This window comes from Candidatus Poriferisodalis sp., from assembly GCF_965208485.1.
Classification (GTDB): domain Bacteria; phylum Actinomycetota; class Acidimicrobiia; order Acidimicrobiales; family Poriferisodalaceae; genus Poriferisodalis.
The window spans coordinates 1,153,432-1,211,102 of the sequence record NZ_OZ242344.1 but is presented as its reverse complement, the minus strand read 5'-3'; the positions used below and the strand labels follow the sequence as shown (position 1 = coordinate 1,211,102).

The 57,671-nt window shown below is 65.6% G+C and carries 45 protein-coding genes, 2 pseudogenes and 1 other annotated feature (1 of these 48 running past the window's edge); of the genes and pseudogenes, 21 read left to right on the top strand and 26 right to left on the bottom strand.

What is annotated here, in order from left to right; translation table 11 throughout:
- Window positions 1-53 precede the first annotated feature (53 nt).
- Window positions 54-1,157, bottom strand: a complete 1,104-nt coding sequence (locus ACOGXQ_RS05420) for an aminotransferase class IV (RefSeq protein ID WP_419946414.1) — start codon at window positions 1,155-1,157, stop codon at window positions 54-56.
- Between the two features lie 33 nt (window positions 1,158-1,190).
- On the bottom strand, window positions 1,191-3,587 hold the full coding sequence (locus ACOGXQ_RS05415) for a heavy metal translocating P-type ATPase (RefSeq protein WP_419946413.1): 2,397 nt from the start codon (window positions 3,585-3,587) through the stop codon (window positions 1,191-1,193).
- Window positions 3,588-3,779: 192 nt separating this feature from the next.
- Here ACOGXQ_RS05415 and pgsA point away from each other — a divergent pair, with 192 nt between their 5' ends.
- The 3 genes from pgsA (at window position 3,780) to ACOGXQ_RS05400 (ending at window position 6,976) form a co-directional block, all read left to right on the top strand.
- Complete coding sequence (gene pgsA, locus ACOGXQ_RS05410) at window positions 3,780-4,379, top strand: CDP-diacylglycerol--glycerol-3-phosphate 3-phosphatidyltransferase (RefSeq protein ID WP_419946412.1); 600 nt, start codon at window positions 3,780-3,782, stop codon at window positions 4,377-4,379.
- A gap of 144 nt (window positions 4,380-4,523) precedes the next feature.
- The gene (locus tag ACOGXQ_RS05405; RefSeq protein WP_419946411.1) at window positions 4,524-5,987 is read left to right on the top strand and encodes a molybdopterin-binding protein; all 1,464 of its coding nucleotides are present in this window, start codon (window positions 4,524-4,526) and stop codon (window positions 5,985-5,987) included.
- An 86-nt stretch (window positions 5,988-6,073) separates the two neighbouring features.
- Window positions 6,074-6,976: a TIGR03560 family F420-dependent LLM class oxidoreductase gene (locus tag ACOGXQ_RS05400; RefSeq protein WP_419946410.1), complete on the top strand. Its 903-nt coding sequence runs from the start codon at window positions 6,074-6,076 to the stop codon at window positions 6,974-6,976.
- Between the two features lie 441 nt (window positions 6,977-7,417).
- On the opposite strand, the gene ACOGXQ_RS05395 is transcribed toward ACOGXQ_RS05400, so the two are convergent.
- From ACOGXQ_RS05395 to ACOGXQ_RS05385, 3 genes are read right to left on the bottom strand one after another with little or no spacing between them, the layout of a single operon-like run.
- Window positions 7,418-7,828 carry a hypothetical protein gene (locus tag ACOGXQ_RS05395; RefSeq protein WP_419946409.1) on the bottom strand — a complete coding sequence of 137 codons (411 nt, stop codon included), beginning with the start codon at window positions 7,826-7,828 and terminating at the stop codon, window positions 7,418-7,420.
- On the bottom strand, window positions 7,825-8,925 hold the full coding sequence (locus ACOGXQ_RS05390) for a HigA family addiction module antitoxin (protein ID WP_419946408.1): 1,101 nt from the start codon (window positions 8,923-8,925) through the stop codon (window positions 7,825-7,827). The genes ACOGXQ_RS05395 and ACOGXQ_RS05390 overlap by 4 nt, the downstream gene beginning before the upstream one ends.
- Before the next feature lie 19 nt (window positions 8,926-8,944).
- A complete protein-coding gene (locus ACOGXQ_RS05385) occupies window positions 8,945-9,244 on the bottom strand; it encodes a type II toxin-antitoxin system RelE/ParE family toxin (RefSeq protein ID WP_419946407.1) in 300 nt (99 codons plus the stop codon).
- Between the two features lie 166 nt (window positions 9,245-9,410).
- Here ACOGXQ_RS05385 and ACOGXQ_RS05380 point away from each other — a divergent pair, with 166 nt between their 5' ends.
- Genes ACOGXQ_RS05380 through ACOGXQ_RS05370 form a run of 3 tightly spaced genes read left to right on the top strand, consistent with a single transcriptional unit; the run spans window position 9,411 to window position 15,318 of the window.
- A complete protein-coding gene (locus tag ACOGXQ_RS05380; RefSeq protein WP_419946406.1) occupies window positions 9,411-12,278 on the top strand; it encodes a DEAD/DEAH box helicase family protein in 2,868 nt (955 codons plus the stop codon).
- Window positions 12,275-13,546: a restriction endonuclease subunit S gene (locus ACOGXQ_RS05375; protein ID WP_419946405.1), complete on the top strand. Its 1,272-nt coding sequence runs from the start codon at window positions 12,275-12,277 to the stop codon at window positions 13,544-13,546. Before ACOGXQ_RS05380 ends, ACOGXQ_RS05375 begins: the two co-directional genes overlap by 4 nt.
- Window positions 13,546-15,318 carry an RNA-binding domain-containing protein gene (locus tag ACOGXQ_RS05370; protein ID WP_419946404.1) on the top strand — a complete coding sequence of 591 codons (1,773 nt, stop codon included), beginning with the start codon at window positions 13,546-13,548 and terminating at the stop codon, window positions 15,316-15,318. The genes ACOGXQ_RS05375 and ACOGXQ_RS05370 overlap by 1 nt, the downstream gene beginning before the upstream one ends.
- A gap of 321 nt (window positions 15,319-15,639) precedes the next feature.
- On the opposite strand, the gene ACOGXQ_RS05365 is transcribed toward ACOGXQ_RS05370, so the two are convergent.
- A complete protein-coding gene (locus tag ACOGXQ_RS05365; protein ID WP_419946403.1) occupies window positions 15,640-16,923 on the bottom strand; it encodes an IS1380 family transposase in 1,284 nt (427 codons plus the stop codon).
- A gap of 204 nt (window positions 16,924-17,127) precedes the next feature.
- On the opposite strand from ACOGXQ_RS05365, the gene ACOGXQ_RS05360 reads away from it, so the two are divergent.
- The 3 genes from ACOGXQ_RS05360 (at window position 17,128) to ACOGXQ_RS05350 (ending at window position 21,019) form a co-directional block, all read left to right on the top strand.
- Window positions 17,128-18,000 carry an IS5 family transposase gene (locus ACOGXQ_RS05360; protein WP_419947325.1) on the top strand — a complete coding sequence of 291 codons (873 nt, stop codon included), beginning with the start codon at window positions 17,128-17,130 and terminating at the stop codon, window positions 17,998-18,000.
- 127 nt (window positions 18,001-18,127) lie between these two features.
- Window positions 18,128-19,459 (top strand): IS1380 family transposase, encoded by a 1,332-nt coding sequence (locus tag ACOGXQ_RS05355; RefSeq protein WP_419944284.1) that lies wholly within the window; start codon window positions 18,128-18,130, stop codon window positions 19,457-19,459.
- Between the two features lie 222 nt (window positions 19,460-19,681).
- Window positions 19,682-21,019, top strand: a complete 1,338-nt coding sequence (locus ACOGXQ_RS05350) for a hypothetical protein (RefSeq protein ID WP_419946402.1) — start codon at window positions 19,682-19,684, stop codon at window positions 21,017-21,019.
- Between the two features lie 11 nt (window positions 21,020-21,030).
- Here the strand turns inward: ACOGXQ_RS05350 and ACOGXQ_RS05345 are convergent, their stop codons facing one another.
- The 5 genes from ACOGXQ_RS05345 to ACOGXQ_RS05325 all read right to left on the bottom strand — a co-directional run bounded on the left by ACOGXQ_RS05345 (window position 21,031) and on the right by ACOGXQ_RS05325 (window position 27,520).
- Window positions 21,031-22,392 (bottom strand): DNA cytosine methyltransferase, encoded by a 1,362-nt coding sequence (locus ACOGXQ_RS05345; protein WP_419946401.1) that lies wholly within the window; start codon window positions 22,390-22,392, stop codon window positions 21,031-21,033.
- A 1-nt stretch (window position 22,393) separates the two neighbouring features.
- Window positions 22,394-24,436, bottom strand: a complete 2,043-nt coding sequence (locus tag ACOGXQ_RS05340; protein ID WP_419946400.1) for an ATP-binding protein — start codon at window positions 24,434-24,436, stop codon at window positions 22,394-22,396.
- A gap of 160 nt (window positions 24,437-24,596) precedes the next feature.
- On the bottom strand, window positions 24,597-25,040 hold the full coding sequence (locus ACOGXQ_RS05335) for a hypothetical protein (protein ID WP_419946399.1): 444 nt from the start codon (window positions 25,038-25,040) through the stop codon (window positions 24,597-24,599).
- Complete coding sequence (locus ACOGXQ_RS05330; protein WP_419946398.1) at window positions 25,033-27,024, bottom strand: GNAT family N-acetyltransferase; 1,992 nt, start codon at window positions 27,022-27,024, stop codon at window positions 25,033-25,035. The genes ACOGXQ_RS05335 and ACOGXQ_RS05330 overlap by 8 nt, the downstream gene beginning before the upstream one ends.
- A gap of 286 nt (window positions 27,025-27,310) precedes the next feature.
- Window positions 27,311-27,520: an antitoxin HicB gene (locus ACOGXQ_RS05325; RefSeq protein WP_419946397.1), complete on the bottom strand. Its 210-nt coding sequence runs from the start codon at window positions 27,518-27,520 to the stop codon at window positions 27,311-27,313.
- A 96-nt stretch (window positions 27,521-27,616) separates the two neighbouring features.
- Here ACOGXQ_RS05325 and ACOGXQ_RS05320 point away from each other — a divergent pair, with 96 nt between their 5' ends.
- The 3 genes from ACOGXQ_RS05320 to tcmP all read left to right on the top strand — a co-directional run bounded on the left by ACOGXQ_RS05320 (window position 27,617) and on the right by tcmP (window position 31,082).
- Window positions 27,617-29,032 carry an N-6 DNA methylase gene (locus tag ACOGXQ_RS05320; protein ID WP_419947342.1) on the top strand — a complete coding sequence of 472 codons (1,416 nt, stop codon included), beginning with the start codon at window positions 27,617-27,619 and terminating at the stop codon, window positions 29,030-29,032.
- Window positions 29,033-29,236: 204 nt separating this feature from the next.
- A complete protein-coding gene (locus tag ACOGXQ_RS05315; protein WP_419946396.1) occupies window positions 29,237-30,052 on the top strand; it encodes a DUF5131 family protein in 816 nt (271 codons plus the stop codon).
- Window positions 30,045-31,082 carry a three-Cys-motif partner protein TcmP gene (gene tcmP / locus ACOGXQ_RS05310; RefSeq protein WP_419946395.1) on the top strand — a complete coding sequence of 346 codons (1,038 nt, stop codon included), beginning with the start codon at window positions 30,045-30,047 and terminating at the stop codon, window positions 31,080-31,082. The genes ACOGXQ_RS05315 and tcmP overlap by 8 nt, the downstream gene beginning before the upstream one ends.
- 73 nt (window positions 31,083-31,155) lie before the next feature.
- Here the strand turns inward: tcmP and ACOGXQ_RS05305 are convergent, their stop codons facing one another.
- The 3 genes from ACOGXQ_RS05305 to ACOGXQ_RS05295 all read right to left on the bottom strand — a co-directional run bounded on the left by ACOGXQ_RS05305 (window position 31,156) and on the right by ACOGXQ_RS05295 (window position 35,264).
- Window positions 31,156-32,049: a restriction endonuclease gene (locus ACOGXQ_RS05305; protein WP_419946394.1), complete on the bottom strand. Its 894-nt coding sequence runs from the start codon at window positions 32,047-32,049 to the stop codon at window positions 31,156-31,158.
- Window positions 32,050-32,211: 162 nt separating this feature from the next.
- Window positions 32,212-33,126, bottom strand: a complete 915-nt coding sequence (locus tag ACOGXQ_RS05300; RefSeq protein ID WP_419946393.1) for a DNA-processing protein DprA — start codon at window positions 33,124-33,126, stop codon at window positions 32,212-32,214.
- Between the two features lie 68 nt (window positions 33,127-33,194).
- Complete coding sequence (locus ACOGXQ_RS05295; RefSeq protein WP_419946392.1) at window positions 33,195-35,264, bottom strand: RecQ family ATP-dependent DNA helicase; 2,070 nt, start codon at window positions 35,262-35,264, stop codon at window positions 33,195-33,197.
- A 407-nt stretch (window positions 35,265-35,671) separates the two neighbouring features.
- Here ACOGXQ_RS05295 and ACOGXQ_RS05290 point away from each other — a divergent pair, with 407 nt between their 5' ends.
- Window positions 35,672-35,953: an integrase core domain-containing protein gene (locus ACOGXQ_RS05290; protein ID WP_419947341.1), complete on the top strand. Its 282-nt coding sequence runs from the start codon at window positions 35,672-35,674 to the stop codon at window positions 35,951-35,953.
- On the opposite strand, the gene ACOGXQ_RS05285 is transcribed toward ACOGXQ_RS05290, so the two are convergent.
- Together ACOGXQ_RS05285 and ACOGXQ_RS05280 are read right to left on the bottom strand one after the other, a co-directional pair.
- Window positions 35,950-36,252, bottom strand: coding sequence for a hypothetical protein (locus tag ACOGXQ_RS05285; protein WP_419946391.1), 303 nt, complete (start codon window positions 36,250-36,252; stop codon window positions 35,950-35,952). The two genes, ACOGXQ_RS05290 and ACOGXQ_RS05285, sit on opposite strands and share 4 nt — an antisense overlap.
- 8 nt (window positions 36,253-36,260) lie before the next feature.
- Window positions 36,261-36,947, bottom strand: a pseudogene (locus ACOGXQ_RS05280) (thiolase domain-containing protein); the annotation flags it as partial.
- A gap of 315 nt (window positions 36,948-37,262) precedes the next feature.
- Between ACOGXQ_RS05280 and ACOGXQ_RS05275 the strand changes: the two are divergent.
- Window positions 37,263-39,722: a CoA transferase gene (locus ACOGXQ_RS05275; RefSeq protein WP_419946390.1), complete on the top strand. Its 2,460-nt coding sequence runs from the start codon at window positions 37,263-37,265 to the stop codon at window positions 39,720-39,722.
- Between the two features lie 157 nt (window positions 39,723-39,879).
- Window positions 39,880-41,412 (top strand): ATP-binding protein, encoded by a 1,533-nt coding sequence (locus ACOGXQ_RS05270; protein ID WP_419946389.1) that lies wholly within the window; start codon window positions 39,880-39,882, stop codon window positions 41,410-41,412.
- 118 nt (window positions 41,413-41,530) lie between these two features.
- Here ACOGXQ_RS05270 and ACOGXQ_RS05265 read toward each other — a convergent pair whose 3' ends face one another.
- Entirely contained in the window at window positions 41,531-44,980 is a 3,450-nt protein-coding gene (locus tag ACOGXQ_RS05265) for a DUF499 domain-containing protein (protein ID WP_419946388.1), read from the bottom strand.
- A gap of 103 nt (window positions 44,981-45,083) precedes the next feature.
- Here ACOGXQ_RS05265 and ACOGXQ_RS05260 point away from each other — a divergent pair, with 103 nt between their 5' ends.
- A complete protein-coding gene (locus ACOGXQ_RS05260) occupies window positions 45,084-45,668 on the top strand; it encodes an NYN domain-containing protein (RefSeq protein ID WP_419946387.1) in 585 nt (194 codons plus the stop codon).
- 132 nt (window positions 45,669-45,800) lie between these two features.
- Here the strand turns inward: ACOGXQ_RS05260 and ACOGXQ_RS05255 are convergent, their stop codons facing one another.
- The 4 genes and pseudogenes from ACOGXQ_RS05255 to ACOGXQ_RS05240 form a co-directional block, all read right to left on the bottom strand.
- Complete coding sequence (locus ACOGXQ_RS05255; RefSeq protein WP_419946386.1) at window positions 45,801-46,712, bottom strand: hypothetical protein; 912 nt, start codon at window positions 46,710-46,712, stop codon at window positions 45,801-45,803.
- Window positions 46,709-48,031: pseudogene (locus ACOGXQ_RS05250) on the bottom strand (IS3 family transposase). The gene ACOGXQ_RS05255 and the pseudogene ACOGXQ_RS05250 overlap by 4 nt, the downstream one beginning before the upstream one ends.
- Window positions 47,582-47,710, bottom strand: a sequence feature (AL1L pseudoknot). (Overlaps the previous pseudogene by 129 nt.)
- Before the next feature lie 47 nt (window positions 48,032-48,078).
- Window positions 48,079-48,633 carry a DNA-processing protein DprA gene (locus ACOGXQ_RS05245; RefSeq protein WP_419946385.1) on the bottom strand — a complete coding sequence of 185 codons (555 nt, stop codon included), beginning with the start codon at window positions 48,631-48,633 and terminating at the stop codon, window positions 48,079-48,081.
- Between the two features lie 253 nt (window positions 48,634-48,886).
- Complete coding sequence (locus tag ACOGXQ_RS05240) at window positions 48,887-49,132, bottom strand: ribbon-helix-helix protein, CopG family (RefSeq protein WP_419946384.1); 246 nt, start codon at window positions 49,130-49,132, stop codon at window positions 48,887-48,889.
- 75 nt (window positions 49,133-49,207) lie between these two features.
- Between ACOGXQ_RS05240 and ACOGXQ_RS05235 the strand changes: the two genes are divergently transcribed.
- The 4 genes from ACOGXQ_RS05235 to ACOGXQ_RS05220 all read left to right on the top strand — a co-directional run bounded on the left by ACOGXQ_RS05235 (window position 49,208) and on the right by ACOGXQ_RS05220 (window position 52,519).
- Entirely contained in the window at window positions 49,208-49,444 is a 237-nt protein-coding gene (locus ACOGXQ_RS05235; protein WP_419946383.1) for a type II toxin-antitoxin system Phd/YefM family antitoxin, read from the top strand.
- Complete coding sequence (locus tag ACOGXQ_RS05230) at window positions 49,441-49,875, top strand: type II toxin-antitoxin system VapC family toxin (RefSeq protein WP_419946382.1); 435 nt, start codon at window positions 49,441-49,443, stop codon at window positions 49,873-49,875. The genes ACOGXQ_RS05235 and ACOGXQ_RS05230 overlap by 4 nt, the downstream gene beginning before the upstream one ends.
- Window positions 49,876-50,157: 282 nt before the next feature.
- Complete coding sequence (locus tag ACOGXQ_RS05225; RefSeq protein WP_419946381.1) at window positions 50,158-51,381, top strand: sulfotransferase family protein; 1,224 nt, start codon at window positions 50,158-50,160, stop codon at window positions 51,379-51,381.
- A 13-nt stretch (window positions 51,382-51,394) separates the two neighbouring features.
- Window positions 51,395-52,519, top strand: coding sequence for a DUF1214 domain-containing protein (locus ACOGXQ_RS05220; RefSeq protein WP_419946380.1), 1,125 nt, complete (start codon window positions 51,395-51,397; stop codon window positions 52,517-52,519).
- Window positions 52,520-52,540: 21 nt separating this feature from the next.
- On the opposite strand, the gene ACOGXQ_RS05215 is transcribed toward ACOGXQ_RS05220, so the two are convergent.
- Both ACOGXQ_RS05215 and ACOGXQ_RS05210 read right to left on the bottom strand, forming a co-directional pair.
- Window positions 52,541-53,392, bottom strand: a complete 852-nt coding sequence (locus ACOGXQ_RS05215; RefSeq protein WP_419946379.1) for an LLM class F420-dependent oxidoreductase — start codon at window positions 53,390-53,392, stop codon at window positions 52,541-52,543.
- Window positions 53,393-53,402: 10 nt separating this feature from the next.
- The gene (locus ACOGXQ_RS05210) at window positions 53,403-54,686 is read right to left on the bottom strand and encodes an acyl-CoA dehydrogenase family protein (protein ID WP_419946378.1); all 1,284 of its coding nucleotides are present in this window, start codon (window positions 54,684-54,686) and stop codon (window positions 53,403-53,405) included.
- An 87-nt stretch (window positions 54,687-54,773) separates the two neighbouring features.
- On the opposite strand from ACOGXQ_RS05210, the gene ACOGXQ_RS05205 reads away from it, so the two are divergent.
- Window positions 54,774-55,064, top strand: a complete 291-nt coding sequence (locus tag ACOGXQ_RS05205) for a hypothetical protein (protein ID WP_419946377.1) — start codon at window positions 54,774-54,776, stop codon at window positions 55,062-55,064.
- A gap of 163 nt (window positions 55,065-55,227) precedes the next feature.
- Here the strand turns inward: ACOGXQ_RS05205 and ACOGXQ_RS05200 are convergent, their stop codons facing one another.
- From ACOGXQ_RS05200 to ACOGXQ_RS05190, 3 genes are all read right to left on the bottom strand, one after another.
- Window positions 55,228-56,619, bottom strand: a complete 1,392-nt coding sequence (locus ACOGXQ_RS05200) for a M15 family metallopeptidase (RefSeq protein ID WP_419946376.1) — start codon at window positions 56,617-56,619, stop codon at window positions 55,228-55,230.
- A gap of 257 nt (window positions 56,620-56,876) precedes the next feature.
- A complete protein-coding gene (locus ACOGXQ_RS05195; RefSeq protein ID WP_419946375.1) occupies window positions 56,877-57,386 on the bottom strand; it encodes a hypothetical protein in 510 nt (169 codons plus the stop codon).
- Window positions 57,383-57,671 carry the final stretch of an amidase gene (locus ACOGXQ_RS05190; protein ID WP_419946374.1) on the bottom strand. It continues 1,112 nt past the right edge of the window, so 289 of the gene's 1,401 nt are visible here — the last part of the coding sequence; its start codon lies beyond the right edge, outside the window; its stop codon occupies window positions 57,383-57,385. The genes ACOGXQ_RS05195 and ACOGXQ_RS05190 overlap by 4 nt, the downstream gene beginning before the upstream one ends.

Sequence of the window (57,671 nt, the reverse complement as noted above, 5' to 3'; positions counted from 1 at the left end):
AGCGGCACGGCGACTCACGTTCGTACCGCAGCCAGTGAAGAGCGTGAGTTCGCTCAGTTGCGGTACTGGACTTCGATGAAGTCGTCGGGGGAGCCGTCCCCGGCTTCGGTCTCGGAGGTGATGAGTTCGTGCAGCCGCTTGGCGACGGGGCCTACCGTTCCGTCGCCGATCGGGACGCCGTCCCATTCCACCACGGGGAAGACGTGGGTGTCGCCGCCGGACATGATGAGCTCCGTGCCGACGCGGGCCTCGTCGGCCCGCAGCGGCCGCTGCTGCACCTCACGCAGCAGGCCCTCGTCACAGAGGGGACCGCGGGCCAGATCCAGCAGGCGACGCATGGTGGTGCCGTGCAGGATTCCCTCGAATGGGGGAGTGACGAAAACGCCGTCGGTGCTGATGCTGCATACGTTCAGCACGCAGGCCTCGGCGATGCAGCCGTCGTCGTTCACGATGATGCCGAAGGTGCCGCCGTCGTCGGTCGCCTCGAGGTGGGTCAGGACGTTCAGCAGGTAGTTGTTCGACTTGATCTGCGCTAGCAGCGGGGGCTTCATCGGCGTGTTGCGCACGGTGGACTCGCGGAAGCCGTCCACCATCGGGTCGAAACCGCCCGAGCCGAAGCTCATGGGGTCGAGCACGACGCAGTAGAAGCAGGACTCCTCGCACTCGGCGGGCATGAACGAGAACCCGCCCGGGCCGGCCGTGAGCCAGTACCGGACGATGCCGTCGCGGGCACCCGATGCGGCTGCCGTGTCGGCCACCATCTGAATGAGCTCGTCATGTGTCCACGGGACCGCCAGTCGGGCGCCTTCGGCGCTGGCGAGCAGGCGGTCGATGTGGATGCCGAGCCGGTAGAGGCGTCCGTTCACCAGCGAGCAGGTGTCGAAGACGCCGTGGCCCCGGTGCACCATGTGATCGTCGAGCGGCACCGTCATGACCGCCGGATCGGTGACGACACCGCCGAGGTACGAACTGAACATGGCGTAGCAGCCGCGCTTGCCATGGCGCCTCGCACTCATGCGCTCGACGGCTTCAGCGGCGCTCAGCACCCGCTGGGCAGGGCGCAGGCCTTCGGGGGGCTCGCCCGATGGGTCGGCACTGCCGTCCATGTTCTCGTATGAGATTGTCTCGTTGGAGACTGGGACCGTTCGCAGCGCCACGTCGTCGATGTTACGCGGGCTGCGGCGGCGGACTCAGGAATCGGGGGCTTGCCGGAAGCCGGTGTCGAAACGGCGCAAGCGCAACGAGTTGCCGACCACGAACAGCGACGAGGCTGCCATCGCCCCGGCCGCGACCAGCGGATCCAGCACTCCGAAGGCGGCCAGTGGGATCGCCGCCATGTTGTAGGCGAAGGCCCAGAAGAGATTGCCCCGGATGGTGCCCAGGACACGGCGAGAGAGCGCCAACGTGGCGGGAACCAGTCGCAGGTCACGGTTCAGCAGCGTGATGTCGGCAGCGGAACGGGCGATATCGGCGCCCGATGCCGCAGCGATGCCGATGTCAGCAGCGGCCAGCGCAGCGGCGTCGTTGATCCCGTCGCCCACCATGGCGACGCGGGCGCCGCCGGCTTGGAGGCGCTCGATCGCTGCCACCTTGTCCTGGGGCAGCACGCCGGCGGCGACCTCGGTGATGCCGACGCTGGAAGCGACCGCCCGGGCGGTGCGTTCGTTGTCGCCCGTCAGCAGGTGCGCGGCGACGCCGCCGTCCTGCAATGCCGCCACGGCGGCTCGGGCTGACGGCTCGATTTCGTCGGTCAGCACGATGACGCCCTCGGCGACCGGACCCCGGCCGGCCAGCACCGCTGTTGCACCGCTGGCCTCTGCCTTGGCGACGGCGTCGCTCACGGAGGCAGGAACCGTCTCGAACAGCGCATGCTTGCCGACCCGAACCTTGACGACGGGTCCCCGATCTCCGTTGCCGGCGTCGGGGTCACCACCCTTCGATGCGCCGGCTGGCAGACGGACCGAAGCGGTCAGCCCGACACCTGGCACTGCGTGTGCTTCCAGCAGTTCGGGTGTGCTCTCGGGCGCCTGCGGCAGCGCGGCGGCCGCGATGGCCCGCCCGATCGGGTGTTCCGATGCCGACTCCGCGCACGCGCCCAGCGTCAGGAGCTCGGTGGCGCCTGAGGCAGCGTCCCGGGGCCAAGCCGGGGCGACTACATCGGTGACCGACATAGCCCCGCGGGTCACCGTCCCGGTCTTGTCGAAGACGACGGCGTCGACGTGGCGGCTGTCCTCGAAGACCTGCGCGCCCCGAACCAGCACGCCGAGCTGCGCAGCGCGCCCGACGCCGACGGCGAGTGCCACCGGCGTCGCCAGGCCCAGCGCGCACGGGCACGAGATGACCAGCACCGCCACAGCGGCCGTGATCGCATCGCCGAACGCCGCCAGCGTCGCCCCGTCATCGCCCCACAAGCCGCCGATCACCAACCAGGCCACGAAGGTCACCAACCCAACGCTCACCGCCAGTGGGACGAAGACGGCGGACACCCTGTCCGCCAGCCGCCCGACATCGGCACGCGAGTCCTGGGCTCTGCGGGTCAGCTCGGTGATGCGCGTCAGAGCGGTATCGGCGCCGACGGCCGTCGCTCGCACCACCAACGCGCCGTTGCAGTTCAGCGTGCCGCCGGCAACCTCGTGGCCCGGTGCCACGTCGACGGGAACGGGTTCTCCGGTCATCATCGAGACGTCCACCGTCGAGTTGCCCTCGGTCACGACGCCGTCGGCCGCGAAGCGCTCGCCGGGCCGAACCGCGAACTGCATCCCGACATCGAGGTCCGCAGCGTCGATCTCGGTTCCGTCGGCGAGCCGGACAGTGGGAACAGCCAACTCGGCCAGCGCCTGTACGGCGTCGCCAGTGCGCGCCATCGCCCGGTCCTCTAGCCAGCGGCCCAGCGTCACGAACGCGACGATCACCGCTGCCGCGTCAAAGTACAGGTGAGCGCTGTTGCCTGACGCGAGTTGGGCCGCCGACCATGCCCATGCGGTGATCGCACCCAGCGAGATGAGTGTGTCCATGGTGGTGCTGCGGTGGCGGGCAGCACCCCAGGCGTTGGCCAGCACCCGGCGACCGCCCCAGCCCAGCGCCACGGTGGCGGCAGCGCCGATGGCGAGCCGCCAGCCCGCAAATTGCAGCGTGTCCACCATTGAGACCAGCCAGCAGCCTGCCGCGAGCACTGCAGTGAGCGGCCAGTCGTGCCACGCCGGCCCGAAGCCGCCGCCGGTGCTGGAACCGGCATCGGCCGGCGCCGGCCCCGCCTCATTCTTGCTCTGCACTGCGCCGGACGTCGCACCGGGCGCCGCTGGCGACAGGGCTTGCAGCGGCACCGAATATCCCAGCGAACTCACGACGGCGGCGGCTCGGCCTGCGAGTCCTCCCGGCACGTCCTCGTAGCCCACGACTCGCGCTCGGCGGGTCGCGAAGCTCACCGAAGCGTCGGTCACCTCTGTCTGGGAAGCCAGCTCTTGGGCGATGCGATGTGCGCAGTTCGTGCAGGTCATGCCCCCGATGGGCAGCTCCAGTTCGATGCGAGACGTTCCGCCGGTGCGCTCACCGGCTGCCGCCGCGCTGCTCCCGAAGGCGACGCGCATCGGTGAATCGTTCCGCTGTCGCACCTGTTGGTCTCCGCTCTTGTTCCCAATTCCGATTCAATACGGACTCGATTCAATACGGACTCTCGGGCCGCTCGGGCCGCGGCTTCGCCTGTCAGCTCAGCCTCTGTGGGCAGCGTAACGACCGGCTTCTGCTGTGTTTCGGCGCGGCTGGCGTAGCCTCGCGCGGCGATGGGGGGGGCGGACGAGCAGAACACGCCTCCGACGTTCGGGCCGACGGCGCTCGCCACGCCGGCGAATCTGCTGACGGTCGCCCGCATCGCTGCGTCTCCGGTGTTCATCGTGATGATTGCGGTGTGGGGACCCCGCTGGGTCACGTTCTGGACCGGGTTCGCCATCGCCATGACCGACTATTTCGACGGCTTGCTGGCCCGCCGGCACGGAGAGACACGGGCCGGCGCCTTCCTGGATCCGCTGGCGGACAAGGTGCTGGTGCTCGGCGGGTTCGCGGCATTGTCGTGGAACGGCCAATTCCACGTGGCGCCGATCGTCATCATCGCCGTGCGCGAGCTGCTGATCAGCGCATACCGCTCGCGTGCCGGCCGCCGGGGGATCTCGGTGCCTGCGACCACGCTGGCCAAGTGGAAGACCTTCACCCAGCTGTGGGCCATCGGGTTTGCGGTGATGCCGCCGCTGGCCACGCACGCGCACTGGATTGCCACGCTCACCCTGTGGCTCGCTGTTGCGCTCACGGTGTGGACCGGCTGGTCCTACCTGCGCTCGGCTCGCAGCGTCGCCGCGGAGCAGATCGGCGGTGATGGAACCGGCTGAGGCCGCCAGCCGCAGCGTGCGCCCTGCCTCCCGCCTAGTGGTGTGTCGCAGTTTTCTTCCGGGCATCATGCAGCTCGCTGACCTGCAAGAATGACTTGCTTCAGCCTCAGCCATCTCAACGACGAACCACTAGGGTCAACCGCTGTGAAGACCGAGATCGTCGCCGTGGGAACCGAGCTGCTGCTGGGCCAGATCGTCGACACCAACTCCTCGTGGATGGGCGAGCAACTCGCGCTGGCCGGCATCGACAGCCACTACCAGACGAAGGTGGGCGACAACCCCGATCGCATCGAGGACGCGTTCCGGCTGGCGCTCGACCGCAGCGACGCGGTGATCGTGTGCGGCGGGCTGGGGCCCACACAGGACGACATCACCCGCGAAGTGCTGGCGTCGGTGATGGAGGTCGATCTGGTGCTCGATGAGCGGATCGCCGAGCGGATCCGGTCGATGTTCGCCAACCGCCACCGTTCGATGCCCGAGAACAATCTGCGCCAGGCGATGGTGCCGGTCGGCGCGACGCCGATCCCGCAGCAGCCGGGCACCGCACCCGGTCTCGTGGCGCCGATTCGCTGGGTTCGGGGCGTCGGGGCCATCGGCGAGGGGGCGGCGGCCCCTGAGGGCGCCGAGGTGCTCGACCGGGTGGTGTACGTGGTGCCGGGCGTGCCCTATGAGATGCGGGAGATGCTCAACGGCACGGTGCTGGGCGATCTGCAGCGGCGTGCCGGGCTGACGGCCACGATCGAGAGCCGCGTGCTGCGCACCTGGGGACAGAGCGAATCGGGACTCGCCGAGATGCTGGCCGGACGCATTGAGGAGCTGGATGAGGTCGGCAACCCCACGCTGGCTTTTCTGGCGAGCGGCATCGAGGGCATCAAGGTGCGGATCACCGCGAAAGGCGCTGATTCGGCTGAAGCCTGGTCGCTCATCGACGCCGAGCAGGACAAGCTCGAAGCGCTGCTTGGCGACTTGGTGTTCGCTTACGACGACGACAACATGGAAACGGCGGTGCTGGCCGAACTGGGCCAGCTCGGCTTGACCTTGGGCGTCGCGGAGACCATCACCGGCGGCCGGATGGCCAATCGGCTGTCCTCCGCGGAGGCCGCGATGCGATCAGGCACTGCGCCAGGTGGGGCCAGGCTGGGCGATCCCGGGCTTGCGTCCGGTTCCGACGACACAGCGTCCGACGTCGGCGATCCTCGGACGTTCGCAGGTGGCATCGTGGCGCGGTCGGAACATCTGATTGACTACCTCCTGCGTGCCGGCTCATCGGAGGTGTCCCCGCTGGGCGACGATCTCGTTCCGCCGGTCGCGTCGGCCGCAGGTGCGGAAGCGCTGGCCCGTGCTGCCCGCTTGCGCACTGGCGCCAGCGTCGGCCTCGCGGTCACCGCAATCGAGGATCGCGCGGCGGCCACACCAGAGCATCCCTTCGGCACTGCGTTTCTGGCTGTGTCGATTTCGGCGCAGCCTGCCCGCGGCGATCTGGGGGCGGTCGCGCACCGGGATCAAGCCGACGAGATCCGCTTGCCCGGCGACCGCGAGCGCTTGGCCGACTACAGCGCGATCTCCGCGCTCAACCTGCTGCGCCTGATCCTCCAAGACCGCCGCTAGCCGCTTCGCAGCCTCAGATTCCGCCTCAGACACTGATCTGCCGACCAATCGTGCGCGGCCGCGCAGCCGGGTGGCAGGCTGTCTCGATGCGTTTCGGATTCTGGACGAAGAACGACCAAGAGATCTCAGCGATCATCGAGTGCTGCCAGCACGCTGAGTGGACCGGCTGGGACGGCCTGTGGTTCGCCGACCACTTCATGCCCAACGAGGAGAACGTGGACCAGCCCGTCCACGAGGCCTGGTCGGTCCTCGCAGCGTTGGCGGTGGCCGTGCCTCGAGTGCGCTTGGGTCCGCTCGTGGCGGGCAACACCTATCGCAACCCGGCACTGACGGCCAAGATCGCCACAACCATCGATCACATCTCCGGCGGACGGTTGGTGCTGGGCATCGGCGCCGGCTGGCAGGAGAACGAGCACGAGGCGTACGGATTCGATTTCGGCACGCTGCGCAGCCGCATGGACCGCTTCGACGAAGCCGTGGAGATCATCAGCTCGCTGCTGGGCAACCACCGCACCAACGTGGCCGGAGAGCACTACACCGTGGCCGAGGCACCGCTCGATCCCAAGCCGGTGCAATCGCCGGTGCCGCTGCTCATCGGCGGGGGCGGGCGGCGCCGCACGCTGCGCACGACCGCCCGCTGGGCGAGCGAGTGGAACTACTGGGGCACGCCTGACGACATCGCCGAGCTGTGCGGCGTGCTGGACGGTCACTGCGAGGCGATCGGTCGTGATCCCGCCGAGATCAGCCGCTCGGCGTGCGCGCTGCTGTTCATCAACGAGGACTCTGCCAAGCTGGATCGATTCCGCGAGATGGATCTCGGCCGCGCCACCATCGTCGGCACACCCGACGAGGTGAGCGAGGTCGTCGAGCAGTACCGCCAGGCCGGCGTGGATGAGCTGATCATCCCCGACTTCACGTTCGGCCCCATGGAGGCCAAGAAGCACTCCATGGATCTGTTCATCAACAACGTCGCGCCCAACTTCCGCTAGGAGACTGCTGATTTATTCGGATTCGGGCAAGTCTGCAACGCTCTGACCTGCGGCTTTGTGCCCATGAATCGGCGATTTCGGCAATTGCTCAGCAGCCTCCTAGTGCGATGTCCACAAACGTTCGCGCGCTTGCGAACCTAAGATTTGGAGCCTTCGCTCATTGCGAACACGGACCTGAGCTGCACTTCGTGATCTCCTTGTACGACTGGCCGGGACCGGGCTGTTCCGCGCAAGCTGGAGCGAGGACATTCTCGACGAGATGGTCGCATCCGTCCTCAAGCGTCGACCGGATCTGACGCCATCGCAGGCACACCCGCCAGCCGCGTCGACAACCTCTGTGGGCATTACATGCGTGTCAACTAGTGGTGCGTCGCAGTTTTCTTCCGGGCATCATGCAACTCGCTGACCTGTAAGAATGGGCTTGCTTCAGCCCCAGCCATTTCAGCGACGCACCACTAGGGCCAAGCTTACGCCGAGCTCATTGGCAATGCGAGTCTGCTCCCTGACAGTGTCCATCAGGAGTTCGTCGTTGCCTCCGTCCCACAGAATGAGCACTCCCGGCAGGAAGAGCTCTGCGGCGTCGGCCTCGCGCTGCGCCTCTACCCATTCCAATGGGTCAAGACGGTTCTTGCCGTTGTATCCGACACCGTCGAAGCGAACCGGAACGTCGAGACCCTCGGCACGTAGCTGACGGACGACTGTCGGACCGTCGGGACCCGACACGGTGAGCGAGCCGGCGAGGCGAGCTGCTCGGAGCGCGGTTGCTGGATGCCTCTTGCACTTGTGCGAGGTCAGGTAGAAGGAAAAGGTCGGTCGGGAATCCTCGATATCCCATTCGAAGAAGCCGGTCATGACAGCAGTCCTGCGTCTTGGAGAGGCGGCTTCGCCTTAGGGATGTGGCTTCGATGAAGGTGGTACTTCTTCGTTTCGAAGTGGATTCGACCGATGACGACGCTGGGATGGACCTCATAGCGCATCGCAGCTTCAGTGATCGACGGCACAGTCATCGATGAGCACTTGAAGCCATCGGGGAACAGCCAATCCGACACCTGCTGATTTGCTTCTCGCTCACGAGAGTCCTCGGAGTGCTCGAAGAGATCGTCGTCGTAGATCGCCGCGGGAGTGTCCGACCCCGGTCCGACGTGGCGGAGCGTCAAGTGCGCGCACTCGTGCAGCAACGTGTAGAGAACGGAGTCGAAGCGGTTGCCGCGGGTTGTGAGCCCAATGACTGGCCGCTCATCGCGCAGCACCGTTACAGCGCCGTCGAGCTTCCCACCGCGGAGTCCTTCAGCGAAGACGAGACACACGCCGCAATCCCCAAGAAGACCGGGCAGATCGGGCAACACATCTGGGCCATCCTGTGCGATGTGAGGTAGCTCGGCCGCCAGTGACTCCAAGGCACTGCGGCTGTACTCGCCAACGACTTGCCTCTGAGCCATCTGTCGAACATGTCCAAGCCACGCACTTTGCTTGTCGCTGACTGGCTCATCGGGGTTGGACCGACGAGCGGCGATCAGGAACTGGCAGTCGTCGTCAAGTGACGGAATCTCGAGCAACTCGCAGACGGCAGCCTCCGTAGCGTCGAGATCGGTCGAGTCGGGGATCCATCCGCGGGATCGCACCTCTGCCAACGGAAGACGACCGCGAAGGCGAGCACGCCGGGCAACCGGCGTCATGTCCTGTGAGGTTGCCGCGACCCGCTGCAGGTGCAGCTTGTACGCCGTCTGCAGATTGAGCCACAGTTCGGCCGTGGTGCCGAGTGCCTCCGAGAAGGAGACTGCGGTCTCCGGAGTGATGTCCTTCTTTGCATTGAGAATCTCGGACACCGCCTGGATCGGGCGTCCAATTATCTCGGCGAACTCGGTCACGGTCCATTCCCGCTCTTCGAGTTCGTCGCGGAGGTATTCGCCTGGCGCAAATGCCTCGGCTGGTGTGTAGTTGCTAGCCACGACTCTGGGTCCTCCTTTCTCAGTGGTAGTCGACTACTTCGATCACGATCAGGAGCTGGCCGTCCGTGTCGGTCTCGAACCGGATGATGAGTCTCCATTGCCGATTGAGTCGAACGGAATGCTGTCCCTGCCGGTCTCCCTGCAGCTTCTTGAGTCGCAGGGCCCGGTACTCCCGAAGGTCTGCCCGAGTCGGTGCTGCAACCAGGAACCCCACGGTCTTGCGATAAGCCTTCGTGACTTCCGGCCCGATCCGCGGCAGCACGAGGTCATGTTCCTCGTACAGGCGCCGAAGATCGTCGTCTTCGAAGTCAATCCGCATGTGTTCACACTTTCACCCTATAGGTGAACAGACCAGTTCGCAAGCATACTCCGGGCCGCTGCGCGTTCAGAGCTTCTGCGGATACCAAACTATGCAGTCTCGGTGCGTCGTTTCGGTATGTATCGCTCGCCAGCTCGTCGCTCACGGACTCACCGAGAGCCGTACGATGACCGCTGGTGTGCGGGGTGGCGGTCTTGAGTTTGGGGACGATGTGAGCGAGTACATGTCGCCCGAGCAGCTAGCCCGTCGGGACATCGACGAGCAGCTGACGGCGTGCGGCTGGGTGCTGCAGGATTTCAAGTCAGTGGCAGTGGCTGCGGCTCAAGGTGTCGCCGTTCGTGAGGTGCCTACCACAGCTGGCCCTGCTGACTATGTGCTGTACGTGGACCGTCAGGCGATCGGTGTCATCGAGGCCAAGAAGGCTGGCATGACGCTCACCGGTGTTGAGCCACAGACTCGCAAGTATCAGGCCGCATACCCGGAGGCTTGGCCTGCCGTCGAGATCAACGGGGCATTGCCGTTCGGCTACGAATCGACCGGCACCGAGACCCGGTTCACCAGCGGGCTGGACCCCGTGCCGGCGAGTCGTCGAGTGTTCACCTTCCACCGCCCCGACACGTTGGCGCGTTGGCTGGCGAACCATGCCGATGGGAAGGACTCCGGGCTCGGTGTGCGTGCTGGCGTGATGCATCTGCCGGGCCTTGAGGCTGATGCTGGGCATCTGTGGCCTGCTCAGGAAGAGGCCGTCCGCAATCTTGAGCAGTCGTTCAAGGGCAACCGTCCTCGGGCTTTGGTGCAGATGGCTACCGGCTCGGGCAAGACGTTCACGGCTGCCAACGTCTGCTATCGCCTGCTGCGACACGCGGGTGCCGAGCGGATTCTCTTCCTCGTCGACCGAGCCAATCTCGGTCGTCAAGCACTTCGGGAGTTTCAAGGGTTCGCCACGCCCGACGACGGTCGCAAGTTCACCGAGCTCTACAACGTTCGTCATCTCACGTCGTCACGGCTCGACATGGCCAACGAGGCAGCGACCAAGGTCCATATCTGCACGATCCAGAGGCTGCATTCGATCCTGCGGGGCGACGATGAGCTCGACGAGGCTCTGGACGAGAAGAGCGGTTTCGAGATCGCTCCGGCTGAGCCGATCGAGGTGTCCTACAACCCGCTGGTACCGATCGAGTCTTACGACCTGATCATCATCGACGAGTGCCACCGCTCCATCTACGGCGTGTGGCGGCAAGTGCTCGAGTACTTCGATGCCTTCCTCGTCGGTCTGACGGCCACTCCCGGCAAGCAGACGTTCGGGTTCTTTGACCAGAACCTGGTGATGGAGTACGGGCACGCCCAGGCAGTGGCCGACCGGGTGAACGTGGACTTCGACGTGTTCCGCATCCGCACGGAGATCACCGAGTCGGGAAGCACGGTCCCCGCGGAGTTCGTCACCAAGTTCCGCGACCGTGACACCCGCGAGCACCGGTTGGAGAAGATCGACGAGGACATCACCTACGACGCCAACCAGCTCGACAGAAGCGTGGTGGCACCCGATCAGATTCGCACCGTCGTGCGTGCACTGCGCGGTTCGCTTCCCGAGATGTTCCCCGACCGCGAGCGCCGGGAAGACGGATCGCTGCGGCACATCCCCAAGACGCTGATCTTCGCCAAGGACGACAGCCACGCCGACGACATCGTGCAGGCCGTCCGCCAGGAGTTCAACCTGGGCAACGAGGGCGTAGTGAAGATCACCTACCGCTCAGGAGACGCCGGCAACAAACCCGAGGATCTATTGGCCCAGTTCCGCACCAGCTACGAGACCCGCATCGCCGTGACGGTGGACATGATTGCGACCGGCACCGATGTGAAGCCGATCGAGTGCGTGGTGTTCATGCGCATGGTGCGCAGCCGCAACTTCTTCGAGCAGATGAAGGGGCGAGGCGTGCGGGTGATCGACAGCGACCAGTTGCGCGCGGTCACCCCGGACGCTGCCGCCAAGGATCGCTTCGTGATCGTGGACGCCGTCGGTGTGACCGAAGCCGATCTGCACGACACGGTTCCGATGGAACGCCAGCGAACGAAGAGCTTCGACAAGCTGCTGACCGATGTCGGTATGGGTTCGACCGATCCCGACGTGGTGTCGTCAGTGGCGTCGCGACTCACCCGGCTGGACCGGCGGATGACCGCAGCGGACCGGACCGAGGTGGAGAACGTGGCAGGAGTCGCGCTGACGGACTTGGTGCGCGGCATGGTGAACGCGCTGGATGTCGACCGTCAGTACGAGGCTGCTGCAGCCCACGCCGGCGGTGATCCCACACCCGATCAGGTCAAGGCCGCCGCTACGGCGATGATTCGCGAGGCCCTGCAGCCGCTGGCAGGCAACTCCGCTCTGCGGGAGAAGCTGATCGACGTCAGACGGAGCTATGAGCAGGCGATCGACGAAGCCTCGAAGGATCAACTGATCATCAACGAGTTCTCGAAGGACGCGGCCGACCGCGCCCGTGCCCAGGTCGAGTCGTGGCGGCAGTTCATCGATGACAACAAGGACGAGATCACCGCGCTGCAGGTGCTGTACAGCCAGCCGTACAGCGGGGGACTCAGCTACGACGATGTCAAGGAACTGGCGAACGCGATCAAGCGACCGCCGCATCGCTGGACCCCGGACGCGCTGTGGCAGGCATACGAGACGCTCGACAAGTCCAGGGTGCGCGGCTCGGGTCACCGAGTCAGCACCGACTTGGTGAGCCTCGTCCGCTACACGCTCGGCGAAGCCGACATATTGGTGTCATACCCCGACCTCGTCAGCGAGCGCTTCGAAGCGTGGCTGCTGCAGCAGTCCAACGCCGGCCGCTCGTTCTCCCAAGAGCAGGCGGCGTACTTGGAATTGATCAAGCGCCACATCGCCACCAATCTCGGCATCGCGCCCGCCGAACTGATGGCGCCTCCTTTCAGCACCGAAGGCGGCCTCGGCAAAGCCAAACAGCTCTTTGGCGACGAGCTTGACGCCTTGCTCGACGAACTCACCGCCGCACTCGCCGCATGACAACAGACCTGCCCCCCGGCTGGACATTGACCACGCTGGGTCAGGTCTTCGAGATTGTTGGTGGTGCGACGCCAAGCACCAAGGAGCCGAGTTACTGGGGAGGCGACATCCCGTGGCTGACGCCGGATGACCTTGCGAGTCACGATGGCGTCGAAGTTGCAGGAGGCCGTCGATCCATCACGGCAGAGGGATACGACTCGACCTCCACCCATCTCTTGCCAATGGGGGCAGTGCTGTTCTCATCACGGGCGCCAATCGGCTATACCGCGATCGCGGCCCAACCCCTCTGCACCAACCAAGGCTTCAAGAGCCTGATACCGCCCGAGGGCGTCGACTCGCGGTGGGCCTACTGGTACTTGCGACACGCAACGCCGCTAATCCGTGAGATGGGGAGCGGAACGACGTTCAAGGAGATGTCGAAGAAACGCATGGCGAACGTTCCGTTCGTACTAGCACCGATCCGGGAGCAACGTCGAATCGTCGCCGCCATCGAAGAACACTTCTCCCGCCTCGACGCAACCGATTCTGGGCTGGCTGCGGCGATCCTCCGAACAACTCAGCTGCAACAGCATGTCGTCGATGACCAACTTCGACTTGCGGATGTCCGAAGTCAGCCGTTGAGCGGATTCTTGACGGAGCGATTGGCGAACGGTCGCTCAGTTCCGACTGCAGCCAGCAGCGGAGATCCGGTGCTGCGGCTGACTGCGCTCAAGGACGGATTCATCGACCCGTCCGAGACGAAGCAAGGTGACTTCGGAGACACAGATCCCCGCCGTTTCGCAATCGCCCCCGACGATTTCCTGATCTCACGAGGCAACGGATCGCTGCAGCTCGTTGGACGCGGAGGCCTCGTGCTTAAGGCTGCGCCCGCCGTGGCATTTCCGGACACGATGATTCGAGCGCGCGTAGACAAGTCTCGACTAAGCCCGCGATACCTGAGCTTGGTTTGGCATAGTCGCCAGGTGCGGCGTCAACTTGAAACGCAGGCTCGGACGACGGCCGGTATATACAAGGTCAACCAATCGATGATCGGCGCGGTCGAGTTTCCGGTCCCGGCGCTTGATGTCCAGCGTCAACTTGTGCAAGTTGTTGAGGAGGCGAGGCTGGCCGTTAGATCAATTGCTGCCTCGTTGAATCGATGCCAAGCGACTTCGTCCGCCCTTCGGCGCTCAATCTTGTCGCAGGCCTTCTCGGGCCAGCTAACTCCCCAGGGTCTCGGTGACGAGTCGTCGTCGGCCATGCTGGGGCGCGTCGGGGCAGGTGCATGATGAGCGACGAATCGACCTCGGAACGTGACGTGACCGGCCGGCCGTTTCCCGACGATCTGGTCGAGCTTCATATCCGGCTAGGTGAAGACAGCGGCTGGGAGTTCAAAGAGGTCGCCTTCCGCGGCAACAAGTTCGCCTCCCACCAGCGCGATTCTTGGGCCAGATCAATTGTGGCGTTCGCGAATGCCGACGGGGGCGTGCTCTTGCTGGGCGTTACGGACGCGGGTGTCATTTCAGGAATGTCGCGAGAGCAAATGGATGAGGTTGAGCGAGCGGTTCGTGAAGTCTGCTCCGACGCCGTGAAGCCGCCCGTGAGAGTGCAGATCCACCGTAGGGAGCTGCGAGGTAGGGCGTTCCTGCTGGTGGCGGTTCCTCGGGGCGACGCTCAGCACGATGGCCCTGGTGGGGCGTTTCAGCGCGTCGGCGCTGAAACGATGCTGATGTCGCCCGATGAGCGTTTGCGGCTTGCACAGCGACGCGGACAAGGGCGGTTTGTTGGGTTCGATCACCAGCCGGTGCGCGGAACCGGCTTCTCTACTCTCGACGAGGATCTGTGGCGTCCGCTGCTTAGCGATGATGGCTTGGCAGATCCACGGGTGGGCCTCGCGAAACTGGGCTTGTTGATTCAGGACGAGTCGGGCGAGGAGCGGGTATCGGTGGCAGGGGCTTTGATGTGCACGCGTCGGCCAGCGGAGTGGTTACCGTCCGCAATGATCTCGGCAGTGCGCTATCGCGGTGCCGATCGGGCGTCTGGCCAGCTTGACGCGCAGAATATCGACGGTCCGCTCGACCGACAGGTCCGCGATGCGCTGCTGTTCGTTCAACGGAACATGCGGATCAGCGCCCACAAGACTCCGGCGAGAGAGGACTTGCCCGAGTACAGCCTCGCGGCCGTCTTCGAGGCGGTCGTGAATGCCGTCGTGCACCGCGACTATGCGCTGCACGTCAGCAGGATCCGCCTTTCGATGTTCTCGGACCGTCTTGAGCTGTGCTCGCCCGGGTCGCTGCCGAACAGCTTGAGCATCGACAGCATGGGCGAGCGGCAGGCCACCCGCAACGAACTGCTTACGTCGGTCTTCGGGCGCTTGGACGCAAGCGGCATCGATGCCGCGGGCCGGAGCTATTTCATGGAGCGCCGAGGCGATGGCGTGGCCATCATCCGGCGCGAGACCCAGGCGCTCACCGGCAAGCTGCCGACCTGGCGGCTGCTGGACGGCGACGAGCTGTGCCTGACGATCCCCGCGGCTCCACCCCCGGCGGAGCCCGCGACCCCCATCGTCACGGTGCGGAGCGCGGGGAAGCCGCTAGAGGGAGCGACGGTGCTGGCGCTATTCCCGAACAAGACATGGAAGCGCTCTGTGACCGATTCCCAGGGCGAAGCGCAACTTGAGCTTCATTCCGCTGAGCTACCCATGACTGTGTTCGCTGCGAGCGAAGGCTGCGCCGCCCATGTCGAGCAGGGCTGGGTGCCCGCGGAGCGTGCACTGGCAGTGGATTTGGCAGCAGCACCGGCTGGCGGTTCGGCAGTGTTCGCTGAATCCACCGGATACTTGCCGGGCCTAGCGGGCCGGCTGAACCCCATCCGCGATACGCACGACCGTACCTACCTGTACGCGGACAACATCGCCATCAACGACGGCCAGCAGCAGCCGGTGCACTTCGCCCCCGGCACCGAACAACTCCGACTCGAAGACTCCAACGGACAGGTCCTGCTGGTCACCGTGACCGCCGTCGAAGGACGCTCGTCACTGCTTGACTACCGCCGACCCTGACTGCGGGACTGTCCGATTTTCTGCGCATTTGGCTTCCCCCGGGGTCTTAGCCCTGATTCACTGGTGGGGTGGGGTGTTGGCGGGTTGTGTGGGTTGTGGTTGTTGGCGGGGCGGTTTTTGGAGCCTTCGTCTTTTGTTGGGATGGGGGCTGCTGGGTTCGGCGGTGGTGGTGGCGTGGGTGGTCGGTGTGGGTGTGTGGGTTGGTTTGTGTGCTGGGCTTGGTGGTGCTGCGCGGCTCGGTGTGGCGCGGGCGGCGGCTCAGCGGTGCTGGGGGATGCTGCGGATGTGTCGCAGTGCGGTGGTGAATGTGTCGGCCCGGGGTCATCGGGCCGGGAGTCGCAGGGTGGGCCGTCCGCTGCGGCGGTCGAGCCTGCCCGCGATGTTGGGCAGGCGCCGGGCGAGGGTGGCCCCAACGGTGGGCTTGTGGGGTTCGTGGACCTTTTCGATGCGCGCTGCCCAGCGTGCGATGTTGTGCGCCAGGGCGGCGAAGGCGAGCCGGGAGGCGTTGGCCGCGAACCGTCCTGAGGGGCTGTGGGCGAGGCCGCCGGCTTTGATGTCGCGGATGGCTTGCTCGACGCGGGCGTGAGCGCGGCAGGCGGTGTCGGCTGCTTTGGTGTCGAGCCCGTCGGCGTCGATGTCGGTGGCCACGGCGTGGTGGCGCCAGTTCGGCCACAGCTCGGCTTGGCCGCCTGCGAGGCGGGTGCGGCGCATCACGAGGCGCACCGTGGCTTGGGCTTGCCCGCGGCGCGTCGGCCGCTGGTGAGAGTGGCCTCGGCGACTTGGGCTTCGCCGTCGTCTGTGCAGCCGATCGGTGTCCCAGTCGTGGGCGCCGATGGCGGCGACAGCCGCTGTGACGCTGGGGTTGGGGGCGACAGCGACCGCGAACCTGGTGTCGTGCGCTTCGAGCTTGTCGATCAGGTCCCACGACAAGAACCCCGTGTCGGCGCGCAGCATCAGCGCCGCGTCGGGCGCCAGGCGGCGCACCCGGCGCAGGGTCTCCGCGGCGAAGCCGACGTTTCCGCGCTGTGAGGAGCTCTTGCGCATCGGGGAGTGCACGATCTCGCCGGTGTCGTCGCGGGCCGCGATCAGCGGGTGGTAGCCCAGCCGCTCGCCGTGGCCGTACGCGGCGCCGTGCTTCGCGTCGCTGCGCACCACCGCGAGCGTGGAGTCGACATCGACCGTGACCGCCTTCGCCGCCGGGGCCGCGCCCGCCGCCCACGCACGGCCCAACACCAGCTCCCCGACGCGGTCCAGCCGGCGCACACGACCCCACGCGAACGACCGGGCGAAGGTCCCCAGCGTGGACGGCGCCACCGGCGCGAACCCCACCACCGCGAACCCAACCACCGCCCCAGCCGAGCCCGCCCGCAGCCTGTCCGCGTCAGAAAAGAACGACCCGCCCACCAGCATCGAGCACACCGCCGCGAGCACCTTCGCGCCCGACCCGCGCCCAGCCCCCGGCGGGCGCACCGCCTCGCCGACCAGACCCTCCAAGCCCAGCCGGCCCACCAGCGTGCCCACCAGCACCAGCCCCCCGTCGCCGACCACAGACCCGTCGTCGAACACAGCCTCGATCCGGTCCAAACCCCCAACTACAGTGCTCACAGAAAGCGCCTCCCGTCATGACATCACGCCCGTTTCTCAACAACGGCAAAATGCCACCTCAGGAGGCCTTTCTGGTGGACGCGCCACACCACCCACCCACATCACACCGGTGGATCTGGGCTTAGAGGCCGCGCGGATAGGCGGCCGTCCACGGGTCGTCTGGTTCGCCGGTGTATTGGTCGGGTTGTCCTGAACTTGACGACCGTGGAGGCCGGTTTCATCATGCGCGCTTTGAGCAAGGTGGTGGTGGATGTCATCTGGGCTGCGGTCGAGCCGCGGTTGGCTCGTCCCCGGTCGCATCCGCTGGGCTGTCACCGGCCTCGGATATCGGATCGGCTGTGCCTGCGGGGGATCATCATCAGGCTGGTGACGGGCTGCTCGTGGGAGTCCGTTGAGCACCTGTTGGACGGCGAGGTGTCTGACACGACGCTGCGGTCGCGCCGCGACGAATGGGTCGCCGCCGGGGTGTTCGATCACATCGCGGCCGAGGCGATCGCCGCGTGGGACCGCATCATGGGCCTGCGGCTCGCCGATCTGTGCGTCGACGGCTCGGTCCACAAGGCCCCTTGCGGCGGGGCGGGGACTGGCAAAAGCCCTGTTGACAGGCGGAAACTGGGCTGGAAGTGGTCGCTGGCGACCGACGCGGCGGGCACCCCGGTCGCGTGGGCCGCCGACGGCGCGAACCGCAACGACATCATGCTGTTCGAGCCCACCCTCGCCGAGATCGAACGCCGAGGCCTGCACCACGACATCGAAACCGTCCATCTCGACCGCGGCTACATCGGCGCCCGCGTCGACCGGGCCGTCCACAAAGCAGGCATCGCCGACATCGAGCGGCCCGCCAAGCGGCCCCCCACAACCACAGACCCCAAACCGGCCGCCGCCCCCATGGGGCTGCGCTGGACAGTGGAGCGCACCAACTCCTGGCTGTCCAACTACGGGCAGCTACGACGCAACACCGACCGCAAACCCCAGCACCGCCTCGCCCAACTCGCCCTCGCCATAACGCTCATCATCGTCATCAAACTCATCGACCACCGCAACCGCTGGCAGCCCACCGAACCACCTATCCGCTGACGCTCTTAGCCCAGATCCATCGGTTTGGTTGGGCTGGTGGGGTTTGCGTCCACCAGAAAGGCCTCCTGAGGTGGCATTTTGCCGGTTGTGAGATCGCGGCGTGATGCCATGACGGGAGGCGCTTTCTGTGAGCGATGATACGCGGTTGTTGGACCGGGTCGTGGCAGTGTTCGACGAGGGCTCGTTGGTGGGGGACGCTGGTCTGCTGGCGGTGGGCACGCTGGCGGGCCGGTTGGGCTTGGAGGGCTTGATCGACGAGACGGTGCGCCCGCCTGCGGCGGGCCGCGGGTCGGGAGCGAAGGTGCTCACGGCGGTGTGCTCGATGCTGGTGGGGGGCTCGTTCTTCTCGGACGCGGACAGGCTGCGGGCCGGCTCGGCGGGGTCGGTGGTTGGGTTCGCGCCGGTGGCGCCGTCCACGTTGGGGACGTTCTTGCGGTCCTTCACGTGGGGTCATGTGCGTCAGCTGGACCGCGTCCAGGAGCTGGCTTTGGGCCGCGCGTGGGACGCAGGCGCCGCCCCGGCGGCGGAACGGGTCACGGTCGATGTCGATTCCACGGTCGCGGTGGTGCACAGCGACGCGAAGGGCGGCGCCGCGTACGGGCACGGTGGGCGGCTGGGATATCACCCGCTGGTGGCTTCACGCGACGACACCGGCGAGATCGTGCACTCCCGGATGCGCAAGGGCTCCTCCCAGCGGGGCCATGTCCGCTTCTTCGCCGAGACCGTCAACCGGGTGCGCCGTCTCGCCCCGGACGCGGAGCTGACGGTTCGCGCGGACGCGGGGTTCTTGTCGTGGGGCCTGGTCGACAAGCTCGACGCGCTCGACGCCAGGTTCGTGATCGCTGTCGCCTCCAACCCCGCCGTCGGCAGGGCCGTCGCGGCCGTCGACGATGCGGACTGGACCCCGATCGGCTACACCGACGACGGCGAGGCCCAAGTCGCCGAAACGACGCTCACCAGCGCACGGCGGCCCAACCGCAAGCCCGAGCGCACGGTGCGGCTGGTGGTGCGCCGCACCCGCCTGGTCGGCGACCAGGCCGACCTGTTCCCCAACTGGCGCCACCACACATTCGTCACCGACATCAGCGAAGCCGAACTCGACACCAAAGCAGCCGACGCCGCCTGCCGATCCCACGCACGCGTCGAGCTCGCCACCGCCGACCTCAAAGCCGGCGGCCTCGCCCACAGCCCCTCAGCCAGCTTCACCGCCAACGCCGCCTGGCTCGCCTGCGCCGCCTTGGCCCACAACATCGCACGCTGGACAGCACGCATCGGCCAAGTCCACGACCCCCGAAAGCTCACCGTTGGGGCCACCATCGCACGCCGCCTGCTCACCATGCCCGGCCGGCTCGTCAACCGCAGCGGCCGACCCACCCTGCGGCTCCCGGCCCGACGGCCCTGGGCCGACACGTTCACCACAGCACTGCGACACATCCGCAACCTGCCCCAGCGCTGCTGAACAAACCCCAGCGCCACGCCGCGCCGCGCAGCACACCCCCCGGGCGCAGCACACAAACCACCCCCCAAGCCGCCGCCGACCACCCACGCGTCCGCCCAGCCCTCACCCCGCCCCGACCCCAAACCGCACCACCGACATCCCACCCAACCCCACACCGCACACCCCACCGGTGGATCTGGGCTAAGTGAACACGCAACGGCTTGGAACCGGACGCGTGTTCAAGTGATCCGGACGTTGCTTGGCGTCAACGACTCCAAGCGCCTTCAGGAGCTTCTTCCGTTGCTTGGGGAGGCAACCCGACTCGCGCACCAGATCGGTAGCCAACTCGTCAAGGACTTACCAGATACGCCAAACTTGTCGGACCTTCGTCCCAGTGTGGAAGCGCTGCACTCAGCGGCCACGCATATCAAGCCGCCAATGCGCAGAGCCGGACTCGAGGAGCCAGGAATTCTCGATCGTCCGAACCCACTTGAGAACGACGATGCCGTAGCGCTGATCACCGATCTAACGCGAAACATCGTTCCGCGGCTAACACAGCCGGATCAGTACCGCCGCCTCGTCGTCTACATCCGTGAATCGGTCGTTGCGACGCATCTTGAGGGCTGCAAGGAGGAACCATGGCCCTTCGTTGGTGTGGGCAGTTACCCCGGCTGCCTTGACCAGATGCGCGAAACCCTGCTGGACATCGCAGCAGTCCTTGAGGTACTTGAACGCAGCGAATCAGAACCGGCAGCGATACGTGGTTCCGCGCTGGCGGGTAACCAGGACGAAACACTTCGACGGGCCGCCGAATGGTGTCGTCGACAACACACGAAGGAAGGCAAGCGGCGTCGATCCGAGATCCAGACTGCATGCCAAGCCACTGGGCTCGACGTGACCGTCCTTGAGAGCTGGCATGAGGATGGTCCCCTGCGCAAATTCGCGATCACCGTTGAGCTGGCCTCGCTGCTGGAGTGGTCTGAAGCGATGGCAACGCTCGCGCAAGTGTTGGACGCCGACAGGCCTTTCGACGAGACCTATCTGTTGGTGCCGACGCGGCTTCGTCGGGCGGTTCCAGAGTTCGCCATGCAGATGATCACAGAATGCTGGCCATCACCGGATGTCGAACCATGGGCAGCAGAATTGGGCGAGTCACATTCGACTCACCTCCTCGATGCGTTTACGTCAGCACACCTAGCTCTCCAAACCGTCTCCGGTGTTCAGCATCTTCCGGATGAACAGCGAGGCCACGAATTGGTCAGTGCTACCTCCGATGCGGCTGCTGATCGCTTCGATTCAGCCAGAAGCGAAATTGATGAATGCGCCCCGGGTCCAGTACGTGACGCGTTACTTGAGGTGCTAGACGACTTAGCCCACCAGGTAGAAGCCGAGCAAGGTGACACAGGGTCCGGCCAGAGTCTTGCTGAGAGACTCACGGACGGGCTAGCCACCGGGGACACTTCTCAGGAGTTACAGGCTTTGCATGTCGCCCGTTCTCTTGCCCAAGAGTGGGATATCGATCCCCAGGCAGCCGACAAGCTACTCCTGGAGCTACTCGACCGGGAAGCCGGACAGACTTGAACGATTCGTAACTACTGCCGAAGCTGACCCTGAGTAGCCAGACGTTGAGTTGGCAGACCGCGTTGCATTCGCTCGAGGGCCTTCGTCAGACGGCGATCGTCCGCGGATGCGAGCCCTTCGGTGCGGCCGTCCAATAGCTCCGCGAGGACGCGTCCGTGCATCTCAGTGAAGCGGGGCGGTACAGCTTCGCCGATCATCGCCCGCACTGCCGTTGGGCCCCAATCGTCCAAAGAAGTTCCCCATTCGAAGTCATCGGGAATCGTCTGGAGATGAGCACATTCCAAGGGGCTCAGAAGTCGGTTTTCGAATGGATGGATGGTGTTGTCCGAGCCGACATGTCCGCTCGCCGTTGTGATGGTCGGCGCCGGCGCCTCGGGCCGCATGCGGGAATAGCTCGATCGCCGAAAGCCACGCACCAACCGGTAGCTGCCGTCAGCTTCCTGCACCACGGGTCGCAGGAGGGGTTCATTGCAAGCCGGGCACACGGCGTCGTCGGCATCCACCTGGACGTCGCACTTGGCCTCGCAGTGCGCGGTGTCCCAGGCGCGCCCACCGGAGTTAGGCGGGATTGCTGCCACCATGCGGTATCGGTGGTCCAAACCCCAGATCGGCACTGAGTGCATCGGGGTCGACGAATCATGCGCGGTCTCGGCACTGGCTGCATCGAGTTCTGCTGCGTCGAGTTGCTCTAGGGCCTCCTTGAGCGATGTCCAGTTGCCGTCCTCAGCAGAGGCTGTCGGCATCGGGTAGGGGACACACGCGGCCAGCGCCAGTGCTTCAACTGCCGCCTCATCACGCCGGATGAACGTCATGAACGCCCGCACTCGGCGTTGCGGGACGCCGTAGTCGGCCAAGTCGGTCAAGAACGGGTAGCACTCGTAGTGCAAGTCGAGTAGATCCTGCAGCAGCACGGCAGCCGAGACCGGCTTGTCGTTTCGAGGATCGAGCACCAAGCGCGAGAAAAAGGCGGCGACATTCTCCACCACGATGAGTCGTGGTCGAAGTCCGTTGGCCACCTGAGCGATCACCTCGACCAGCAAGTTGCGGCCGTCACGACTGCCAGCAGCGGCATCTTCTTCACGTCCTCGGCCTCCTCGCGCCGTGCTCATCCCTTGGCACGGTGGGCACGCCGAGAGCAGCGCGGGCGGCTCTGCCCCTGCGTCGCTTCGGAATGATGCCACCGCCTCGCGCCAGGTGAATCGAAGATCGCCCGGCACCCCGCTTGCGTCCGCGTGGTTGGCCAGCGCCACCGTGAGGCGGCGTTGCTCGATCTCTGCCATGACCTTGAAGGAGAAGCCGGCCTTCGCGTAGCCGACATCTCCGGCACCGCAGTTGGAGAAGAGGCTCACTGCGCTCAGCGTCTCGAACCTCATCTCATGCGCCTTCACTGTCCGGTGGCCCAGGCTCGCTGGCGGCTTGTAGCGACGCTTCACGCGCTGCCAGAAAGTCGGCATTGGACCGTCTCGTCTTCGCCAACAGGTCGTTCCACGTCGAGTGAACCACAGTGCCTTCGTCGATATAGCGACGGAGCAAGTCGGCCTGCATGTTGTCGGCAAGGTCAATCCGGTCGACGATCATGTGAAACACGCAGCCGCGGACCCAGTGGCCGGTCAGCGCCTGCTCCTGCTCCTGCATGGAGGCGAAGACCGTGATGTAGTGGTAGAAGCGGGTGAAGTCCTCCTTCTTGAGCCCTGCATGAGGGCGCTTGATCTCGATGCAGTGGAGCTGGCCCGAGGTCTCCATCATGATGAAGTCGGGGCGTCGACGGAAGTCCTCCGCAGGCAGCTCCAATGCGCTCGGCCAGCGCTCTTGAATTAGCGCTGCGTAACGGTCGGCGAAGGTTCGCAGCGTCTGATTCTCGGAAATGATTTCCCACTCCGGATTGATCAGCCATGGCGCGCTGCGCAGTATCGCCTGCAGCCTCGACTCGTCAACTGGCTCTGAGCTATCTCGCTCAAGGGCCGCTTCGAGACTTGAGATGGCTTCGATCCGACCTCTCGCTACCTGCGCGTACGAGGCGAGCGCAGCGACCTCCGTGCGTCGGAACAGCGCTACGAGGCGATCCAGTGCGTCAGAATTGCCGCTCGCCAGCTGCGCGAGGTCGGCGAAACTCTCGACGAGCAGGTGATGCGGAGCGACTGACAGCACGAATTGGACGAGACGCTCGAGGTAATCCGAATCGTTGAGCTTCTCCTCGGAGACAGACCTGCCGAGCATCGTGGTGAGTTCGACGGCTGATTCGACGAGCTCGTCGTCGTTGAAGGTGCTTCGCGCTCTCGACTCGACTCGTGACCTCTCGACGACGCGCGTCGCCATCGACTGCTCGTGCACGGGAATGGCCGACTTGGCGACTTCCTTCACCAACTGCTGGCCGTACAGCTTGAGTGCTTCGCCCTCTTCAGAATTCCAGAGGATGTCTTGCCGGTCCGTCCTGATGAGATCGTCGTGGCCGTCGACATCGAGCCATTCGGCCACCACCTCACCGACGAGGTACGAACGGACCACGAATTCGCCGCTGTAACCGGAACCCTGTTCGAAGTCCCGAGTCGTGGCGACGATCTTGTTCCTCGCGTAGATGCGGACGCCGGCGTCTTCGTCGTTCTTGTAGGCACTCTTGGCTTTCGCCACCCAACCGGTCACCGGCAACTCCCTGTCTCCGCAAGGCACCGGGCGGTCTTCCAGGCGGATTCGGGTCTGCTCGTCAACCTCGATCTCGAATGGCGGCAAGGGTCGCGCTCCGAAGAGCGGCTCCCTGAGGTTCAGGACTGAGATCGCAAAGTCGGTCGTGCCCCGGAATACGCGCGCAAGCTGGCGGAGGAACACGTCTGCCGGGGGGACCCGCTTCGGGAGGAACTGCCGCAGCGTCACTGTGGTGCCGCTCGCTTCTCGCCATGTGCGGTCGTGTTCGCCGGAGGTCAGCGGGGCGGCACCGGGCTCGTCCTTGATGATCTCGCCATAGTCCATGACGAAGTGGCTCACTTGGTACTTGCCGTCGACGGGTTCCCCGCCCGCCGAGAGGATCTCGATCTGGCGGCAGATTCCGAATGGTGCGAGCTTGCCGATTCCCTTGCGGCCCATCACCGGCCTCTTGAACCGCGGCGACTTCGGTCCGTTAGCCGAACGCGTCCGGCGGTCGCTGCCGACATCGAGGAACAGGAGTTGCGCTTCAGTGGGGTCCATTCCGTGGCCGTTGTCTTCGACCACGATGTCCCACGGCTGACCGTCTCCGTCTGAGATGTCGAGTTGAGTGCCCATGGGCAGGCTCACGGTCACCTGAGTCGCATCTGCGTCGTAGCTGTTGGCGATCAGTTCAGCGACGACTGCCGACGCTCGGTCGTAAAGCCTGACGCCGAGCTTGTCGATCGTCAGTCGGGAGATGTTGAGCTTGTAGCCCTCGTCGTCTTCCTCTGCACTCATCGGCCGCACGCTCGACCGCTGGACCATGCGCGCCGCATCCGCGGCCGAGACGCTTCGTCTGGCATCGCGTCAAGCTAGCGCTGCACGTTCTCGACCCTCATCCGATTATCGGCTCTTCGCGTTTGCGCGTGGATAAGGCCGGTGAGGGTGCCGGTGGCAACTACCGCAAGGCTGCGACGAGGCGCTCACGTTGGTCGTGACGGACGTAGGCGAGGCTCTGCGGCGGACGGAAGTTTTCGGCCCGGCGGAGTGCGTGCAACGGGACGGGTGCGGGCAGCCTGTCGGGTTGCTCCAGAAAAAGGGCGACGCCATTGTCGCGGCCAGCGAGGTAGGCATCGAACTCGGGCTTGGTGAGTGCTGTCTTGGTTCCGTGGCACCGCCAGAGTTCGTGGGTGGGGAGCCGTGCGACGCTGTGCACGACGCATGTGCCGACCAGTGAGCACTCGGGGCCTGTTGCGTAGAGCAGGGCGAGTGTGGGAATGGTGATGCGCGGCATGATCCGGCGCAGCTCAACGGTCTTGTCGCCGGTGAGGATGGCTTCGGCGAATCTCGGCTTCAGCGAGAGCACCAGTGCTCGGGTCGCGTCGAGGCCGGCTTCAGCCATTGTTCGCCGGCTGCGGCAGGCCCATGCCTTCGCGGTACAGCGCTTCGGCGGCGCGTTCGCTCACGGTTCTCGCTGTCACGGGGAAGCCCTGTTCCCAAATCTCGTCGGGGCACAGTTCTCGGGCGCGCTCGGCTGTGACGGTCTCGCTGAAGACATCTGTGCGGCTGAATAGCAGCACAGTGGCGGCAGGCGAGCCGTCGGGGCCGGGGATGGCGCGCTCGCGCACTTGCTCGCGGTCGAACACGCCGCGGCGGGCGTGCTTTCGGTGCAGGCGCTCTGGGGCGCCGGTATCAGTCTCGTCGAGCCATGACATCGCCCGCACCCCGGCGCTCGGCCCGCCCCCGGTCACCAACCAGATGATACGCGCAGCTGCCTGGAGTCCCGGCCGCCGCGCCATGTAGTACGCGTTCTCCCTAGCTGTCGCGGCTTCTGGGGCTGTTTCGATGAGCCGCAACTGTGCGTCCTGATACCCGAGCAGCGTTTCGGCGTAGCTGGGCTGAATGGGCACGATATGACAGGGCACCGCGCCGGTGAAGAGCTTGAATGGCCAGCGCTCCAGCTCGACTCGGCTGATCAGCGCTACCGGTAACGAGCTCCCCGATGCATTCTTCGAGCCGAATTCGGTTGGGAGTGGGTCATCGCACCCGATCACCTGTAGCGAGACATCAGCTTTCCAGCATCCATCGCTGGCGACGAAGCCCTCGTCGAGCAGCGCCCGGCTGACGCCTCGGGTGACATCGTCGGTGACCTCGACGCGTGTTAGCCCGGCAGTAACGGCGCGTTGTCGCAGTGAATGAATGAGCTGACGCAGCAAGCTGTAGGCCCTCCGGTCCCCGAGCGAGCGCAGTGCTCTGACGCGCAGCGAATCCTCGGTGGGATAGTGGGCAGCGAGCACCCACGGAGTGCCAGCGGCTGTGACTTCCTCGATTCGGCCTTCGGGATGGCTGATGGTCCCAGCGAGCTGTTCGCGCAGACCCCATGAGCGCTCGCTCTGCGTCTGGTTGGCGAACCGAGCGAGTACGTCGCCGGTTGGCACGCTGGTGGACCGCTGCACGGCGAACTCTGACGTCTTGATGAACTGCGGTTCGAAGGCAGCAGAGGAATCGGCTTGAATCGCCAGAAGAAAATCCGCTGGTCGCAGCACTGCTATCCCGCAGAGGTGTTGAATAGCTTCCGTTGATCTCAGCAGGGCTTCGTCCCGAGTGATCAGATGCGTGGCCCCGCCCGCCGCGGATTCGGCGACAATCCGCAGATCACCGTCACGGTTTGCTGACAATTCGTCGTCGGCGCGCAGCTTCGCAAACGACTCCTCCACGGCATCCTCGCTCGCCCGAAGCTCGCTGAACTCGGGATGTCCCATGCTGGGCGGTGCTATCGCGGCATTGCCCTTGTCTGAACGAAGCTCACTGCTCGCTTGTGCAGTGACAACGAGCCGGGCGTGGTCGAGCATCCAATCGGCCAGCAATCCGAGCGAGGCATCCCGGTCTCGGCCCTCCCGCAAGTCGAGAACGATGTTGGTGTCGAGTGCCGCCACCAAGCGGTCGTCGACCGTCTCCGCTTCGGGGAGTTGCACGACCGAGTCGAACAGCGACAAGTCGGCGATTGGACGCCACCATGTAGCAAGTTCGTGCCCGGCGTGACTGCGTCCCGGACGTCGGCTCCATTGTTCGAATCCGAGCCGGGGCCACATGTGGTGCGCGGGGTAGTCAACCCTGCATTTCAGCCGAATACCGCGGCGAGCTTCGTGCCTTCGGACGATCTCGTTGACGAGGCTGCGCGCTGTGCCCTTGCTTCGCTCGCTGTCTCGGACGCAGAGGTGCGTGAGCGACACCTCGTGACGCCGGGATCGCAACGCGAACAACGCATAGCCGACGACTTCACCGCCCCTCGCCGCGGCTAGGAGACGGCCCGACGCGGCCGCTTCCTCGAACACCGCGTAGGGCAGGTGCCCAAGCGTTGCGCTGTTGGCGTCGCCGAGTGCCACGACTTGGTCATAGAACGGACCATTTGGTTCCACTGGCTCGATTCGTGATGCCTGGGTCACGGCTCTCCTCGAATTCGCTCGCTCGCCTCGATGTGACTCGGCGCATTGTTGCATCGGGGACTGCGTGCGCCGCAGGGATTAGGGTCCGCCATCAGTCAAGTCACGTGATTTTCCCCCATGCGCAGGTCTCTGACCTGCGGAAATGCGTGAGCGGATCACGCGACTTAAGACGCGGCGGACCCTTAGCACCCCACGTCCCAAACCTCGATGGCTGGTCCTTTGTCGGTCAGGATGGTGGTGGCAGCGGCTGGCCTTCGGCCTTCAGGATCTCGATCGCTTCCGCGACGACTGACCTGATGCCCGTCTCGGCGGCTTCGCGGTCGGGTTCCAGCCAGCTCAACAGCGGGAAGGCACCGCACAAACCGACCCATTCCTGATCCTCTTCGGACCATTCGGTTCTGAACTGGTACTTGTCCTCGAGCGCAGCTGCGGCCATGGCGGTGTTCTAGCCCATGTCCAGGTCTGCAAGCACCACGGCACTGCGCGGCGAGTGGCGTAGCGTGAGCCGGTGCCTGCGCAGGACCCGAAGGCGATGGTGCAGAAGTTGTGGGACTTCTGCGATGTGCTGCGCGATGACGGCTTGTCCTACGGCGATTACCTGGAGCAGCTCACGTACTTGCTGTTTCTGAAGATGGCTGATGAGCAGTACGTGATGCTGGGCGGCGAGTGCATCGTTCCTGTCGAGCACGACTGGCAGTCGTTGTTGAGCCGTTCGGGTGCTGAGCTCGAAGCCCACTACAGCGAGTGCCTGTCGGCGCTGGGCAGCAGCGAGGACATGCTCGGCGTGGTCTTCGGTAAGGCCCGCAACCGCATCCAGACACCGGCCAAGCTGGAGCAGCTCATCAAGGAGTTCATCGACCAGCACGAGTGGATGAGCTACGACGCCGATCTCAAAGGCGATGCGTACGAGGGCCTGATCGAGAAGACCGCCCAAGAGGGCGCCAGGGGAGCGGGCCAGTACTTCACGCCCCGGGCGCTCATCAATGCCATCGTCGACGTGATGGCGCCCGAACCCTCCCACCGTATCTGCGATCCCGCCTGCGGCACCGGCGGGTTCTTCCTGGGCGCGTACCGGTCGATCGTCGAGCGGTTCCCTCACTTGGAACCCGACCAGGTTGAACATCTGCGCTCGGGTGCGTTCACCGGCTGGGAGATCGCCGATCTGCCTGCCCGTCTGTGCGCCATGAACATGCTGCTGCACGGCATCGAGAGCCCCGAGTCCGACTCGCCGATCGTCGTGGACGACGCCCTGCGGGACTCTCCCGGCAGGCCCTTCGACATGGTGCTGACCAATCCGCCGTTCGGCCGGTCGTCATCGGACAGCTACGAGCGGGAGGACTTCTGGGCGACGACCCGCAACAAGCAGCTCAACTTCGTCCAGCATGTCGTGAGCCTGCTGAAGATCGGCGGGGACGCGGCAGTGGTGGTACCCGACAACGTGCTCTTCGAGGCCGGTGCCGGCGAGACGATCCGCCGCCGGCTGCTGCACGACTGCGAGGTCCACACCTTGCTGCGGCTGCCGACGGGGATCTTCTACGCCCAGGGCGTGAAGGCCAACGTGCTGTTCTTCCGCCGCCGCGAGGGCGCCGAAATACCGTGGACCCGCGAGCTGTGGGTGTACGACCTGCGTACCAACAAACACTTCACCCTCAAGCAGAACCCGCTCACAAGAGCCGACCTCGACGACTTCGTCGCCTGCTACCGGGCCGACGCCCGCCACAAGCGCACCGAGTCCGAACGGTTCAAGCGCTACGCCTACGACGAGCTGATCGCCCGTGACAAAGTCAGCCTGGACCTGTTCTGGCTCCGCGACGAAAGCCTCACCGACGCCGACAATCTGCCTCCCCCAGATGTGCTGGCGGCCGAGATCGCAGAAGACCTCGAAGCCGCCCTCGCTGAGATCCAAGCCCTCGCCGAGAGCCTGGCAAGCACGGCCGAATCCGAGTGAGTTGCCGCGGCGAGCAAGTCGCGTGCCAGCGATCGGCCGGAGGTCGCTCTGTCGCCGACAGCGGAACCCGCGTACTCTCGTCAGGGATTCTTGTCACACACCTTGTGCACTCTGTAGCTCGTGCACTTGCCGACGAGTCGCTGTTCTGGGCGACGCACAGGTCGACGACTTGTCCGACCGTCCATCTGCCGAAGGGAGGGGATCGTGAGCGACCGCACCGGAATCGAGTGGACCGAGGCGACATGGAATCCCACCACGGGCTGTGACCGGACATCGGTCGGCTGCGATAACTGTTACGCGCTGACGCTCGCGAAACGTCTCAAGGCGATGGGCAATCCGCGGTACGAGCGCGACGGCGATCCCAAGCTGAGCGGCCCGGGATTCGGCCTCACCCTGCACGACGACCTGCTCGATCGGCCCCGGCGCTGGCGCCGGCCCCGCTTGATCTTCGTGAACTCGATGAGCGATCTCTTCCATCCGGAGGTGCCGCTGGACTTCATTCAGAAGGTTTTCGCCGTGATGGCCGACACCCCGCAGCACACGTATCAGGTGCTCACCAAGCGCTCGAAGCGGCTTGCGTCGGTGGCTGACGATCTCGACTGGCCTCCGAACGTGTGGATGGGTGTCACAGTCGAGACACCGCGCTACGCCTTTCGGATCGAACATTTGCGCTCAGTCGATGCCGCGGTTCGCTTCATCAGCGCTGAACCGTTGTTGAAGGGGTTGCCAAACCTCGACCTAACTGGGATTCACTGGCTCATCGCTGGGGGCGAGAGCGGACCGCGTGCCCGTCGCATCGAAGAGGAGTGGGTCCTGGATCTCAGGGACCAGTGTGCTGCTGCAGATGTCGAGTTCTTCTTCAAGCAGTGGGGCGGTCGCACCCCCAAGGCCCGCGGCCGCGAACTTCAAGGGCAGTTCCATGACGCGATGCCGATAGCGGCCCACTCCACGCTGAGGTCGATCGGTTCGCAAGATCCTGGACCGTCGCGCGAGGCTGCCGTAGAGCTGCGGATTGCGTAGACCCTTGCAGAACGGCGAGCGCCCCCGAAGTTGGGGCTTCTGGACCGAAGTCAAGCTGGACGCCTTGGGGCGCTACCTACCACAATTCACGAGGGCCTCTCGCAGGGCGCAGGCGACGCTCTACCTGGACCTCTTCGCCGGCAGCGTGGACAACGTCAGGCGAGACGACGAAGGCCGTCAGTTCTTTGGCTCAACAGTCCGCGCGCTGGACACAGAACCGGGATTTACTCGCTTGCGCTTCTTTGAATTGGGCCCCAACGCCGATCGTCTGAGGCAGCAGCTCCGCGACCGGTATCCCGACGACGACCGATTCGATGTCATCAACGGTGACTGCAACAAGGAGATTGCGGGTTGTCTGTCGGGGCTCAGTGACGATGGTCTCGACTGGGCTCCTACTTTCTGCTTCGTCGACCCCGACGGTCTCGATGTGGACTGGCCCACTCTGCGAGCGCTGGCCCAGTTCAAGAACTCAAGTGCGCGTACCAAGGCCGAGATGCTGATCCTGCTGCCTCACACGTCTATCCCGCGACTGGCGGGTTGGGACAACGCAATGGGAGTCGATGACAGGCTCTCGGCGAAGATCACGTCGCTCTTTGGCGCAGATTCTTGGCGAGCGATCGACGACCGACGCCAGAGCAACGACCTGACTGCATCTGAGGCGAGACATCTCTACTTGTCGCTCTTCCGCTTCAAGCTGGAGCGCGAACTTGGATACCGGAAGACCCTGACCATCGAGATGGGCAATGAACAGGGCATTCCTGTGTATGTGCTCGTGTTCGCGACCGACCATCCAGCAGGGGACAGGATCATGTCATCCGTGTTTCGGCAGGCTCGCGAGCAATCTGCGGAGTATCGAGCAGAACTGCGAGAGCGGCGGCAACGAGAGAGGGACGAGCGAGCGGGATTGCAGTCGCTGTTCGGTGCAGATGAACTGGCGGAAGAGGCCGCACCCGTCTACATGGAGACGACTGAATTGAGTGGCTCGGCTGAGCTGCCGGACTGGCTCTTGCATCGCATCGAGAGAGACTGAGCGGCGAGCCGTCGCTGGTCTAGATCGAGAACCAAGGGAGGCTGCGTGGCTGGCTCACTCGCGGGTCCGAGAGTTAGACCGACTCAAATCGGGCAAACCACTCGGCATCCACTGTGACATCCTCGATCTGACGGATGCGGGTCACGACGCCAAGTTCGTGTTCCTTGAGAAGATCGCAGAGATCCTCGCCGTTAATGAGCTGGACTGGCGAGGCGCCGTCCCTGCTCGCTTCGTCGCGAGCGCTTCGGGTGAAGGTGCCTGTGGTCACAAGGAGACCCTTCTCGCCGCGGCCGGCCATGGCTCCACGGAAGTCTCGGACGGCACTTGGTGGGACGGAGCCGCTGTAGCGCTTGCACTGGAAGTAGATCGGGAACGACACCAGGGACAGCCGGTAGACGCCGACCCCGTCAAGGCCTCCGTCGCCGCTTCGTCCGAGTACTTCGACTTCTCGAAACCCGGCCTCACGCAGCAGCCGCTGGATCAGGCGCTCGAACCCAGCAGGCGACATGTCCAGCAGCCGCTGCAGCAGGGTCGCTTGCCATCCGGTGTCCAGATCGGAGGCCTCGGCGAGGTCCAGTTCATGATTGTCGTCGGCGTCAGCGTGCTCGTTGTGCCGTCGCGGTGCTGTGCGGGCCGCGAGCCCGGCTCGAACGGCCCGCAGCTGTGTGTCAATCTCGGATTGGCTCTCGATTCTCTGGCCAGCCTCTGTGATTGCCCAGACTCCGCGCCTGGAATTGTCGACAGCACCCATCTTCTTGAGATCACTCAGAGCCCAACTGATCCGATCATCCGCAATCAGGTCGCCACTGGCTTCGTAGCGAGCCTCGAGTTGCTCATCCGTGAGACCTTCGCGTTCTGCCACAGCAGATATCACTTCACCTCGTCGCGCCGAGCCCCCGAGTTCCTTTAGCGCTTCGAGGGTAGGAAATATGAAGTCGATAGCGCGCGGCAGTTCCGATTGGCTCATGGCGTGAAGCTATCCCCGCCCGTGGACTTGGCCCTCAGGTTTCTCTGGAGACCGGCAGCGCGGCAGGCACGACGGCAAGGCGTTCGGCGACAGCGCTGGCGTTGGGGGTGGCGACCTCGCCAGTTGGCGAATCAGGGCTAGGTGCTAGCTGATGTGGATGACTCAGTCTGCGGTAGCGATACTGAACAGGACTCCCTGTTCAGTTTCGGAAGTGAGCGGAGACGTGTTGGGGGTCGTATCGGCATCGCCGTCATCAAGGAGACGCTCTAGGTCGTCGAGGTCCGAGATGGGCAGCGCGCCGCGCCGTTCCAGCGCTTCGTTGCCTGGCCCCTCGCCCGATCCTCGCCAGACGGCGACCCGGCCGAACTTGTGGTCGAGTGCCTCGGTGGCGCCGGTCCAGGTGCCGCCCTTGCCCTCGTCACTCGCGACCACGAGCGTGAGCGTTGATAGTGCGTAAATGAGCTTGTTGCGACCCATGGCGTTGCCGGCACTGAAGCCAGCGTCAGGGTTGTAGGGCGTGCACATGAGCGCTAGTCCACTGTGGATCGCTGCTCTGACATCGCTCTTGGCGAGCTTGCGAGACAGAGAGTCCGCCAGCAGTCCGACGACAGTGCCCCCCAAGTTGAACGCCGAATTCATGGCGAGCTGATCTACGCCCCTGGCTCCGCCTGACACCAATGGAATGCTGTGCCGAGAAGCGCACTTGGCCGCCTCAGCTGCGACCTCAGCTCCAGACGGGCTCACGTCTCGGCTGCCCACGACTCCGAGCCCTGCGGTGTCCAGTAGCTCGGCCGGCCCTGCTGCGTACAGCAGGGGAGGGGCCTTGGGTCCGAGTCGTTCCGTCCAGCTCTTCGGATAATGCTCATCGAACGGAGTGAGCGTCTGCACACCGGAGTGTTCCAGTCGTTCGAGCTCGAAGGCGAGAGCCGTCGCCCGGTCCACCAGAGCAGCCACGCGATCTGCAAGCGAGTTTGAGATTCCAGAGTCGATCGCCAGATCAGCGGCGCTCCTTCCCAGCAAGCCGCTAGGACCAGCTTCGAGGATCGCAGTCAGTTCCCAATACTCCGATGCCTTCAACGGCCGCACCTCGCCAACAGACAACCGACTAACGAGAGCCAGTGTCGCGAGCGCGTCGTCACTGCGCCTCACGAGATCGACCTCTCTGAAGCGTCGGCAAGCGCGAATGGGATGACGCGGCCCGATCCAGCTTCTCGCAGTAGGTGACCGATGGCCGTCAGCGTCCAGCGTGAGTCGACGATGTCGTCGACGAGGAGCACAGGTCCGGCGGGCACGGGGCCATCGACGCTGAAGGCTCCTGCAACGTTGCGGTACTGCTGGTGACTGTTCTGCATCGATTTTTGCGGCCGCGAGTCGCGGATCTGGCGTACAACATCCTGACACGGCAACTCCATTGCCTCGGCGAAGCGCCTGGCGAAGTCCGCGACCAACTGCCGATGGCGGCGAGACGGCACGAACGTCACCCATTTCGGCTCGGGATCAGGCCGCCACCGCTCCCGAATGAGGGCGACAGAGGCCTTCACCAGGCGATTCCGGAATCTCCCGTCTGACTGCTTGCCCCTGCGCACCATGCTGCCCCAGCCGCCGTCGCCCCATCTGGACAGCACCCTTCCCTGCTCCAGACGGGCCGCCACCGGAATCGACTTGCGGTCGGGCCACTGCTTGCGCGGTTCAATGACCATGCTTGCGCTGCGCATGAACTCGACGGCTTCTTGGACCTGCGCGGGCTCGAAGGCTTTGTCAAGCGCGACTCCGGTGCAGTTGTCGCACATGCCGCAAGACTCGCTGACTGGATCGTCGAGACAACGCCTGAGGAACCGCATACGGCATTGGTCGGTGTCGATGTACTCGTAGAGTTGTCTGAGTTCCGAGCGCCGCAGTGACGTCACAGCATCGATGCGGTCATGGTCGAAGGTCCATGTCTGCAGGGTTCGCCGCCATTCCCTTCCAATGCGCTCTATGACGCCGTCCACCTCCAGGTTCTTCAGGAGGTTCTCGAGCCGTTCGGGCCTCACGTTGGTCTCCTGGAGCAGCTGGTCTGTTGTCATCAACTCGTGATCGCTTTCTAGGAGAGCGACTACGTGCTGAGCCTGTGACGGATCGGGAAACGCCGAGGTGATGAAGTAGTCCTGAATGTTGGCATCCTCGCTGCCGCGCAGCAGGATGCCCCACGACTCGCTCAACCCCCGTCCCGCACGACCGACCTGCTGGTAGTAGGCGATCGCAGAACCGGTCGACTGGTAATGGATGACAAACGACAGGTCAGGCTTGTCGAATCCCATGCCGAGCGCGGATGTTGCCACAACCGCCTTCACGGAATTGCTCAGCAGCGATTGCTCAATTCCTGGTCGAGTCTGAGCATCGGTCGCACCGCTGTAGGCGACTGCGTCGATTCCCTGCGAAACGAGCCAGCTCGCGACTCGCTCGGTGTCGCGCACCGTGGAGCAATAGACGATCCCAGTGCCCGGCAGCTCTTTCAACGTGGCTGCGAGCCAAGTCAGTCGTTCTGGCGGCGAGAGAATAGTGAGCGCGTGCAAACGGAGCCCTTCGCGACCGAGCGGACCACGTACAGCCTCGAACTCCGATCCAAGCTGGGCCGTTACATCGGCGACGACTCGGTCGTTGGCCGTCGCTGTGCAGCACAGCACAGGAACCCCGGTCGGCAGCAAGTCCAGCACCCGGACCAGGCGGCGGTAGTCGGGTCGAAAGTCATGGCCCCAATCGGAGATGCAGTGGGCTTCGTCGATGACCAGCAGGCCGCAGCGGTTTCCGATGACCGGCAGCACATCGCTACGAAAGTCCTGATTCGCCAGTCGCTCCGGCGAAATCAAGACGATGTCAGCTTCGTCATCCTCGATCTGCCGGATCACCTCGTCCCACTCGGCCTGATTCGAGCTGTTGATGGTGACCGCGTGGACGCCCATCTTCGCTGCCGCGTCGATCTGATTCCGCATGAGCGCGAGCAACGGTGAGACGAGCAACGTCGGACCGAACCCTGCCTCTCGCAGCATCTTGGTCGCGATGAAGTAGACCGCGCTCTTGCCCCAGCCAGTCCGCTGCACGAGCAGTACGCGGCCCAGGTCGTCAACCAACTGCTGGATGACCTCAAGTTGGTCATCTCGAAACCCAGCCTCCGAATCGCCCGTCAGCTTGCGGAGCAGCCGTCGTGCCCTCTTGGACGAAATTGGCGCGCTCACCGGGTTCCGGTCGATTGCTGCTGTCGAAATGAAGCGCGCACGGCGCGGAAGCTAGCTGAGTCATCCCCGCCGGCGCTGCCACACCCCGAACCATGACACGCATGTAATGCCCACAGAGGTTGTCGACGGTTCGGTTCCTGTGATGGGTTGAGCCTCCGTGGCAGTGTGGGGTCTGTTGTGGTCCCGGATCGCCTGCGTCGAGGCCCACGACAACGAGAAAGCCGTGACGGCCGCAGCGTTCTGGCGCAACGCTCGGGACTGGTTCAATCGGCTCAACGTCGGCATCGACGCGGTCATGACCGACAACGGCAAGAACTTCACCTCAGCGAAGTTCGCCGAGGAGACCGCTGATTTATTCGGATTCGGGCAAGTCTGCAACGCTCTGACCTGCGGCTTTGCGCCCATGAATCGGCGATTTCGGCAATTGCTCAGCAGTCTCCGAGGCGCTCGCCGAGAACCGCGCCAAGCATCGGCTCACTCGCCTCTACCGGCCACAGACGAACGGCAAGGTCGAGCGGTTCAACCGCACCCTCGCCGAGGAGTTCCTCTACAGCTACAAGTCCCGCTCAGAACCCGACCGCCGACGCCTCCAGAACTGGGTGCACGCCTGCAATCTCCACCGGCACCACACCGCCATCGCAGGCACACCCGCCAGCCGCGTCGACAACCTCTGTGGGTATTACACCTAGCGCGGTGTGCGTCGATAGCGCGATGCGAGGTATTCATCGACCCATCTACGACTGCTCCTCCAGCGGCCATCGCTGCCGCGCGTCGCCTGGAGCCGTCCGCGATTCGCTGCGCCGCGCAGCGCTACATCGCTGATCTCGCTCGAAGCCAGCGCTTCCAGCGGCACGAGACGGGCGGGACCCGCCACCGCGGGCAGGACGAACTTGTACAGGCTGTCCAGCATCGAGCGAGCGCTGGCGGAAGCCGGAGCCCGGATGACCGACGTCGTACGGGTGCGGACGTTCATCACCGACATCGGCATGCTCGACGCCGATCGAGGGCTGCTGCCACGGCCTCGCTGACCAGCACGAGAGCGCCGCCACCGTCGGTGATGACGCAGCAGTCGAGCCGGTGCAGCGGATCGGAGATCATCGGCGACGACACCACCTCGTCAATGGTCACCACCTCCCGCAGGAAGGCGTGCGGGTTGTGCTGTGCGTGAGTCGATGCCGCCACCTTGACCTCGGCAAGCTGCTCGGAGGTGGTGCCGAACTCGTGCATGTGCCGCGCCGCTGCGAGCGCGTACCCGCCGGGTACCGACATGCCGAACTGGTTCTCGAACGAGGCCTCCGGGGCGGAGCTGAAGCGTGCGCTGCCTCCCGGCCCGGCACCGCCGGTTCGGGGCTTGCCCGCCAACGTGATGAGCGCCATATTCACCTGACCGGCGGCAATGGCGGCGGCAGCGTGCTGGACGTGCACGAGGTATGCCGAACCGCCGGTCTCGGTGTCATCGATGTAGGTGAGGTCGAGGCCGAGATACTCCGCCATCGACAATGCGCCAAAGCCGGGGGCGTCGCCGGCGGAGTAGTAGGCGTCCACATCGCCGAGTGACAGGCCGGCGTCGGCGAGCGCGCCCGCGGCAACCTCGGCGTGGATCTGCGGCAGCGTGCGATCGGGCAGTTCGCGTCCCGGATGCTCGTACACACCGGCGATCAAGGCCCGTCGGAGAATGCTCACCGGCGGCAACCTAGTGCCGTGTCAAGCAACCTTCGCTGTGGCGGGGATCGCTGGAGGGCCTGCTCGCAGGCGAAGCGACGGCGCCAGCAACCGCGCAAACGTTTGCTGACGCGGCACTAGCAGGCTGCTGAAATATGCAGGTCCGGCCGGAAGCGCAAGCCCCTGACCTGCGGGTTTGCAACTGGACACCGCCCGAAAACCGACTTTTTCAGCATCCTGCTAGTCGCAGGGTCGAAGACGGTGCCGGAACGGGCCCGGCCGGCCGGGCGCCTCGAACGCCAACCCGTCCTGCCGCCGAGCGTTAGCGTCGCGGCGATGCTGAAGCCGTACCGGATACTCGATCTCACCGACCACCGGGGCGCGATGTGCTCCGCCATCTTGGGCTCGCTCGGCGCCGAGGTTGTCCTCATCGAGGGACCCGACGGCCGGGGCCGCAACTACCGCAGCCAAGGCCCTGACGGCACGTCGCTCCAATGGTGGGCGCAGCGCCGGGGTGCGCAGAGCTGCGTCATCACCGACCGCAACGAGCTGCTTGAGCTCGTCGCCGGCGCCGATGCGGTGATCGAAACACCCGATCCCGGCCTGGGTCTCGACCACGACGAACTGCGCTCGATCAACCCGGGACTCGTGCACACCACGATCACCGCCTTCGGCAGCACTGGCCCGAAGGCCGACTGGGCGGCGACAGACCTCACCATCGCAGCGTCCGCATGCAGCGCCGCTATCACCGGCGACACCGACCGGGCGCCGCTGCGCATCACCGCGCCGCAGAGCTGGCTGCACGCCGGTTCACATGGAGCGGTCGGCACTGCGCTCGCGCTACGCCAGCGCGACCGCAGCGGCTGGGGCCAGCACGTCGACATCTCCGCCCAGCAGGCGATGATGCAGACCGCCTTTCCCGGCATCGTGCACAGTGCGAATGCGTACCCGTCGGCGCGCAGGACGTCCGGTGGGATCCTGCTGCTGAACTTCCATCTGCAGTTCGTGTATGCCGCTGCGGACGGCTTCGTCTCCATCACGCTGCTGTTCGGCGACACCATCGGCCGCTTCACCGCCCGCCTGATGGAGTGGGTTCATGAACTGGGCTTCTGCGACGACGAACTGGCCGGGCTCGACTGGGTCGAATTCGGCATGCGCCTGTTCACTGATCCCGAAGTAGCGCCCGCACAGATGGAGGCAGCGAAAGCCGCCATCGCTGCCATGACATCGTCGATGACCCGGGCTGACTTGTTCTCCGAGGCCCAGCGCCGGGAGGTGCTGCTGGCACCCGTCTACGCCCCGGCCGAGCTGGTGCATGTCGACCACTTCTCGCAGCGGGGCTACTGGGACGTGGTGGACGACGCCGCATGGGGCAGTGTCACCACGCCCGGGCGCTGGTGCCAGCCCAGCCGCACGCCCCTGCGTGCGCTCGGCGGGCCGCCCGCACTCGGCGCCGACACCGAGGCAGTGAAGGCTGCGCCGCGCTCGGCGCTGCTGGAGTCCGCCGAGGCGTTGCGGGACGCCGGCAGCGACCCGGCGTCGCCACGACCGCTCGAAGGCCTCAAGGTGCTCGACACCACATGGGTGTACGCCGGACCGTTCACAACGCGGCTGCTCGCTGACTTCGGCGCCACGGTCATCAAGGTGGAAGGGCCGGCTCGCTTCGACGCCGCCCGAGGTGCCGGCGGCGGCCTGCGGGGAGACATGGGGCCTGATGCCTCCATCCAGTTCGGCACCCTGAACGCCGGCAAGCGGGGCGTGACCCTGGATCTCAACACCGAGGCCGGCAGAGAGGTGCTCTGCGACCTGGTCGAGTGGGCCGACGTCTTCGTCGAGTCCTATACGCCGGGAACACTCGAGGCGTGGGGAATCGGCTACGACGTGCTGGCCGAACGGAACCCGGAGTTGATCCTGCTCAGCACGAGTCTGATGGGCCAGAGCGGTCCGCTGTCCACGTTTGCCGGGTTCGGCAACCTGGCTGGCGCCATTACCGGTTACTACGAGATGACCGGCTGGCCGGACCGACCTCCGGCGGGGCCGTTTCTGGCCTACACCGACTACGTCACGCCGCAGTTCATGGTGCCGCTGCTCATGGCGGCACTCGATGCCCGCGATGCCGACCCCGATGGCCGCGGCCAGCATCTGGACTTCGCGCAGGCCGAGGCCGCCATTCACTTCCTGGCGACCGAGGTGCTCGCGAAGACCGTGAACGGCGACGAGGCGACACGGATGGGCAACGCGGACGCCTTCATGTGTCCCCACGCCATGTACCCGTGCGACGCAGGCGGCGCCGAGCCCGACAACCCGCTCGAACCGCCGGACCCCTGGGTCGCGATCGTCTGCGAGACCGAGGGTCACTGGGAGTCGCTGTGCGACGTGCTCGACGCGGGCGGCCATGCAATGCCTGCCGAGCTGGCCGGCCTGGACGCGACGGGGCGACTTGGGCGTGTCGATGAGATCGACGCCGTCGTCGGAGGCTGGGCGGCGCAGCGCACCCCCGCCGAGGCCGAAGCCGCTCTGCAAGCGGCCGGCATCCCGTCGCACGCAAACCAGAACAGCGTGGGCTGCTTCGCCGACCCGCAACTGAACCACCGGGGCCATTGGCTGGAGGTCGAACACCCTCTGTACGAGCGCATGGTGGTGGAGGCGCCCCGCCTGCAGCTCAGCGCGACGCCCCATGCCATCTCCCGTTCAGGCCCCAGCCTGGGCGAGCACAACGACGACGTTTTGCGAGAGGTTCTCGGCTACGACGACGACCGCATCGTCGAGCTCGCCGTAGCCGGTGCCATCGGCTGACCTGCCGCCCGCACAGGCCCACGTGAGCGGCTAACTGCCGGCTCAGCCGCAATGGCCACGAAGCAACCTGTTTCGGGCCTTGTGTTTGTTGTTAGGTACATAAGCAACACTTTGTGTATGCTGTTTGCCAGATAGCAGATATAGCGACGGACGCATCATGGCTATTTGGTCACCCACCAACGAGGACTACCGCAGGATCTACCGCGAACAGAACCCGTGGCACTCCGCCAGCGGTCTGCCGGCTGCCCTTGCCCCGGGGACGGAACGAACGCTGGCGACAGTGCTGTGGCGGAAGCTGGTCAGCGATACACCGACACAGCACCAGATCGTGCTGGGGCCTCGCCGCGTGGGCAAGACCACGGTGCTGTACCAGACAGTTCGGCGCCTCCTCGACAGCGGAGTCGCCCCGGGGAATATCTGGTGGCTCCGAATGGACCACCCGCTGCTTCTGAAGTCCACTCTCGGTGACTTGGTGCGTGCCATTGTCGAGGGTTCTCAAGCAACGGCGGCTGATCCGCTCTTTCTCATGCTCGACGAGATCGTGTACGCCGAGAATTGGGATCTGTGGCTCAAGACGTTCCATGACGATCATTGGCCGGTGCGGGTCGCCGCCACATCGAGCAGCAGCGCTGCACTGAGAAAACAACGGCACGAGAGCGGCATCGGCCGGTGGGAAGAACACCACCTGATGCCCTGCCTCCTTGACGAAGCCCACCTGCTGCTGTCGGGCGTCGAGTCAGCCAGCCTGTCGCAAGCACCGACCGACAGAGCCCTCGCCGGCACGCTCGCTTCCTGGCCGACCGCACCCTCCCTCGGGAACCGGGCGGCTGAGCTGCGTGAGATTCTGATCATGGTCGGTGGCTATCCGCAGCTCTTGATGCACCGCGGCCCAGGCGGCAGCGCCGCATCGCTGCCCGATATCGAGAATTGGGTGCTCGAGTCTCAGCGTGTCCTTCGCAGCGATGCCGTCGAACGAGCGGTCTACAAGGACATACCCCAAGCAACCGGCATCGACAGCCCTGCGACTCTCGAGCGTCTGCTGTACATGCTCGCCGCAGCGATCACCGGGATCATGTCACCGAAGAACCTCAGTCAGGACCTCGGGATCTCGCAGCCGACGCTCGACCGCTACCTGACGCACCTCGAGCAGGCCTATCTGGTGTTCACGCTGACGAACTACTCGGGTTCGGAGCCTGCAATTCAGCGGCGCGGTCGCAAGCTCTACTTCTGGGACAGCGCTGTTCGCAACGCTGCGCTGCAACGCGGACTCGCTCCCCTCACCGATCCTGTCGAGCGGGGCACGTTGCTCGAGAATCTGGTGACCGCATCGGTCAAGTCGCTCGCGGTCCATGCAGGCATTCGCCTGCATTACTGGCGCGAGGGCAACAGCGAAGTGGACTTGATCTACGACGACCCCCGGCAGCCGCTTGCAATCGAGATCGCGTCGTCGCCCGACCACCACCGTCGAGGGCTTGCCGCACTCGTCGAACGCCACCCGCGCTTTCACGGCCACAGCTACCTCGTTGCACCAGGTGCCGATGTAGTCCCTGCCAGCCGCGAGATCTCAGGCCTCGGTACGTTTCCGTTGGATGCGTTCTTGCTGGCCATCGGCGACCAGGCGCGCCTAGCGATGCTCACCCGCCTCGGCATCCCGTCACCAGCCGCCGATGTACCAAATGCGCGCCCTTGAACCGGCCAAAATCGACCCCCGAACCGACCAAAAGTCGGGTTCGCGCTGTGCCAAAGGACGGGGACTCGCGTGGGCAGCGCACCGCCGTTCATCTGCCCCACCAGCGGCATCCATCGGGTCAATCGGGGGTGAAGCCGGTGCCTTCTTCGAAGTCGAGCTCTCGCGTGTTCTCATTGACGTTGCGAATCACGTCGCTGTCGAAACCGGCCGGGTTGTGGACCTCGATCTCGACCCGAATGTCAACCACCGCGTCTGGATGACCGAGCACACGCGTCAGCACTCCGTCGCTCAGTCTCGTGAATGCCTGCGTCGGTCGCGAGGCGTCCAGCTTGACTGAACCCCGGAATACCCGAAGTCCGCGCTGAGCGGCATCACCATCATCTCGTGACGCATCGGAACGAGCGTCGTCAGTGTCGTCATCGGTGAGCGATCCGATTGGTCCGGCATCAGCAGCGTCGGAATCGCTCTCGGCGTCAGCCTCTGCCTGCCCCAGATCGCGCTCGTATTGCGCTTCGAGAATGTCTGCTCGCACGACGAGCGTTGAAGGCGAAATGGCCGCTGCGGGCTCGCCCGGAGTGCTCAGTCCTACGTAGCGGTCGGAGGCCTCGTCGTAGGAAACGGCAACGCCGAAGCCCTCGGTGCGCCACATGATGCCTCCGGGTCCGGTTGCGACCGTGGCCAACAGCACGTCTTGGTCACGCAGACGGGGCAAGTAGACGTAGCGCGCCATGTCCTCCCACAGCACCGACACCGGAACGTGCCCGTCGGCCCAGCGCGACGCCAGTACGCCGTCGAGTTGCTGCCGCAGGATCACCGCAGGGAACTGGGCAGCCAGCGTGCCGTCATTCAGCAGTCGCCGGCCCGCGCTCTCGGCAATGCCCACTGCCGGCGCCGGCTGGCCGCCATAATCGCCGGCTCGCACCGAACCGCTGCCGGACCCGCGTTCCGCACGGTCGGCGTCGATCCTCACCGCCTCGAGCTCGACGGCACCTCGTGGGTCGCGTTGCTGCGGCACCAAGAGATATCGGTACGCCTCGACTACGCGCAGGCCCGCCGCCTGATTGGCCCGCTCACGCAGCGTCTCTGCCAGCTTCTTTTGCTGAGCGTCGAGGTTCAGATCCTCGTGTCTGCCGCAGATACCGTCCCACGCCAAGTACTCGGCCGCCGCCTGTTCCAGCCCTTCGACTGCCCGGTGTTCCGCCGCGGCGAACACGAGCATGTTGCGGTACTGGCGAGGACCTGCCCCCCGCTGTTCGAGAATCTCGCGGGCAGTTGCCAGCGCCGGAGAGTCCTCCGAGTTCACCGTCAACGGAGCGCCCGGCTCCAAGACCACCAGCCGCACACGCGGTTCGTCGACCACGTCGGCGGGACCCGCAGGTGCGATGTGCAACCCGGCGAATGGACTGCTGCGCGAACCGCGTCCCGCACCGTCGCGCAGCCGGCGGATGATCTCAGCCTGAATCTCGTGCCGCTCGCCATCAAGCAGGTTCTGAATCTCGTCTTGTGCCGTGCGCGTGACGTTCTGCTGCCGGTCGAACCAGTACCGATCGCGGTCCACGTAGAGGTACGGCGCCTCGGCGGCGATGCGGCTCAGCGCGTCCGAGAAGGGACCAGACGGATCGCCGGCGAAGGTGGAGCCCAAGCGCACGCGCCGCACGTCGAGCCCTTGATTGGCGCTGCCCACCCGGGGCGTCGCTCCGACGAAGATGGTTCGGGCGACCCGACGGGTGGCATGCAACGCCCCGAGGTGAGGGGTGCTGCGGTCGATCTGTGTGGCATGCGAGTCATGCCCATCGACGTCCGACGAGATGACCGGATGCCAGTAGTCGGTCAGCCGGCCCGCCAACTCGTTAACCACACGGTCGTCGCCGAGCGGGATGGAGCAAGGGAGAATCAGAGGCGACTTGTCGTCACTGGCCCAGAGGGAATCGATGGTCGCGGCCATCAGCCGCAGCACACCGCGGGTCCGCTGGAAGCGGTCGATTGCCGACCAGTCCTGATACAGACGGTCGAACACTTCCGGATGAATCGGATAGGCCGCCTTGATCCGCTCGACATAAGCAATCTCGGAGCACTCCGAGGGAAAGTCGCTGCGACGCGACCGGTACAGCTGCCCGAAGGCTTCCGCGGTTGCGTCGCGATGTTCACGGGCTTCGTCGCTGAGCGGTTCGAAGAGCCGACGCCGCACGATCTCGTAGCTCTCGTCTCCGCTCGCCGGCTGCCATGTCTCCGCGAGCCGGTTCGTCACGTTCGTCAGCCGTCGCAGGGCTTCCCGACCGGCAGTGCCGCCGATCTCCAGGCTCGACACGCCGAAGTTCTCGTCGTCGGCGTCCGCTTCCTCGGAGGCCGGAATGGATACCACGACGAGCACCCCGTCGGTCGCCTTCGCCGCCTCGGAGAGCGTCTGAGCGAAGCTGAACTGCGAGTCGAAGCTGCCACCGGGCAGGTCTGTGCGCTCGTAGAGTTCGCGCGCATACGCGACCCACTCGTCGATCAAGACCAAGCAGGGAGAGCACACCGTGAGCACGTCGCGAATGGCGTCGCCCGGGTTGACCCGATTGCGGTCGCTGTCGGCAAGCAGGTCGTAGGCAGCCCGACCGCCGAGCTGCCAAGCGATCTCGCCCCAGATCGTGTTGACCTCGGTGCCGTCCGGCTTCGTGTGCACCTCACCGGCGCCGAACTGGTTGCCCACGACGACGGCACGGTTCACTTCGGGTATGTCCTCGACGCCTGCGTCACGGACGAGTTCGGCAAGCTCGGGCGACAGCTCAGCAGGGTCGATGCCTGACATCAGGTGGTACAACGCGATGAGGCTGTGTGTCTTGCCGCCACCGAAGTTGGTCTGGCAGCTGATGACCGGCTGCCCGCCTCGGCCCGTGACGCGCTTGATCGCCAATGTCAGCAGGTCGCGCAGTCCGACGGTCAGGTACGTGCGTTCGAAGAAGCGGCGAGCGTCGGAGTACTCATCGCTGCCGAGGCCTTGGCGGACCATCTCGAGGTCGGCAGCGAACTCGGCGACGGTGAATTGCCCGGAATGGATGTCGTCGTGCGGGTGGATGACCTCGCGCCACGGCGTCAGGCCCCTCGGAGCTGCGTCGAGAACGTTGAATACGGCACCCGGCTTGTCGCTCGGTTCGGCATCTTGGGCACGCTCGTACTCGATCCGATTGAGATCGTGCTGCAGCTGCTCGACTTCGGGCGCGTCCTGCGGGGCCACGGCTTCAATGAGGGAGACGATGGCGCTGAGCGTGTACTGCGTGTCGTTCAGGCGAAATCGCTTGTTGTGCGCCCAGTCGTTCCGCTTGTCCCGAAGAGCGAAGACGATGTTGCGCGCGCTCCGAGGCAGTTGCCGCTCGAACGTTCCGCGCCAGCAGTCAGCGATGACGCGCAGCAGAAACGCCGGGTCCTCTGTCGAGAATTCCGAAATTGGTGGTCGCGCAGTGGAGGCGAACCGGGCCGCCCAGTCCGCGCCGCCTCCCTGAGACTGCGACATGTGCCGCTCGACGAACGGCCCGAGGCACCGCGCCAGAATCTCGAACGCCTCCCCCACCCGCGCCCGATTGCTCATCTCCGCCATAGTGGGTCTCCGCCGTCACTGCTAATGTGTGTCCATCTGATCCCCGCCCGCTGGGCCGACCACATGGGACGGCCCCCGGGCGGGTGTTTCTATTATGCGCACCCTTGTTCTCATTGACGGGCAGAACCTGTTCCATCTCGCACGCAGCGCATGGGCACCCGATCCACCGGACCCGGCGTCTCCCTACAGTTGGCCGAGCTTCGACATCTTGAAGATCGCGCAAGCAGTCACCGCAGCCCACCCCGACCGTCACCTAGTCGAGACCCGTTTCTATACCGGAGTCCCGACGGCCAAGGCGAGCGCGCATTGGCACCACTTCTGGTCCCGCAAGCTGCGCCACGCCAAGAACCAAGGCATCTACACCTTCGCCGGACGGATCAGCGTCGGACGCCAGGAGAAAGGCGTCGACGTGGCGCTCGCTGTCGATCTCGTTCAAGCCACCTACCAACAGCGCTTCGATGTAGCCATCATCGTCAGCCAAGACACGGACTTCGGCCCAGCAGTGCGGTTGTGCAAGCAGATTGCCCAAGCCCAAGGGCGCACGCTCCGCTTCGAATGCGCCTTTCCCAGGCCGCCCGGGCCAAAGGCGCCGAGAGGCGTCCCCGGCACTATCTGGGTGCCCATCACCCAGGCGACGTACGACGCCTGCCGAGACAACATCGACTACCGACGTCCCTGACAGTCCTCAAATTCGGGTCAGATCGTCGATTGTGGGCCGATGGTTGGCGGTCGCCGTTGCGCTGTTTGACACCCAGCAGCGACCCGCCGGGCGCGGGACGGCTTCGCCGGAGTATCGGCAGAGGCGGCCGGACTACTGGAGGGCGAGGGTGAGGTCGGAGGACTGGGCTTGGCGGGCGAGTTCAGGCCAAGCGGTGACCAAGGCGTTGTAGGCAAGGGCTTCAGACTGGCTGCCAGTGCGCTCGCAGATGTGGAACAGGCGGTAGGCGAGGTCGCGGGGCGCATCATCGCTGGAACCGGCGGCTTGCAGCAGCGCAGCAGCCACCTGCTCTCCGTCACTCATCAGCGCCCGCCGAAGATGCAGCGTTGTCTCCCACACGGTCCGGCGTTTGTCGGTTGTCGGGTGCCACTGCTCGTCGAGCTCGTCGGCTTCCAGCAGCCGGCACTCGTTGCCCTGCTGCCACAAGATGCCTGCCTCGGTGAGCCCGCCGATGGAGGTGTTCTTGGCTTTGCAGAGCGTGTCGGCTTCGCCCGCGGGGCCGACACCATGGCCGTACTGCGCGTACCAAGCGAGCGCCCAGCGAGTGTCCACATCGAGGTCGCCCTCGTGCTCTTCGAGCACGGCATCGAGTGCCCGATTGATCTCGGCCAGAGCGTCGCGCACGGTCATCGAACTGCCGTCGGGTTCAATCACTCGGCTATAACGGGAGAACACCGCCATGCCGGGTCCGATGGATGACTGCTCCAGATCGACGGGTGCGATGTTCTCCGACTGCAATCCGCGCAGCGCCTCGGGAAGCTCTTGGCGCAATGCCATCAGGAAGTCGCGGCGGCTCACCACCGGCGCGTCGGCGGGACGGCGACGGCAGACCAAGATGATCGACGATGCGAGAGCGGCCCGGCCCACCTCGCGCAGGCCGCCTGGCTGCTCAGTCCGGATCGGCCACGTCCGCACGATCATGGCTCCGCTCTCCAGCAGCCCTTCGAGCATGGTTTCCCAACCCGTCGAGGCTGTGCCCGACGCGTCGGTCTCGGACTGAATCACCCCGTGTTTTGTAGAGACTCGGGTTGTTGTGTCACGGCCGGGGTGGCTGTGCTGTGTTGACGGTGGTAGGTGGTCTCGTGTTCGGCGGGGGTGGTGTAGTTGCCGCGGCCGGCGATCAGGGCGCTGTGGCTGCGTCGGTGGTTGTACCAGTCGACCCGTTCGAGGGTGGCGAACTCGACGTCGGACAGTCCTTGCCAGGGTCCGCGTGGGTAGATGAGCTCCCATTTGTAGAGCCCGTTGGGGCTCTCGATCATGGAGTTGTCGTAGCTGTCGCCTTTGGAGCCGACCGAGGCGACGATGTCGTTGTCGGCGAGCCGCTGGCTGTAGCGGATCGACAGGTACTGCGATCCCATGTCGCTGTGATGGGTGACCCCCTCGATGCAGCGCCCGTCGCGGCGGCGAGCGGAGATGGCCATCTCCAGGGCGTCGAGGGCCAGGTCGGCGCGCATCGGCCGCGACGCCTGCCAGCCGATCACGCGGCGGCTGTAGGCGTCGATCACGAACGACACGTACACGAAGCCGCTTGCGGTGCGCACATAGGTGAGGTCCGCCAGCCACAGCCGGTCCGGGGCCGGCACCGCGAAGTCCCGCTTGACGAGGTCGTCGGGGCGTTCGGCGTCGGGACCGCCGACGGTGGTGCGCACCTTTGCGCCCCGCCGCACGCCCCGCAGGCCCAGCTCGCCCATGAGGCGCTCCACAGTGCAGCGCGCCACCCGCACGCCCTCGACGCGGTTGAGGTGGTCCCACACCTTCGCCGCCCCATAAGCGTCGTAGTTCGCCTTGTGCACCCTGGCGGTCTCGACGCGCAGCCACGCGTCCCGCAGCGCCCGAGCCGACGGCGGCCTGGCCTTGGCGGCGTAATAGGTGGACGGGGCGATCCCGACACCGTGCTCGGCGAGCACAGCGCAGATCGGCTCGACCCCGAACCGGTCCCGGTGAACGTCCACGAACGCCACTATCTCTGAGACTGGCGGTCGAGCTCCGCCCCGAAGAAAGCCGACGCCGCCTTCAAGATCCCGTTCGCCCGGCGCAACTCACGGTTCTCGCGCTCGAGCTCGGTGATCCGAGCACGATCCGCCGAGCTCACCCCCGGGCGGACGCCGCCGTCGATCTCAGCACGACGCACCCACTTGCGCACCGTCTCCGCCGTCGATCTCAGCACGACGCACCCACTTGCGCACCGTCTCCGCCGTCGGGCCCAGCTTGCCGGCGACCGAGCAGATCGCCTCCCACTGAGACCCATACAGACGCTGGTTCTCCAGCACCATCCTCACCGCGCGCTCACGCAGCTCGACTGGATATCTCCCATTTCCTGGCATCGCTCCATCCTCTCAAGGAACAGAGCCTCCACCAAAACCGGGGTGATTCAAAGACCGCCGAACACATCATCGCAAAAGTCAAACGAGCACGAACCGCCCTCAACAAAACCGCGACACACCACTAGTCCACTGTGGATCGCTGCTCTGACATCGCTCTTGGCGAGCTTGCGAGACAGAGAGTCCGCCAGCAGCCCGACGACGGTGCCCCCCGAGTCGAACGCCGAATTCATGGCGAGCTGATCTACGCCCCTGGCTCCGCCTGACACCAATGGAATGCCGTGTCGAGAAGCGCACTTGGCCGCTTCGACCGCGACCTCAGCTCCAGACGGGCTCACGTCTCGGCTGCCCACGACCCCGAGTCCTGGGACATCGAACAGCTCTACCGGCCCTGCTGCGTACAGCAGGGGAGGGGCCTTGGGCCCGAGTCGTTGCATCCAGCTCTTCGGATAGTGCTCATCGAACGGAGTGAGCGTCTGCACACCGGAGTGTTCCAGTCGTTCGAGCTCGAAGGCGAGAGCCGTCGCCCGATCCACCAGAGCAGCCACGCGATCCGCAAGCGAGTTTGAGATTCCAGAGTCAACCGCCAGATCAGCGGCGCTCATTCCCAGCAAGCTGCTAGTGGTGCGTCGCTGAAATGGCTGGGGCTGAAGCAAGCCCATTCTTACAGGTCAGCGAGTTGCATGATGCCCGGAAGAAAACTGTGACACGCCACTAGGACCAGCTTCGAGGATCGCAGTCAGTTTCCAGTACTCCGATGCCTTCAACGGCCGTACGTCGCCAACGGACAGCCGACTAACGAGGGCCAACGTCGCGAGCGCGTCGTCGCTGAGCCTCACAAGTCGATCTCGTTGCGCTCTACCACGAGATCGCGGTTCGGACCGCGAGTTGCGTCGCAGCTTCGACGAACGCCTCATCTTGCGGCTCTCGCCGATACGCAGCTATGAGTTCAGTATCGGCAGCCATGACGTCGGCAGCCTCGATCACCGCTCGTGCGCCCCTGCGCAGCAGCTCCGACGTGCTGGTCCCTTCGGCGTCTGCGATCTCCGCGAGACGCTCGATGAGTTCGTTATCGAGTTGGACACGCACCTCTCGTCGAGCCATTTCCATACGGTATGGCATATGGCCAGAACCTGGGTAGGTCTCCGAAAGCTGTATCACGGGTGATACATTGCTGTCATGGACGAGGTAACCATCCGGCAGCTCCGCAATCATGGAGGCGATGTCGTCGATCGTGTGCAGGCGGGTGAGCGGCTCACCGTCACGCGGTCTGGCCGGCCGGTAGCGGAGCTGCGTCCCCTGCCTCACCGGGCGCTCGATGCCTCGACACTGCTCGAACGCTGGCGTCGGCTTCCCGATGTCGACCCCGTCCGACTCCGGTCCGAAATCGATGACCTGATGGACCCCTCACTGTGAGTGTCGAGCACCAGCACGACCGTGGCGTGCTGGACACCAATGCGGTCATCGGCTTGCCGCGGATGGCCGACGCCGGGATGCTGCCCGCCGAACCGACCATCACTGCCATCACGCTTGCTGAGCTGTCCGTCGGGCCGCTGGTGGCTCCAGACGCGGCCGAGCGCGCGGGGCTCCAAGCTCATCTGCAGCAGGCGGAGGCCGACTTCGATCCACTTCCGTTCGACGATGCTGCTGCCAGGGTCTTCGGTCAGGTCGCCTCAGACCTGCGGGCTTCCGGACGCAAGCGTGCAGCACGGGCCTACGACGCGCTTATAGCTGCCACAGCAATCTCGAATGGACTGCCGCTGTACACAGCGAATCCTGCGGACTTCGAAGGCATCACTGATCTTGAGATTGTTGTATTGCCCGTGTCAGGAGCCGCCTCGAAGTAGGCGACGATCAGCCTTCAGCGCCGTTGGCCGCTCAATAACTCGGACAGGGGCGAATGAGGTCGCGGAAGCCGCTGGCCGGTTGCTCGGGGCCGATCGCTGCTCACCGGAGCAGAGATCACGCCTTGCGCTGTCAGCCGCTCGATCAGCGCCGCCGCGTCCAGATTCACAAGGACAGTCTTCCACCGTGCACACGAATTGGCGGCACGGGTTCGGCCGTTCGTGGCCGCGGCGTGCTGATACCTTGCCGCCCGTATGTCTCATGAAAGCAATGCACTTCCGTCCATGGGGGAGCGCTACACCCGGCCTGACTGGGTGCGGCGCATCAACCTCATGGGCGACTCGATCGGGGGGCGACCCCAGGATCTGGTGCCCATCGACACCGGTGAACTGCTGAAGCTGGCCACAGCTTCTGTCGGCGGCATGCCCGCCGGCGATCTGGGCGATCCGGGCTGGCAGAGGCGTTTCGGGGCCCTGTCTGCCGAGCTGGACGCCTCGCCGATGCACCTGCTGGGCCGGCTGATGACCAAGCAGGAGCTGCTGCGCTCGCTGCGCACCCGGCTGCTGCTCACCGCAGCCATCGACGCGACGCCGCAGATCACCGCTGAGCCCGTGGCTTCGCCGGTGATGATCGCCGGCCCGGCCCGCTCGGGCACCTCGATCCTGTTCGAGCTGCTGGGGTTGCATCCCGACCTGCGAGCCCCGCTCGGCGCCGAGGCGCTGCACCCGGTGCCGCTGCCCGAGGGGGGCCTCGCAGATCGGCTGGAGATGGGACAGTGCGAGCAGGAATTCTGGGCCGACATCCAGCCCGAGTTCCTGGCCATGCACGAATTCCGGGCCGATCTGCCCGTCGAGTGCATCACCCTCACCACCGGCAGCTTCGCCGGGTTCCACTGGAGCATGATCGCCCCGCTGACGCAGTGGATTCCCGACCTGGACGTGAACTACAGCTACGAGCGGCAGATCCTCCAGGTGCTCCAGCACGGCGGGGGTCCCACGCAATGGGTGCTCAAGACGCCCGGCCACCTGTTCGTGCTGCCGCAGCTGTTCGCAGCCTTCGGCGACGCCTGGGTGATCCAGACCCACCGCGATCCGGCCCGCACGATGGCCTCCACTGCCAATATCGCGGCCATGGTCCACTGGATGCGCTTCAGCGACGTCGACGCCGTCGGGAATGCGCACTTCGTGCACGATGCCTTCGCGTTCGCCCTCAACGACTCGGTGAATCTGCGGGCAACCGGCGTGGTGCCGGACGAGCAATTCGTGGACGTCAACTACGTGCAGCTCGTGACTGACCCGGTGGCCACGCTGGGTGTGGCGCTCGAGCAGATGGGTCTGTCGATGACCGATGCCTACGCCGCCGCTGTACGGGACTACCTGGACCACAAACCCAAGGGCAAGTACGGCGTGCATCGCTACCAGCCCGAGGACTGGGGCTTCACCGCCGAGGGCATACGCGACGCCACGGCCCAGTACATCGAGCGTTTCGACCTGCCCCCAGAGGGCTGAGCCGGCCACGATCATGGACCCGCTTCCCGAGACCGAATCCCGCCGGGCCCTCGCCGAGCTGGGTGAGGTGCTGCGCGACGCCGATGAACGCTGGGTGTCGCCCGAGTGGAACCTGTACACGGCCGACGACGCCGTCGAGGCGCACCGTGCCCTCATGCACTACCTGCAGTGGGGCCTGGTGGGGCTGTTCGAGCGCGACCCGTCCGCCCCCCGCTTCGAACGCTTGGTGACGCCGAACCGCAAGCTGCTCGGCGACAACCCCGACACGGTGTACTTCGAGGCGCCGGTCTCGGCCGAGTACGCCTACCGGGTGCGGGGGGAGACCAAGGACGCCGACTACCTGTCGATCACCGTCGAGTTGAGCGCCGGCTGGGGGTCGATGGACAACCAGGTGCTCGGCGTGCTCAACGACACGACGCTGGACGTCGATGCCGACGGCAGGTTCGAGATCGTCATCGGCGGCGAACCCCAGCAGGGGAATTGGCTGGCGCCACCGCCCGAGGAAGGGCAGATCATCAGCCGCCACTACTTCGAGGACACCACGCACGCAGGCACAGACCCGGACCGGTGGCCGGCGATGCAGATCGAAGTCATCGACGGCACGCCACCGCCGCGGCCGTCCGACTCCGCCGTGAGCGCAGGCATCCGGCGAGTCGCTGCGTTTATTCGCGAGCTCACCACCGACCGCGTGCCGATGGCCCAGGGCGAGCCCCGATCCTGGGTGTCGCTCGTGCCCAACGAGTTCCCGCCGCCCGGCCTTCCAGGCGACCTCGGCCTGGCCGCCACCGACGCCGCCTACGCCCTGGCGCCGTTCGTGGTCGGACCCGACGAGGCTTTGGTGATCCGCGGCCGCTGGCCTCGCTGCCGCTACGCCAACATCAGCCTGTGGAACCGCCACCTGCAATCGCTCGACTACGCGAACCGCTCCATCTCGCTCAACCGCGCCCAGATGGTCGCCGACGCCGACGGACGTTTCACTGCCGTGATCTCCCACATTGACCCGGGCGTTCCCAACTGGCTCGACACCGAGGGTCGCCCATTCGGCATCGCCTTCTGGCGCTTCATGCTGCCTGAAGGCGACATCGAGACCCCCCAAGCCGAGCTCGTGCCCCTCGCCGATCTGCGCGGCCGGCTCTAGCCGGCCCGGCCGACTGCGAGATCAGTCGGAGAAGGCGTCGACGAGGTCCTGGTTTCGGTCGACGTAGCGCGCCAAGCGCTCCGCGCCGTCGGGGGCGGCAAGGACGATCCGCTCGACGCCGAGTTCGCGATACAGCTCCAGCTTCTCGGCGTCGGGGCTCGCGTAGCAGTACATGGAGATCGGGATGCCGTCGGGATCACGGCCCGCTGCCTCTGCAGCGGTCCGGAATCGCTCCATGCCGACCCTGATGTCCCTGAAGCCCACATCGAGCGGGCACCAGCCATCCGCATACTCGGCGACGTGACGCATCCCGATCCGCCCTCGGCAGCCCACCAGCACCGGCGGACCGGGCTGCTGCGCCGGCTTCGGGTACACCCACGAAGGCGCGAAGTTCACGAACTCGCCTGAGTAGGAGGCTTCGTGCTCGGTCCACAGCAGCCGCAGTGCTTCAACCGTCTCCCGCATGGCGTTGTAGCGCTGCGACCACGGCACGTTCGACACGTTGGCCAATTCCTCCCGGTTCCAGCCCACGCCCACACCGAACAGCAGCCGGCCGTCGGACACCTCGTCCAGCGTCGCGACGCTCTTGGCCAAGTCCAAGATCTCGTGCTCGAGCACCAGACACACGCCCATCGCCAGCTTGATCTTCGACGTTGCCGCGGCGGCTGTCGCCAGCGAGACGAACGGGTCGCGCATGTGCCAGTAGAGCTGCGGCAGATCGCCCCCGTCGGGGTGAACCGTCTCCCGGCTGGCGGGAATGTGGCTGTGCTCGCCCACCCACAGCGAGTCATAGCCCCGCTGCTCCGCCTCAACCGCCATCTCGGCCGTCGGCGGGCCGTAGTCGCTGTTCGTGGGTGCCAGCCCGATCTTCATGAGTGCCGAATCACTCGGAGCGCTGGGTGCCGACCTTCAGCTCCCGGAACGGGCTGGTGGTGTCGATGCCGGGCTCCTTGGGCAGCCCCAGCACACGCTCGCCGACGATGTTGCGCATCACCTCGTCTGAGCCGCCGGCGATGCGCATCGCCGGGAAGCCCAGCACGTAGCCGGCCCACGAGAACGTGCCCCACTCGCCCGAGTCGACCACCAGCTTCGGGCCGATGGTGTCGGCCACGAACTCGCAGGTGGCGTTCATCTGGCGGATAAGTCCCATCTTCGACAGCGACATCTCGGGACCTGGCGTCTTGCCGGCGCGCAGTGCATCCATCGTGCGCTGGTTCGACCAGCCCAGCACCTTGCCGTGGGTGTAGATCTCAGCGAGCTTCTGGCGGGCCAGGGCGTCGTCGGCCATCCCGTAGTGGGCGGCCATGGCCGACAGCTTGGTGAAGCTGCCCCCACCAGTGCCGCCGCCCGAGCCGCCGCCGATGGCCGCCCGCTCGTTCATCAGCGTGGTCAACGCCACGCCCCAGCCCTGGTTCACCTCGCCGAGGCGGTGCGAGTCGGGCACGCGCACGTCGGTGAAGTACACCTCGTTGAAGTTGGCCCCGCCGGTCATCTGCCGCAATGGCCGCACCTCCACCCCAGGAGCCTTCATGTCCACGAGGAACCCAGTCAGGCCTTGGTGCTTGGGCAGGTCGAAGTCGGACCGGGCGATCACCTCGCCGATATCGGAATAGTGCGCGCCCGACGTCCACACCTTCTGGCCGTTGAGGATCCACTCCTCGCCGTCGCGTTCGGCCCGCATCTGCAGGCTGGCCAAGTCTGACCCAGCGCCTGGCTCGGAGAACAGCTGGCAGCCCACGATGTCGGCCCGGTACATCTGGGGCAGCACCTCGGCGGACACCTCAGGCTCGGCGTGGGCCAGGATCGTCGGCGCCACCATGCCCAGGCCGATGCCGAAGAAGCCGCCGTCGGGTGTGTCGAACTGGCTCTCGAGCTGGCCCCAGACGCGCTCGAACTTGCGGGGCATGCCGCCGCCGCCCAGCTCGGCCGGCCCGCTGATCCAGCCGAAGCCGGCGTCGTACTTGGCGGCACGCCACTCCTTCGACGCCTCCAGCTCGGCGCGCTCGCGCTCGCGGTCGATCTCCTCGAAGAGTGCCGCGTTGTCGGGCCCCTCGCCCCAGACGAACCCTCGCCGCTCGGCCTTGCGCTTGGCGTTGGCCTCCAAGAAATCCAGCGCCTCAGCAGCAAACTGCTCCTCGGTGATCTCAGCGGTGTCGGCAGCGGCCATGTCGGGCTCCTGTTTCGTGCAAGCAGTGGCAATTCCGGAATGCGAGCAGCCCCAAGCTAGCGACATATCTCGCTACGCTCATCGGCCATGGGTCAGCCCGTTCGAGTAGCAGAACGACCGTCGTCGGTCCGTGTGGGCACGGTGCAGTTCGAGACCAACCGACCGCTGACGGGAACGGGCCACCGCTACTACAACAGCGCTGGAGACGCCGCCAGTGCCGAGGATCCGGCCGACCTGCTGGCGTGGCGCCTGTTCCAGCGGGGAGGCGTCGACCACATCCACGTGTACGGCAATGTGGCCACGATCGACATCTCCCGGGGCCACACCTCCGAAGGCATCACCGAAGTCATCGAAGAGCTGTTCGCCCACTACCGGTAGCGACAAGCACGGCTGGACAATGGCAACAGCCCGCTATCTGCTGCAACGACTGTTCAGCTAGAACTACGTCGGTCCGGACGCCATCGATGCCGACATCAGCCTGTCTCGGTCTTGCTCGGTCTTGCTCCTGTATCGACCCGGCGTCTCTCCTCGGCTCGGCCCGTCATCTGCCGTTCGTGGACCAGTGCCACGGCTCGCTGGGCAGGTTGTGCAAGCCGTAGGCAGCCGCGTTGGCGGCCAGCCAGCGGAATCCTGCGTTGTTGCGGGTGGAGATCGAGCGACCGTTGTAGATGAAGTCGATCGCGAGACCGCGCTCGTGCATGGAACGCCCGGGCCGGGCCGTGGGCGGTCGGCACTGGTAGGCCGGCTTCTGCCAGACCGCCCATTCACTCGTGCCGCAGTGGGCTCGCCGGAGAGCGATCTGCGAGGCGGCCGTGCGATAGCCCCAACCAGTCAGCCTGAGTCCGTCGCGGGCAGCATGCACGAGCAGGTCTTGAACCTGGTTGGCGATCGACTCGTGCACTCGAATGCCGCCCACCCAAGTGAGCTCGCTGGGGTCGATGTTGTTGTCGGTGGGCTGTCCGGCGGTGCCTTCACGCAGCCGGCGGGCCCGCTCTTCGGCTTCGCGTCGGCGCCGTTCCTCCTCTTCCTTGCGTCGCTTGAGCTCCGCCTCGATCTGCTTCTGCTCTCTGATGGCGTTGGCGACCAAGTCGGCAGTCTCGGCGGCATCGGCAGCGGCTTCGGCATTCCATTCCTGCATCGCTGCCTGTTCGTAGAGCAATGCGTCAAGCACGTACTCGAGCTCGGTGAGAATGATGGCTTCCTGCTCGACGGCGTCGAGCAAATCCTCCAGCGCCCGCTCGGATTCGATGCGACGAACATCTCGCAGTTCCTCGGCCCGCTGGAACTCGCGCAGCGCCAGCTCGGCATCGATGGTGAGGGCTCTCAGCTGGTCAGCGGTCACATTCAGATCGCCGAGTGCCGCGCCGATGAGCACCCGGATACGAGCGGCGTCGTAGATGTCGCCGGTGCGCACCAGGCCATAGGAGCCCTCCACCAAGGCGTCGTGGCCGATATAGGTCTGCACGATGAGATCGATGACCCGCAGCCCCAGCTCTTCGTGCAGGGCGTCAAGCGACAGTTGTCGATGGAGCGCAGCCTCCACTGACGCCTCCGCAGCAGCCAACGCCAGCTCGGCCTGCTCAAGGTCAGCGCGCTGGTCGTTCACCAGCAGCTTGAGTTGGTCGAAGGCCTCGAGCACCTCGTTGACATCGGCCTGCGCCAAGTCGACTTCCAAGACCTTCGCGAGCAGCTGAGCCTGCGCCTCATCGCGAATTCGCCGTTCCTCTGCAAGCTGGGCCTCCAGCTGCTCTTGTTGCTGTTCGAGCAGCTCCTGGCGCTCTCGCAGCTCCGCGTCGGACGGCTGGGACTGCGCACCGGTGCCCGCGATGGGCACGCCGCTGACGAACAAGGCAAACGCGAGCGCTGCGACCCAGCGGCGTGCAAGCCCACGGCGTGCCGCCGGGGGCCGTGACTGTGGCGCTGAACCTCGCACCGGGCGCGTCCTCGCTGGAGCCGGCTCGGGACCGGCTCCGTCGTCAAGCTGTGGCTGTCGCGGGCGACGGCCGGAACCTTCGGCCCAAGGTACCGATCGCGGATCGTCTGCGGGTGTCGCCCGCCGGATTCTCAGCCTGCGTTCAGGCAGCCCTCAGGCGGCAACGCTGTGGTGCTGCCAGTTGTGCACCGACCCGTCAGTGCGGATGCACCGGCAAGCGCTGCGGGATCGGTCATGGCCCTCGCGCCGGCAGGGACTCAGTCCGCTGCGGTGCGGCGCAGCGGCTCGCCGCCCGCTGCGCGGATGGTGGCTTCGAAGCCGGCGAGGTCGGTGCCGTTGACGTACCCCGTCCAGACGTGCGAGACACCGCTGCCGTCCAAGGTCGGCTTGATGGAAACCTCCACCCGCGGGCTGTTGGTGCGCAGCACTAGGTCTGCATCGGCGCCGAGGTCCCAGCGGTCCACGATGGCCGCTCTCCGGAATCTGATGTCGGCGAGCACGAGCCCGCTGTCGGTGGCAGCGAGGAGCCGGTGGATGTTGAACAGGAGTTGGTGGGCGACGGCCGCCGCCACGATTCCCAGCCAGCCGATGCCCCACGCTACGGTCAGTGCAGTGCCGAGTGCGAATGCCCCGACCCTGACGATCATGACCTGCCGGTGTGCACGGACCGTAGCGGCATCGGTCACCGCCACTGCATGGCGCACGGTCACGCCGAGGGCGCCGAGCAGTTCGACCGCCCGTGCGAGGGCACGGTCCGAGGGCGTCATGACTCCGAGTCGGGCAGGTCGCGGAGCGGGATCAGCCCACCGGCATCGGCAATCTGCTGGGACACGGCCAGCAGGAGTTGCTCATTCCCGTGCCCGGCGTGCAGCTGGATTCCCAGCGGCCCACCGGCCGGGTCGAAGGCTGTCGGCAGCGAGATGACCGGTTGCCCGCTGACGTTGGCCTGGTTCACGAACGCAGCCAGCTCAGCGACCCGACGCGCGCCGTCGGTCGGGTCGGCCAGATAGCCGAGTGCCGGTGTGACGTCGGCGAGCACCGGTGTCACCAGC

Bases quoted from the DNA above. Each gene is read 5' to 3' on its own strand.
- ACOGXQ_RS05415 (WP_419946413.1), bottom strand. From the start codon at position 3,587: ATGCGCGTCGCCTTCGGGAGCAGCGCGGCGGCAGCCGGTGAGCGCACC.
- pgsA (WP_419946412.1), top strand. From the start codon at position 3,780: ATGGGGGGGGCGGACGAGCAGAACACGCCTCCGACGTTCGGGCCGACG.
- ACOGXQ_RS05400 (WP_419946410.1), top strand. From the start codon at position 6,074: ATGCGTTTCGGATTCTGGACGAAGAACGACCAAGAGATCTCAGCGATC.
- ACOGXQ_RS05395 (WP_419946409.1), bottom strand. From the start codon at position 7,828: ATGACCGGCTTCTTCGAATGGGATATCGAGGATTCCCGACCGACCTTT.
- ACOGXQ_RS05385 (WP_419946407.1), bottom strand. From the start codon at position 9,244: ATGCGGATTGACTTCGAAGACGACGATCTTCGGCGCCTGTACGAGGAA.
- ACOGXQ_RS05380 (WP_419946406.1), top strand. From the start codon at position 9,411: ATGACCGCTGGTGTGCGGGGTGGCGGTCTTGAGTTTGGGGACGATGTG.
- ACOGXQ_RS05375 (WP_419946405.1), top strand. From the start codon at position 12,275: ATGACAACAGACCTGCCCCCCGGCTGGACATTGACCACGCTGGGTCAG.
- ACOGXQ_RS05370 (WP_419946404.1), top strand. From the start codon at position 13,546: ATGAGCGACGAATCGACCTCGGAACGTGACGTGACCGGCCGGCCGTTT.
- ACOGXQ_RS05345 (WP_419946401.1), bottom strand. From the start codon at position 22,392: ATGAGGTTCGAGACGCTGAGCGCAGTGAGCCTCTTCTCCAACTGCGGT.
- ACOGXQ_RS05340 (WP_419946400.1), bottom strand. From the start codon at position 24,436: ATGAGTGCAGAGGAAGACGACGAGGGCTACAAGCTCAACATCTCCCGA.
- ACOGXQ_RS05335 (WP_419946399.1), bottom strand. From the start codon at position 25,040: ATGGCTGAAGCCGGCCTCGACGCGACCCGAGCACTGGTGCTCTCGCTG.
- ACOGXQ_RS05325 (WP_419946397.1), bottom strand. From the start codon at position 27,520: ATGGCCGCAGCTGCGCTCGAGGACAAGTACCAGTTCAGAACCGAATGG.
- ACOGXQ_RS05320 (WP_419947342.1), top strand. From the start codon at position 27,617: ATGGTGCAGAAGTTGTGGGACTTCTGCGATGTGCTGCGCGATGACGGC.
- ACOGXQ_RS05305 (WP_419946394.1), bottom strand. From the start codon at position 32,049: ATGAGCCAATCGGAACTGCCGCGCGCTATCGACTTCATATTTCCTACC.
- ACOGXQ_RS05285 (WP_419946391.1), bottom strand. From the start codon at position 36,252: ATGCCGATGTCGGTGATGAACGTCCGCACCCGTACGACGTCGGTCATC.
- ACOGXQ_RS05275 (WP_419946390.1), top strand. From the start codon at position 37,263: ATGCTGAAGCCGTACCGGATACTCGATCTCACCGACCACCGGGGCGCG.
- ACOGXQ_RS05270 (WP_419946389.1), top strand. From the start codon at position 39,880: ATGGCTATTTGGTCACCCACCAACGAGGACTACCGCAGGATCTACCGC.
- ACOGXQ_RS05265 (WP_419946388.1), bottom strand. From the start codon at position 44,980: ATGAGCAATCGGGCGCGGGTGGGGGAGGCGTTCGAGATTCTGGCGCGG.
- ACOGXQ_RS05260 (WP_419946387.1), top strand. From the start codon at position 45,084: ATGCGCACCCTTGTTCTCATTGACGGGCAGAACCTGTTCCATCTCGCA.
- ACOGXQ_RS05245 (WP_419946385.1), bottom strand. From the start codon at position 48,633: ATGAGCGCCGCTGATCTGGCGGTTGACTCTGGAATCTCAAACTCGCTT.
- ACOGXQ_RS05240 (WP_419946384.1), bottom strand. From the start codon at position 49,132: ATGGCTCGACGAGAGGTGCGTGTCCAACTCGATAACGAACTCATCGAG.
- ACOGXQ_RS05235 (WP_419946383.1), top strand. From the start codon at position 49,208: ATGGACGAGGTAACCATCCGGCAGCTCCGCAATCATGGAGGCGATGTC.
- ACOGXQ_RS05225 (WP_419946381.1), top strand. From the start codon at position 50,158: ATGGGGGAGCGCTACACCCGGCCTGACTGGGTGCGGCGCATCAACCTC.
- ACOGXQ_RS05220 (WP_419946380.1), top strand. From the start codon at position 51,395: ATGGACCCGCTTCCCGAGACCGAATCCCGCCGGGCCCTCGCCGAGCTG.
- ACOGXQ_RS05215 (WP_419946379.1), bottom strand. From the start codon at position 53,392: ATGAAGATCGGGCTGGCACCCACGAACAGCGACTACGGCCCGCCGACG.
- ACOGXQ_RS05210 (WP_419946378.1), bottom strand. From the start codon at position 54,686: ATGGCCGCTGCCGACACCGCTGAGATCACCGAGGAGCAGTTTGCTGCT.
- ACOGXQ_RS05205 (WP_419946377.1), top strand. From the start codon at position 54,774: ATGGGTCAGCCCGTTCGAGTAGCAGAACGACCGTCGTCGGTCCGTGTG.
- ACOGXQ_RS05195 (WP_419946375.1), bottom strand. From the start codon at position 57,386: ATGACGCCCTCGGACCGTGCCCTCGCACGGGCGGTCGAACTGCTCGGC.